The following is a 56,686-nucleotide window of genomic DNA, read 5'->3' on the forward strand; positions in this document are numbered from 1 at the left end:
AATGCCAAAACCGAAGATGACGACCGCAATCGTCGTGATCTGCCCGACCACGGCGATCCAGCGCAACTGGATCAGCAACAGCATGTTGTTGTGACCGGCATTACCTTCGACGACGGTCCCGCCTTGCAGCAGGGACGACGACGATGACGGCAGGTCTGACAGGCGGCGGAGGTTCATGGGCTTAGTCTAGGGCATTGCCTGACAACGTGCCCGCCCGGCGCGAACGCCGTTCTTCACGCAGATTCCAGAGCACTGCGCCACCCAGTAGCAAGGCCAGAGCGAACCAGGTGAGCGCGTACACCAGATGGCTGTTATGGAAGGCGATCACGGTCAATCCACCGACCGGTTGTTCACCCGACGGATCGTCGGTACGACGCCCCGAACTGGCTGCATCGGCATCCACAAAATACGGCGCAACCGGCCCGACTGTGCCGAGATTGCCGGCTGCGGCGATGGCCGCAACATCCCGCGAATACCAGCGATTGGCAACCGGATCATTGCGGCGCAAGAAAGCTCCTCCGGGTTCACTGATACGCAGCAGTCCGCTGACAGTCGTCGTGGCGCCGGCAAGATCGATTGCGCCGGATGCCGGTCGGGCAGCGCCCGGCAACCAGTCACCGGTACGCGCGGGCACGTAACCGCGATTGATCAGGATGACCTCGCCATCGACACGCCGCAATGGCGTGAGCAGCCAGAAGCCGCTGCCGCGTTCGGTCACCGCCTGCACCCGCACCGAGCGGTCATACAGGAATTGGCCGGTCACGCGAACATGGCGATACTCGTCGGCAGCTACGCTCACGCCGGGCCAATTCTGCGCGCCAGGCGCGTCGGCGACCGGTGCTTTTACCCGTGCCTCGACGCGGGCGATCAGGTCGAGCTTCCATTGCAGACGAACGACCTGCCAGCCACCAAGACCCAATAGGATCAGGAACACCAGAGCGGCGCTCACCAGTAGCGCTATGCCACCTGCCCTTGAGCGGGGCTTGGGCCCATCAGCGGCCGGGTTCACGCTAGCAACGTCGATGTGACGAATGACATCAAGGTGCTCTAGGCGCGACGGGCATCGCCGGCATATCCTTCATGCCCTCCATGCCCTTCATCCCTTCCATGCCCTTCATCCCTTCCATGCCCTCCATCGCCGGCATGGCTGGCGGGACCTTGATCGACCCCGTCGTTGCGTCACCGGTGGTATCAGTCATCATCCCCGGCATCATGTTGTGATTGAGGTGATACATGACCCAGATCGAACCGCTGAGCATGATGACTACCAGGATGGTTGTGAAGATCAGCGCCAGAATCGACCAGCCGCCTTCGGACTTGGTATTCATGTGCAGGAAGTACACCATGTGCACGACGATCTGCACCGCCGCAAACCCGAGGACGACCAGCGCGGTCGTACTCGACTTCTCGAAGACTTTGCCCAGCACGACCCAGAATGGAATCGCTGTCAGGATCACGGCCAGAATGAAGCCGGTCAGATAGCTTTTTACGGAGCCATGATCGGCGTGCGTGTGGTGACCGTCGTCATGCTCGTGGTGGCCGCCGGCAGGGGCCGCTACGTGGTTATGTGTCGTGCTCACGGCAGGACTCCCATCAGATAAACAAAGGTAAAGACGCCGATCCACACTACGTCAAGGAAATGCCAGAACATCGACAGGCACATCAGGCGACGGGTGTTCTCTGTCGTCAGACCATGCACGCTGACCTGCAACATCAGTGTCACGAGCCAGATGATGCCGAACAGCACATGCAGACCGTGGGTACCGACCAGCGTGAAGAACGCGGTCAGAAAACCACTGCGCTGCGGACCGGCGCCTTCCCGGATCAGATGAACGAACTCGTACATTTCGAGGCCGATGAAGCAGGCCCCGATCAGGCCGGTGATCGCCAGCCAGATCAGCGTGCTGCGTACCCGCTTGCGCTGCATTTCCAGCATCGCAAAACCGTACGTGATCGACGACACCAGCAAAAACGCAGTGTTGAGCGCCACCAAAGGCAGATCAAACAACTCGGCCCCGGTGGGGCCACCGGCATAGTTCCTGCCGAGGACCGCATACACCGCGAACAAGCAGGCGAACACCAGACAGTCGCTCATCAGGTACAGCCAGAAGCCGAGCGTCGTGCCGTTCTCCGGATGATGCTCCAGCACGTAATACCGCGAGCTGTCGGTGGAAGGGGAAGTAGCGATATCACGCATGGTTGGTCAACAATCTTGTACGGTTATCTTCGATCCGGGTGACTTCGGCAGCCGGGATATAAAAGTCACGCTTGTAGTTGAAGGTGTGGGCAATGATCCCGGCAATCATCATGCCGAAAGTCATGCCAGCCACCAGCCACATGTGCCAGATCAGGGCGAATCCGATCGCTGCACTGAGCAACGCAATCAGGAAACCTGCTGCCGTATTTTTAGGCATGTGAATCGGCAGGAAACCGGTCAGCGGACGGACATAGCCGTTTTGCTTCATATCGGTCCAGGCATCGGTGTCATAGACCTTTGGCGTGAAGGCGAAGTTGTACGACGGTGGTGGCGACGAGGTCGACCATTCCAGCGTACGACCACCCCATGGATCGCCGGTGTAATCGCCCAGTTCTTTGCGACGGATGTAGCTGACGATCAACTGAATGATGAAGGCAGCGATACCCAGCGCGATCAGCACGGCACCGACGGCGGCAATCTGGAACCAGATCTGCAATGACGGATCTTCGAAACGGCTCAGACGACGTGTGACACCCATCAGGCCCAGCACATACAGCGGCATGAACGCGAGGTAGAAACCGATCGTCCACAGCCAGAACGACCACTTGCCCCAGTACGAATCCAGCTTGTAACCGAAGGCTTTCGGGAACCAGTAGTTGATGCCGGCGAACATGCCGAACACGACGCCACCAATGATCACGTTATGGAAGTGCGCAATCAGGAACAGGCTGTTGTGCAGCACGAAGTCGGCTGCCGGTACTGCCAGCAATACGCCGGTCATGCCACCGATGACGAAGGTAATCATGAAGCCTATCGTCCACAGCATCGGTACTTCAAAACGGATGCGGCCACGGTACATCGTGAATAGCCAGTTGAAAATTTTCGCGCCGGTCGGGATCGAGATAATCATCGTCGTAATCCCGAAGAACGAATTGACGCTGGCCCCCGAACCCATCGTGAAGAAGTGATGCAGCCATACCAGGTACGACAGGATGGTAATGACCAGTGTCGCGTAGACCATCGAGGTGTAGCCGAAAATCCGCTTGCTCGAAAAGGTAGAGACGATTTCAGAGAACACGCCAAACGCCGGCAGGATCAGGATGTAGACCTCCGGGTGACCCCAGATCCAGATCAGGTTCACGTACATCATCGAATTCCCGCCAAGGTCATTGGTGAAGAAGTTCGTGCCGACCATGCGGTCCAGCGACAGCATGCCAAGTACGGCAGCCAATACCGGGAATGCAGCGACAACCAGGATGTTGGTGCACAGCGAGGTCCAGATGAAGATCGGCATTTTCATCAGCGTCATGCCGGGTGCGCGCATCTTGACGATGGTCGCAATCAGGTTGATACCGGACAGTAGCGTTCCTACCCCCGCAACCTGTAAGGACCAGATGTAATAGTCGACCCCCACATCCGGACTCGCGAGTATTCCCGATAGCGGCGGATAGGCCAACCATCCGGTACGGGCAAATTCACCAACGAACAGTGACGCCATCACTAGCATGCCGCCGAACGCGGTCATCCAGAAACTGAAGTTGTTCAGGAACGGAAAGGCCACATCGCGCGCACCGATCTGCAGCGGAATGACGTAGTTCATCAGCCCGGTCACCAGCGGCATCGCGACAAAGAAAATCATGATCACGCCATGCGCGGTGAAAATCTGGTCGTAGTGATGCGCCGGCAGGAAGCCACCCGACTCACCGAACGCGAACGCCTGCTGGGCCCGCATCATCAGTGCATCGGTAAAGCCGCGCAGCAGCATGATCAGGGCAAATACGATGTACATGATGCCGATGCGTTTGTGGTCAATGCTGGTGATCCAGTCGCGCCAGAGCGGGCCCCACAAGCGGTAATACGTCAGTGCACCAAACACCGCTGCACCGCCGATACCCACCATCAGGAAGGTCGCCAGAAGGATGGGCTCATGCAGGGGAATCGCTTCCCAGGTGAGCCTTCCGAAAATCAACTTCGTCAGATCCAAATTATTGAACATCGTTTTTTCCTGAAACAAAATGAAGCTGCCCGGCAGGCGAGCAACGAGGCAGTCGCACCATAGCGACATACCCGGACAAAACCGTCCGCTGATACTGGTGCTGTTGGTGGTACTGGTGCTGCAAACTATTCTTTGGCATTGCCATGCCCCATCGCCGCATGGGCATCTTTCATCATCGTCGCATCCATGCAAGGCTGACCGACTACGACGCAGCGATTGACGATGGCATGGAACAGACTGGCATCGACTTCACCGAAACGCTGCACTGCGACACGCTCGCTGGGCTTTTCAAGCTGGATATAACCTTCACGACGGAGCACTTTGCCCTCGTCGCGTACTTTTTGCACCCAACCATCAAAACCTTCCTTGCTCATGCCATGAAACTTGAAGCGCATGTCCGAAAAACCGGCACCGCTATAGTTGGCTGAGAAACCTTCAAACTCGCCCGGCTTGTTGATCACGGCATTGAGCGAGGTCTGCATGCCCGGCATTGCGTAGATCTGTCCGGCCAGTGCAGGGATGTAGAACGAATTCATCACCGTCGATGACGTGATCTTGAAACGGATCGGCACATCGACCGGTGCGGCCAGTTCATTGAGGCTGGCGATGCCCAGGTCCGGGTAAATGAATAACCATTTCCAGTCGAGTGCCACGACTTCGACGATCAGCGGCTTGGTCCCGGCAGGGATCGGCCGATCGGCATCGATGTGGGTCAGCGCCCGATACGGATCAAGCTTGTGGGTGCTGATCCAGGTAATCGTGCCGAGCACGATGATGATTAGCAGCGGCGCGCCCCAGATCACCAGCTCAAGCCGGGTGGAGTGATCCCAGTCCGGCTCATAGATGACCGCGGTGTTGCTCTTCCGGTAGCGCCAGGCGAACAAGATAATCAGCGCAATCACCGGCACGATAATGAGCAACATCAGCAGCGTTGAAACGATGATCAGATTGCCTTGCTGCTGGGCGATATAACCGGAAGGACTGAGCAAAACCGTATTGCATCCGGCAAGTGGGAGGGCGGCGGACAGCAGCAGCAGGCGGCGTAAATTCAAGGCAATCATGCTAGAAAATCCAGTTCGATGTATCAGAGTGTGCTAACTTAAATCTAACGTCCGGTTCGCACAATTGGACGTTTTGTCCACCCCCCCTGATCACAGAGACTCGAAGGCATCAAGACCATGCACATCCAACAGGGACAACACACCGGCACTGCCGGAGCAGCCCAGACACATTCCAGCATCAGAGACCCGCATCACGCCAAGCATGACCACAGCGTCATCAAGCCCGCCGAAATCGCCGTCGGCGTCATCATCGGCAGAGCTTCCGAATACTTCGATTTTTTTGTCTATGCGATGGCCTCGGTACTGGTCTTTCCATCGGTGTTTTTCCCGTTCGCAACACCGCTCGATGGAGCACTGTACGCCTTTGTGATTTTTTCGTTTGCCTTCCTCGCGCGCCCGCTCGGCACCGTGCTGTTCATGGAAATCCAGCGCCGCTTCGGACGCGAGGTCAAGCTCACACTGGCCCTGTTTATCCTCGGTGTCTCGACCGCAGGAATCGCTTTCCTGCCCGGTTACGCCAGCCTCGGCAGTGCCGCGATCGTGGTGCTGTCGTTGCTGCGGATCGGCCAGGGCATTGCCATCGGCGGGTCGTGGGATGGCCTGCCATCGCTGCTGGCGCTCAATGCGCCGCCGGAGCGACGCGGCTGGTACGCGATGCTCGGACAATTGGGTGCGCCGATCGGCTTCATGGTCGCCGGCGGCTTGTTCGCCTACTTGCTGTCTAACCTCACCAGCGCGGAATTCATGGACTGGGGCTGGCGCTTTCCGTTCTATGCGGCCTTCGCGATCAACGTCGTGGCGCTGTTCGCCCGGCTGCGCCTGGTCTCGACGAATGAGTATGCCAACCTGCTCGAAGAGCGCGAACTCCAACCGACCGGCGTGGTCGAGCTGACCCGCTCGCAGGGACGCAATATTGTCATCGGTGCGCTGGCCGCTCTGGCCAGCTATGCGCTATTTCATCTGGTGACGGTGTTTCCGTTGTCGTGGATATCGCTGCACTCGATCCGCCCCATCAACGAGTTCCTGGAAATCCAGATCCTGGGCGCGGCGCTGATGGCGCTCGGCGTGGTGGTCTCGGGACTGATCGCAGACCGTGTCGGCCGCCGCACCACGCTGGGTGCATGCGCGGTGCTGATCGCCATCCTGAGCGCCTTTGTGCCGATGCTGATGAATGGCGGCGTAATGGGCGAAAATATTTTCATACTGGTGGGTTTCAGCTTGCTGGGCTTGTCGTATGGCCAGGCTGCCGGTGCCGTGACAGCTAACTTTGCATCGCGCTATCGCTATACCGGTGCGGCTCTCACATCGGACTTGTCATGGCTGGTCGGTGCCGGCTTTGCACCGCTGGTCGCGCTGGCGCTGGCATCGCACTTCGGGCTTGCCTACGTCGGCGTGTATCTGGTCTCAGGTGCGGTTTGTTCGCTGGCAGCGTTGCGCCTTAATCGGGCACTGGAGATCCGGGACTGACCTGGTGCATTCGGTGCAATGCCCTTCGGTTATTGCACCAGACCTTTTAATGAAGGTCAGGCTAATCGCAGGATGCGTAGCGCCGTAGGGTGCAATAACCGCAGGGCATTGCACCGAATGGCCCGCTAGCGGTTGATGAAATCGTAGGTGTTCCGCCACGACCAAGCCGGGAGCGGCCCGGCTGCCGGGCCGCTCCCATAAGCGCTAACGTTGCTCGTCAACACGATTTGCCGGTGGATTGCGAAGCTTCACCTTCATGCGGGTTGCGGTCGTCGGCAACTTGTGTTTTCTGTGCTTCGCCACGACCAAGCCGGGAGCGGCCCGGCAGCCGGTCACTTCTTTTTGCTTCGCCAAAAAGTAAGTAACCAAGAAAAAGGCGACCGCGAGACTGCTGCCCTTCGGGTTCCCAAAAGCCGGAGCCAGTCAGGGGGAAGGCCGCAAACTCGCTACGCTCAGACAGTGCGGCCTTCTGATCCCCTGCCTGACTCCGACTTTTGGCAGCTATCTCAATGCGGAACAGGTCAACGTCAACGACCACTTCAACAGCAACGGCAACGGCAACGGCAACGGCAACGGCAACGGCAACGGCAACGGCAACGGCAACGGCAACGGCAACGGCAACGGCAACGGCAACGGCAACGGCAACGGCAACGGCAACGGCAACGGCAACGGCAACGGCAACGGCAACGGCAACGGCAACGGCAACGGCAACGGCAACGGCAACGGCAACGGCAACGGCAACGGCAACGGCAACGGCAACGGCAACGGCAACGGCAACGGCAACGGCAACCCCGTGTCGTTGCCGTTGAAGTTGAAGTTGTTTTTGAAGTTGCTTTGGAAGTTGCGGTTGCTTTTGACGTGGTTGTTGACCTTGATTTGTTCCGCATTGAGGCAGCTGCCAAAAACGGTAGTCAGGCAAGGGATAAGAGGACCGCACTGTTTGAGGTGAAGCAGGGGTTTCGGATCGCATGCGATCCGCCTGCGTAACGGGATTCGCTTGCAAGCGAATCTGCGCCCTGCAAGGGAAGCGAGTTTGCGGCTCTCCCCTTGCCTGACTACCGTTTTTGGGAACCCGCAGGGCAGCCGCATCGCGGTCGCCTTTTTCTTGGTTACTTACTTTTTGGCGAAGCAAAAAGAAGGGACCGCATGCCGGTCCGGCTGCCGGGCCGCCCCCGGCTTGATCGTGGCGGAGCACCTACGATTTCATCAACCGCAAGCGGGCCATTCGGTGCAATGCCCTGCGGTTATTGCACCCTACGACGCTTGTGCCCACGCGAGTACACCGGAAACGCCAGTCAATTCCAGCCCGGACTACTTCTTCGCCAGCCGCAGCACCAGCAAGATGAACAGCGCAAACACGGTGCCAATCACCGCTGTCGATTCGCGTCCCATTCCGGCGGCGATGCCGATGGCGGCGGTCAGCCAGATGCTCGCGGCGGTGGTCAGTCCGCGGATGGCGTTGCTATCGTCGTGCTTGATGATGGCACCAGCGCCGAGAAAGCCGATGCCGGCAATAACTCCTTGCAAGACCCGCGACATATCTGCTTGCGTGGTACCTGCCTGTAGCGGCACCAGTACGAACAACGCCGCGCCGAGTGCCACCAGCATGTGGGTACGAAACCCGGCCGGCGACCCCGCTGATTCGCGCTCGTAGCCGAGCACGCCGCCCAGCACGATCGCTACCATCAGACGTACGCAGATGCGTGTTACTTCGGTGGCATCAGAGACATCCGAAAATTCCTGCCGCACGGTCACCAGGATTTCAGACCACATTGTCGCCATTGTCATGCTTGCCTCCTGCTCGCGCCGCGCCGCAAATTAAGCAACAAGGCCCTTGGCCAGCACATCGGCCACCAGCACATTTAACTCAACCCCGCGCTCTTTTGCCAGTGCCTGCAATTGCAGCACCAGATCGCTATTGAGCTTGACCGCAAACGGCACCAGGCCCAGTGCCTGGTCGCGCTTGCGCTGTTCGCGCCGGTCTATCGTGGCCACTTCGACGTTCTCGAATCCGCTCAGTCCGGGGGCGGCAGTTTTGCCCATCAGCTTCTTGGCATCGGTCTTGGCCATTCCGGTTTTTTTCATGGTGCATGCTTTCGTTGGTTGAAGGCCGCCATAGTAGCGGTTGAGGCGTTTGCGCGTATGGCAATTTGATGCCGCAGTCCATTCGGTGCAATGCCCTGTGCTGATTGCACCCGACGACGCTTCCAGGCCATGGTCAGAGAGTCCTTGGGATGAGATTGCACACAACCCGATTACCTGGCTTGTGACGCGGAGATGCCTGTCTGAGTGGATTCGTGCTTTCCGGCCAGCCAAGCTGTGACCATTCAGATACAAAACGTCAACTTATTCCAGCTATGTTCGGTACCGAACGGATCCATTTTTCCGGAAGGGGATACTCCGGTCCGGGACACATGCGTGCATGCCGACAACCGATCAGGCGATGACGCTGCCTACTCCCGTCACGAGGAAAAAAATGAAAAAAAATTACCCTATCCGGTCCGGGGCCACCGCTGTGCGCCTGGCTAGCCTGTCACTGCTGGCCGCCGCCACGCTCGCCGGATGCGGCGGAAGCAGCCGCGATCCACTCCTCGGCGTTCCCGCCGTTACCGCAGCAGTGCAGACCAATGCCACCCGTCCGCGCATCACGCGCACCGTGCCGGCCACCGTCATTCCCGGTCCGGCTACCGGTGCGGCAAGTAACGCTGCCATCAGCGCGACCTTCAGCAAGGCAATGACGGCCAGTTCGATCAATACCAGCAGTTTTACGCTGTCGTGCGCAGCACCCTGCGTCGCACCGCAAGGCACGGTCAGCTATGCCGTCGACAGCCGTACCGCCGTGTTCTCGCCAGTAGCACCACTGACCATTGGCACCACCTATACGGCCACCGTCACCACCGCCGCCACCGACCTGAGCGGCAACGCTCTGGCCGGAAATCAAGGTGCATTGCCGGCTGCCAGCAATTACGCCTGGCGTTTTACTGTCGGCGCTGCTGCACCAGCCGGCAATCCGGTAGTCACGTCGACCCGCCCATCGGCCGATGCCACCGGCGTGTGTCCGGCCACCGCGATTACTGCCCGTTTCTCGGTGCCTTCCGGCCTCGAAATGGATCCCTCCAGCATCAATGCCAGCACCTTCACGGTGACCGGCCCGTCTGCAGTGAGCGCCGCGTCGGTGACGCTCGATGACGCAACCGGCACCATCGCGACCTTCACGCCGGCCAATACACTGACTGCCGGCACCACCTACACGGCAACCCTCAAGAGTGGCAGCAGCGGCGTGCGTGATCTGACATCACCGGGCAACACGATGACCAGCGATGTCAGCTGGCGCTTCACGACTGGCACCAGCGCAAGCTGCCAGGCAGGCGCGCTGACACCGGGCCAGTTCCCGCTGGGTGCAGCAGTCACCTTTGGCACGTTTGGCGGTTCTGCCGGCGTGACCAACATGGGCATCCTGACGCTGATCAATGGCGACATCGGCACCACCGCGATCTCGACCTCCGTGACCGGCCTGCATGATGCCGGCCCGGGTTGCACCTATACCGAAACCGGCAGCAACGCCGGCTTCGTCAATGGCCTGATCTACACCGCAGCCCCGCCACCGACAGCGGCTTGCCCGTCCGAAGGCAATGCCTCGACGTTCGCCATTGCCACCAAGGTCCGTGCCGATGCGCTGACCTTGTACAACGCGCTGGCGGCCTTGCCTGCCGGAAGTGATCCGGGTGCCGGCAGCCTGTCCGGCCTGGTACTGGCACCGGGCGTCTACACCGCGGCATCGGGTTCGTTCAAGCTGCAGGGCAGCGACCTGACCCTCGATGCGCAGGGCAATCCGAATGCGGTGTTCGTGTTCCAGATGGCCAGTTCGCTGACCGTCGGCGGGCCGGGCGCAGCCTTCCCGCGCAACATCATTCTGGTTGGCGGCGCACAGGCCAAGAACGTGTTCTGGCAGGTCGGTAGTGCCGCCACCATCAACGCTGCCGGTGGCGGCACGATGGTCGGCACTATCGTCTCGCAAGCCGGCGCAGCCTTCTCGACTGCCGGCAATGTTGACCTCCTGACGCTGAACGGCCGCGCCTTGTCGCTGGGTGCGTCGGTGACGCTGGTCAACACCGTCATCAACGTCCCGGCTCCCTGATACCGCACGGGCTTTCCAATTTATTGCAGGAGAAACACATGCACGTATTCAAAACCGCAGGCCATGCCGGCCTTATCGCACTGACCGTCCTCGCCAGCCCAATGGTGCTGGCTGACGACACCGGCTGGTATGGCGGACTCAATGCCGGACGCGCACGCGCCAGTATCGATGACCAGCGCATCACCAGCGGGCTGCTCGGCAGCGGCTTCGCCACCAGTACCATCGTCGATGACAACAGCGCGACCGGCTTTAAGGTCTTTGGCGGCTACCAGTTCAATCGTCATTTTGCGCTCGAAGGCGGTTACTTCGACCTCGGCCGCTTCGGCTACCGCGCCACGACGGTGCCGGCCGGTACCCTTGATGGCACCATTCGCCTGAAAGGATTGAACCTTGACACTGTCGGCATTCTGCCCCTCACCGACAAACTATCGGCCTTTGGCCGGATCGGTATCAACTACGCTGATGCACGCGACCGCTTCAGCGGCAGCGGCGCGGTCAACGTGCTCGATACCGCGCCGCAGAAGCGCGACACCAATATTAAGTTCGGCCTCGGCCTGCAATATGCGGTCACCGACGCGCTCAACCTGCGCGTCGAAGCCGAGCGCTACCGGGTCAACGATGCCATCGGCAACCGTGGCGATGTTGACCTGGTATCGGTCGGACTGGTCTACCGTTTCGGCGACAAGTCCAGTGCGCCGGTGCCGCGCACGGCCGAACCGGTCGCTTATCTGCCGCCACCGGTGGCAGTAGTGGTGCCGGCACCCGCACCGCCGCCGCCGGTGCCACGCAAGGTCAGCTTCTCGGCCGACTCACTGTTTGCGTTCGACCGTGCCGACATCACGCCGGCCGGCAAGCTGGTACTGGGCAAGTTCGCCAGTGACCTGATCGGCACCGACTACGACCAGATCAAGGTCACCGGCCACACCGATCGCATCGGTGCTCATGCCTACAACCTGAAGCTGTCGAGCCGCCGCGCCGATGCCGTCAAAAACGAACTGGTCACGGCCGCCGGCATTCCGGCTAAGCGGATCACGACCAGCGGCATCAATGGTGCGGAACCGGTCACCAAGCCGGGCGACTGCGTCGGCACGCGGACCACGCCGGCACTGATCGCCTGCCTGCAACCGGATCGGCGCGTCGAGGTAGAAGTCAGCGGCACGCGCTGATTTTCTGCTGCGCTGAAGGTGGCACCACCGGCCTTGGTCCGGTGGTTTTTTTTGAGCCGACGTCAGAGAATGTTGTAATAAAGTTCATGAAAGGTGTCAAAAAGTAAGCCCTAAGTTGAAAAACTGATCACCGTGATACCGTCGATTTCCGTTATCACCGGCGTCGCCATTGTGCGCATCAATTGCCAACGACCAGGACCTACTCACCATGGATTCACAGCACCATCCCAAGCAAAACTATCTACTAGCGGCTTTGCCAAACGCTGAATTCGCCCAGCTTTCGCCGCATCTGGAACTGGTCCCGCTGCTGACCGGCGATGTGCTCTCCGAATCCGGCGGCAAACCCCACTACGTGTATTTCCCGACCAGTGCCATTCTGTCGCTGCATTGCCAATTGCAGAATGGCAGCTCATCCGAAATCGCCGGCGTCGGTAACGAAGGCATGCTCGGCGTGTCCTTGTTCATGGGGGGTGTCACGACACCCAGCCGGGCAGTGGTGCAAACCAGCGGCCATGGTTACCGGATGGCAGCGCATCTTTTGCTCGATGAATTCAGGCGTTCCGGGCACGTGATGCGTCTGCTGCTGCGCTACACACAGGCACTGCTGAGCAACATGGCGCAGACCGCTGTCTGCAACCGCCATCACTCGGTCGAACAGCAACTATGTCGCTGGCTACTGCTCACGGCCGACAGGCTCGACAGCTGCGAACTCAGGACCACGCAGGAGCTGATCTCGACGATGCTCGGCGTGCGCCGCGAAGGCATCACCGAGGCCGCAAGAAAATTACAGGACCTCGGCTTGATCCGCTACCGCCGCGGCCATATCACGGTGCTGGACCGGGCCGGACTGGAATCGCAATCGTGTGAATGTTATGGCGTAATCCGGCGAGAATTTTCGCGCCTGCTGCCGTCGACGTCGTATCGGCACGCCCCGTCCCTGTCAGTGTTGCATTACCAGCGACCGCCGAACCGCACCCGCTCGATCAGCGCCATGTGAGGCACAGTGAGCGCCGCCAGGCCGATGAAGATCAGCCGGATCAATCGCTCTTCCAGCGCCACGTCGCGCCAGAACCAGAACGCCGCAGCGAACAGTACGGCCACGGCCAGCATCGGCAACACGGCAAAGCGCACGACGCTGCGCGCGGCCACCGGCCCGGCATGCGCCAGCGTGCGCAGCAGATGCCTGGCCCCGTGCATCGCACAAAAGAACACCGTGAATGCCACCAGTGGCGATGCTGCCACTGCCAGCACCGCCACCGCCAGCATTTCCAGCGCAGCCTGCGAACGCGTGCGCAACGAAGACAGTATCGCCATCCATGTCGCCAGCAACCACGGCCACGACAGCACGTGCAGCCAGCCAGCCAGCGTTGCCGCCGCCTCCTGACCGGCCAGCATGCCGAACAGCCGCGCCACTTCATCGGTATGCAGCAAGGCCGGTAATACGATGACCAGCCCGCCGTACACCAGCCGGAAAAAAAAGCTGCTACCGGCTTCCGGATCGCCCGAAAAATGCAGCAGTGACAGCAGCAGGAACCCACCTAGAAAGAGTCCCGGCGCGGTTTGCCAAAGCAGTGCCACGAGTAGCGCAGGCACCGTGTAAGCCAGCGTGAAAAGACACCAGTCGCGCAGCCCGGACAACGCATGCAGGCGCTGCGCGAACAACGGATCAAACGCGCCATGCGGCACGCCCAGCAGCAGGATCAGTCCGGCCAGCAGCAGCAGCGTGGCCGGTCCGGCGACCGCACCCACCGGCAGGCTCACGAGTGCGACCAGCAAGGCCATCGCACTAAAAATCACACCCTGCCAGCGCAGCGCAGTCATGCGCTGGCCATGCGACGCTGGCGCAGCACACGCTGCAGCGTGGCGGGAATTTGCTGCAGAAAAGGCCGTGCCGGCAATGCCGCAATCAAGGCCAGATAATCGGTCAGCGTGCCCTCGTCGCTCAGGAATCGCAGCACCCGCGCAGCGTCGGGCTGCCCGAACAACGCCACGAATAATGCCGGCGCACTGGCCGGCTGCGCGGTCAGCACCGACAAAAAGAGCTGGTCCATCGCCTGCAACAAAAAGGGATCGGCAACATGGCCCTGCAGCGGCTGGCCCGCAGTGACGCGCGCTGCGCACCCGGCAGCCCAGCGCTGGATACGCTGAAACGCATAGCCGGAACTGGGCCGGGCAGCGCCGTTGCCGAGACCGGCGCGCACATAGTCCGGATCAACCGGCGCAGCAGGCGCCATCGCTCCCATCGGCAGGATGCCTTGCTCGGCACGACGTACCTGGTAGGTCAGGCCATGCACGCGCGCGGCGACGGCCTGCTCGAGCGCATCGGCCAGACCGGCGGCTGCCAGCGGCATCGGATCAAATACCGTGACCTCGATCAGCGCGCGCCGCGCCGTCAGCGGCAAGACATAAACGAACTGGATACGGCCAGTGTCCTTCAACGAAAAGTCCATCAGATCGACGCAGGCCGGATCGAACACTGCCTCATCACAGTCAATCTCGACGCCGGAAAACGATTGCCAGAGCGTGGCACCGCCTGGTTCGGCCGGCGCGGCAGGACGGGTATCGACCACCGTCGCGGCCGAGTAACTGGCACCACTGGTGATGACCTGCCATCGGCCATTGCGCTTGACCGGCGCGGTTGTCACACGCTCGCCGGCGGCAATCGTGATGCGCGCATTGGCCGCAATGGCGCGTTGAGCCGCCGCATAGAAATCGGCAGCGGCGATCATCCGGTAGGGCATGGCAGCACAATCAACGAATGCAATTTTGCGACCGGCCCGCACCATCATCGTTGACCACTGATGGCAGCTCAGGTCTGCCAGTGGCGCAGCGGGCGTACCCCAGAAACACCAGGTCCGGTCGTTGGCATACACGGTGCGCGGCTCGATGATGACGGTGCGCGGACAGTCACGACCCAGCGCCGCCAGTTGCATCGCCAGGCTCAGGCCGGCGCATCCGCCGCCGAGGATGAGCAGTTCGGGTTCAGTCGACATAAGGCAATCCGTGCAGGCACAAGTGCAGCGTCTGGTCATGCCGTACTGAGGGATTCCAGTAATCGGGATGGCTGGCCAGTACCAGCACCGCCCTAAGTGTCAGGCCGGCCTTGGTGCGGGTTGGCACAACCGCCCTGCCCTGCCAGCACGCATGATCGGACCGGCGCAATTGCGTGCCGATCGCGCAGTAGACCCGCGCTGCCACCAGCATGCCGGCACGCGCGCGCAGCGGCAGATATGCCAGCCCCTGCTCGCCGCTGCGGTAATACCGGTCGGCCAGCGCGAGCAGGCTGACCAGTCCCTGACGCACCGCCGGTTGCAGCGCCGGCCCGGGATCAACCAGCAATCCCGGTGCCAGCGTGCCGACCAGCGTCGCCGGCAAATAGCGCCGGTCGCTGGCCGCGTCCTCGCACACATCGCGGCAAATATTGGTCAGTTGCATACCGATACCGAGATCGATCGCATGGTGCAGCGCTTGCGGATCCGTGACATCGAGCACCTTGCACATCATCAGCCCGACGGTGCCGGCGACGCGATAGCAGTAGCGCAGCAGTTCGGCTTCATCGGCAAAGCGCACCGGATCGAGATCGGAATCGACACCGTGCAACAGTTCGAGCACGACCTCCGGCGCGATGTCGCACTCGGCCATCAGGGCCAGCATGTCGGCGACCACCGGTTCGCCGTCGCCGGGCTCGCCGTGAGCAATGGCGACACTGATCGCGGCCAGCGCAGCCCGCGCAGCGACCGGCGAAGCCGACTCGTCGGCAATGTCGTCGATGCGCCGGCAAAAGCCGTACAGCCGGGTCGCGCGTGCCGCATGACCGGCACCGAGCAAGCGGCGGGCCCAATGAAAAGTGCGGCCTTTTTGTACCAGCACCGCATCCGCCTCGTCGAGAGCAATTCGCGCTGCGTCGTTGGCAGTGGCGGCGGAGCTACTCATCTCACCGCAGCGCCGGAATCAGTGCGTCGACCACCTTGGCAGAGCACAGCACACCCGGCAAACCCGCACCCGGATGGGTACCGGCACCTGTCAGATACAGATTGCCGATACCTTCGGCACGGTTATGAAAACGGAACCACGCCGATTGCCTGAACAGCGGCGCAATCGAAAATCCGGCACCGTGCGTGCTCAAATAATCGTGCTGAAAGTCGGCCGGCGTCATGTAGAACTCCGCCGTAATACAGTCGGCCAGACCGGGCAGCAGTGTCGCATCGAGATTGTCGATGATGCGCTGGCGCAGGCGTGGCCCCTCGACGGCCCAGTCGACATTGCCTTGCAGGTTAGGCACCGGGCAGAGCACGTAAAAACTGTCGCAACCGGGTGGCGCAAAGCTCGCATCGGTGGCGGTCGGGCGGTGCAGGTACAGCGAGAAATCGTCGGTCAGTATCTTGCGGTCAAAAATATCCTTGAGCAGCGATTCATAGCGCTCACCCATCGTGATGGTGTGATGCGCGACGTCCGGATAGGTCCGCGTGGTACCGAAATACAGCACGAACAAGCCCATCGAATAATGCGCTGCGGCGAGTTTCAGGCGGGTCGCACGGGCCTGCTCGGCCGGTTTGATCATGACGCCATACAGATGCGCGGCGTCGGCATTCGACACCACCACATCGGCGGCCAGTTCGGTGCCATCGTCGAGTCGCACGCCGGTGGCGACCTGCTGCTCGATGCGGATCGATGCAACCGTGGTCTGCAAGCGGATCGTGATGCCATGGCGCGTCATCAGTGCGCCCAGTGCCTGCGTGATGGCACCGGTACCGCCCATCGCAAAATGCACGCCGTGCGCCCGCTCCAGAAAATGGATCAGACCGTAAATGCTGGTGGTGTCGAACGGGTTGCCGCCCACCAGTAGTGGCTGGATCGAGAAGGCCTGGCGTAATTTGGGGTGGGACAGATAGCTCGACACCAATCCCCATACTGTCTGGTAGCTGCGCAAGCCGATGAGTCGCGGAATTTGCCGCACCATCGTCATAAAGCGGTCGAACGGCAATGCCGACAGCTCCGTGAAGGCAACGTCGTAAATCCGTTTCGAGTGCGCCAGCAGCGCCAGGTAGCCGGCTTCATCGCGCGGTTCGATGCGGCGGATTTCAGCCAGCGTCTGTTCCAGCGTGCCGCCGTAATCGAAGGTATCGCCATCGGCAAAGCGGAAGCGGTACCACGGCGTCAGCGGCACCAGCTTCAGATGGTCGGCCAGCTGTTCGCCAAACAGTGCGAATAATTCTTCGAACAGGAACGGCGCGGTGATGACGGTCGGACCGGCATCATGCGTGTAGCCTTGCCGACGAAATACTTGCGCCCGTCCGCCCAGTGCCGCACAGCGATCCAGCAAGGTGACTTCATACCCTTTGGCGCGCAGGCGCAAAGCCGAGGCAATGCCGCCGTAGCCGGCACCGATGACGATGGCGTGCCGGCCTTTGACGCGCTCAGTGGCCTGATTCGCGGCGTGATTGACGGCGGGACTCATCAGCTTCATAGCCGCCCCGACAGGGTTTGCGCAAGACTGGCGAGCAACGCGCCGGCATCGTTCGGCAAGCGCCGCGCAAACCCGATCGCGTCGTCAAACCGGGCCAGCGCCAATTGTCGCGCCACCATGTGCGCGTAATCGCCATGACCGGAAGCGGCCAGTACCAGGCAGGCATTGAGTCCTGCCGGCTGGTCGTCGGTGCCGCGGTCCTTGTCGATGTCGTCAATGTCGTCAACGATCTGATAGCCAACCGCAAAGGCATTGGCTGCCTGCCGCGCGAGCGCCAGCGATGTGTCGTGACCGGTCGCAATGAGCACTAATTCAAGCGGCAGGCCGAGCAAGGCACCGGACTTGGCGGCGGCGATTTTTTCATAGAGTGCGATGTCGCATGCTTGACCGGACAGGTCGGCGCACTGGCCGTGGACGGCACTGGCGGTGGCGGAGTGCACCTGGGCGAGCAACTGCGGCAAGCGGGTGCTATCGCTGAAGCGGCACAAGTTGCCGTAGGCAGCTGACAGCAGCAGGTCGCCGGCGCAGATCGCGACATTCTCGCCGAAGGCAGACCAGAGCGTCGCACAGCCGCGGCGTTGCACATCGCGGTCCTGCAGGTCGTCGTGGATCAGCGAAGCGTTGTGCAGCAGTTCGACGGTCACGGCGATGGTGACTGCATCTTCGCCGGACAAATTCAAGGCCCGGGCCGCGTGCAGGGCCAGCCGCGCGCGCACGCGCTGACCGCCGGAATCGAGATGGTGCGAGAGCGCACCGACCAGCGTCGATGGCAAACTGACCCTGGCCAGTTCGGCCATGCGGGTTTCCACCAGTGCGGACAAGCTATCGCACTGCCGAATCAAAGTAGGAAGAGCAGATAGGGATAAAGCGGTCATTGCAAACCTCCGGTGAAGACAGGAACGACCGCCGCAGCAACGCTGCGACGGTCTGGCATCGCACTGATCAGGCGTGCTGGCCTTCTGCTTCGGATTTGCGTACTGCGATCATATAGATCAAGACGCCGAACATGGCCTTGGCGACGATGTCGGAGACGGTGTAGCCGACTTGCACGGCGGTGGCAGCGCTGCTACCGGTGAAACCGATCATCGGGAACACGAACACGACCGGATAGAAACACCATGAAATGACCGTCACCCAGCGAGCGGTGCTAATCAGTCCGCGTGCTGCGGCAGGTTGTGAATCGATCGATTTTTTCAGGCCGACAAACAGGTCATAGACAATGATCAGGAACGGGATCATGGCCAGGCTCCACCACATCCAGCGGGTGCCGCCGTCTGCCGAGATTTCACCTGGATAACCAAGCACGACCATCAACGCAGCCAGCAAGCCGAGCTTGGTGCTTTTAGCGATGGTTTCGGCACGTGGCAAACGCATCACAAGGATCAGTTCGATCAGCAACAGTGGCACGGTGAGCAGCCAGTCAACGTAGCGATAGGCATCATTGAACTTGATACCGGAGGCTTTGATCTGGTCGCCGGTAATCACGAAAGCGGCTTCCCACGAATTGAAAATCCGCAGGTAGTGGTAAGCCGCGATCAAGGTGACCAGGCCGGTGATGGTAAGAGCGGTGCGGTAAGCCGAAGCGACTTGCGAACGGCCCAGAAAGAAAAATATTGTTGCCGCTCCCATGACGGCGATTGCAAATGAAAAGGCGTTGTAGACCAATTCGTACTGACCAAGTGTGACTGCTTCCATGAACGATTCTCCGATGATCATGTTATTGCTGACAGTTCCGCACCTCACCAGTGGCGAAGTGCGGAGTTTTCAGACACCGCTACCCGGGGCCGGATTCGTCGTCAGACTGTGCAAGCCGCTCTGCCTCACTCGCTGCAATGTACTGCATGATTCTTGCAGTGAAATTGTTGTCGAGGCAAAGATGACCTTGCAGCGCATCGTTGACGAACTGAGATGCTGCCAGCGCGGTCATCATGGCCGGATCGGCCTTGACGACTGCGAGGGCGGCATCGAACTCTGATTGGCTCATCTCGTCGTCGAGAAGCATTGAAGCAGTTACCTGGCTGTCGATACGTGATGTCAAAATCAAAGAAATCTCTGGGTAATGGTCCTGTCCAGCAAAGGACGAATAGCATCGGCAATAGTTGCACGTGCACGAAAAATATTTGAGCGAACTGTGTTGAGCGGCATATCCATCGACTCGGCGATCTGGGCATAGCTCAAACCCTCCTCCTCGCGCAGCATCAACGCATCCTTCATTGGCGTTGACAAACCATCGATCGAGCGCCGGATACCGGCAGCCAGTTGCTGCTCCGCCAGCAACTCCTCGGGACCGTCGACGGTCCCTTGCAAACGCTCGGTGGCCGCCAGACCAAGTGACTCTGCCATATCGTCGAGCGAAACGCGATTATCGGCTTTGCCGTGCCCGTCGCGATGATACGAGATCATCAGGTTGCGGGCAATCGCATACAGCCAGGTCGCAAACCCGCTCTCGAAACGAAACCCCGGCAGGCTGCGATAGGCCCGCAAAAAAGTCTCCTGGGTGAGCTCTTCCGCCACGCCATTGTTGTGGACCGACGCATTGATAACGGCGGCTACACGGCGTTGATATTTGATGACCAGCACTTCGAAGGCGCGCAATTCACCGTCACAAAAGCTACGGATCAGCATATCGTCGGCCTTGCTGGTATCGGATTGTTCCGGGCGTGGCCGCGGCTCCGGCGGCGGGACTACTGGGCTGCTATCTGACATGGGGAGCACCGCTTCTCTGTAGTACTACTTTTTTAGTTATCGCTGAGTGCGCCGAGTGTACCAACTTAGTAGCACCTTCACAGGCAACCAATCGTTTTTTTCCTAAGACCGAAACCATGCGGCCGCCCACGGAGTTTGCGGTAGCATATCAGCCTCCGCAAAATCGCTGCACTCCCGCCCCCAACAACCCACCGATTGCCCGCCATGCACACAGAAAGCTTCATCCCCGGCAAAGACGCCTCCCTCGAATCGACGATCCGCACGATGCAGGCCAAGCTTGCCGGACGCGGTTTCCATCTGGACGAATCCTCGCTGCTCAACCCGGTCGAGGCGATCTGGTCGGTGCATATGAAAGACCACGAATGCCCGATGCTGTTTTCGAACGGCAAAGGCGCCACCGAACTGGCTGCACGTGCCAGTGCACTGGGCGAATTTTTCGAGCGTCTGGGTACGCATTATTTCTGGACCCATTTTTATCTTGGTGCGACCCGTGCCAACCGTCCGTTCGTCCACTATCCGCAGGAACGCTGGTTTGCGCCGACCGAAGACGGTCGCTGGCCGGTCGAGATGATGAATCCGGCATTGCACAGCTTTTATAATCCCAACGGCGAAATCGACAGCCAGGTGCTGGTCGACCTGAACTCGGGCAATATCGCACGCGGCATCTGCACATTGCCGTACACCCGCCTGCGCGATGGCGAGCAGACCTGGATCCCGGTCAACATCATCGGCAATCTGTATGTCAGCAATGGCATGGCCGCCGGCAATACGATGATGGAAGCGCGCAGCCAGGCGCTGTCCGAAATTTTCGAGCGTCATATCAAGTACCGCATCATCAGCGAAGGGCTGTGCCTGCCGGAAGTACCGGACGAGGTGATTGCCCGCTATCCCGGCATTGCTGCCGGCATCAAGGGCCTGCGTGACGCCGGTTTCGGCATCCTGGTGCGCGATGCGTCGCTCGGTGGCCGCTATCCGGTCATGTGCGTGACGCTGCTGCATCCGGGCGACCAGGGCTTGTTCGCCAGCTTCGGCGCGCATCCGCGCTTTGAGATTGCGCTTGAGCGGGCGCTGACCGAACTACTGCAAGGCCGCGCGCTGGCCTCGCTCGAAGGCTTCCCGGAACCGGGCTTCGACATGGATGAAATCACCGCCGTGGCCAACCTCGAAATCCACTTCGTTGATTCCAGCGGCGTGGTCAGCTGGGACTTCCTCGGTGACACGCCCGACTTTCCGTTCGCCGACTGGAACTTCAGCAACACCACCGAAGAGGACTACAACTGGCTCTGCGCAGCCGTCGCTGCCGAAGACAAGGACATCTACGTATCGGACTTCAGCGAGCAAGGCGCCTACAGCTGCCGCATCCTGGTGCCGGGCATGTCGGAAATCTACCCGGTCGAAGATCTCGAATGGGAAAACAATAGCGTCGGCAATGACATCCGTCCGGCGCTGGTACGGCTTGACTCCCTCAACGAAGAAGAATGCGCCGACCTGCTGGCCTACCTGCAGACCTCGAACCTCAACGACGAGCGCCCGTTATGGGAAATCCTCGGGCTGGCAATCCCGGCCGGCACGACCTGGAAAGAACTGCGCATCGGCGAACTGAAAACCCTGCTGGCGCTGGCCATCGGCGACGACGAAGCGATCCGCGAAGGCTGCGACTGGATTCACCAGTACAAGCAGATGAACCCGGCACGCCGGCTGGTCTATCGCTGCATCGACAGTCTGGTGCAACTCGGACAGGACGAGGACTACCAGCGCGCCCTGGTGCTGCTGTACGGTGCCGACACCGTCCGCCAGGCCACCGCCCTGCTCGACCGCAGCGAATACTTTTTCGGACTGGCCACGCTGGGTCCCGACATGGAAGGCAGCGCGATGCACCAGACCTTGCTGGCGGCCTACGACAAGCTATTCGCAACAGCCGCGTAAGCCCGAAGCCCGGTGCGTGGGCACGGCTGTACCGTGCCCACGCGAATGCACCACCGAACCAGCAGAATTGACCGGTATCTCCGATGCGCGCGCGTGGGCACAAGCAGCCGTGCCCACCCTGTTGGAGCAAAATAGAAATGTCCGGTTTGGGGGTGCGGCGCACAGCCTCACCGTGCCCACGCGAATGCACCGCCAAAGTCCGAATTAACCAGCACCGTCGTTCCGCGCACGTGAGCACAAAAAGCCGTGCTCACCTAACTTGCAGCCTCATCAGACACTTGCCCCCCCCCGCAAAATAAATCCTTCAAACGAAATATAAATCCATATAATGTGTTTTTAAATTTCGTCACCTCTCCATGTCCGCTCCCCCCATTCCGCTAGACCAGCTGCAAGCCTCCGCTGTCCAGGCGGCGGCCTTGCTCAAGGCGCTCTCCAATCCGACCCGCTTGCTGTTGCTGTGCCAGATCGGCCAGGGCGAATACTGCGTCGGCGAGCTCGAAACCCTGACCGGGATACGCCAGCCGACGCTATCGCAGCAACTCACCATCCTGCGTGCCGAAGCGCTGGTCAGCACGCGGCGTGAGGGCAAGCAAATCTTTTACCGCATCGCCAGCACGCAGGCGCTGGCGGTGATGCAAGTACTGATCGAACAATTTTGCCAATCTGAAAACGGAACGACACCATGACCATAGACTGGATACATTTCACCCCGTGGACCTCGCTGGCCGGCGGGGTATTGATCGGGATCGCTGCAGCGATGCTGCTGTTTTTCAATGGCCGGATCGCCGGCATCAGCGGCATCCTCGGTGGCCTGTTGCGGCCCGTGCGTGGCGATATCGGATGGCGTGCGGTGTTCGTGCTCGGGCTGCTTGCCGCACCGTTGGTTTGGCGTCTGTTCGCACCGTTACCTGAAGTACACGTCGAGGCCGGCAATCTCACGCTAATCGTCGCCGGCCTGCTGGTCGGACTCGGCACCCGCTATGGCGCGGGCTGCACCAGCGGTCATGGTGTGTGCGGACTGGCGCGCCTGTCGCCACGCTCGATGGTGGCAACGGCGGCCTTCATGCTGGCCGGGTTTGCCTGTGTTTATATTGTTCGCCACGTGCTGGCTTGAGGAAATGATGATGAAACTGCTACTGGCATTGCTGGCCGGCCTAGTGTTCGGCCTTGGCCTGATCCTGTCGGGCATGACCGACCCTGCAAAAGTGATCGGCTTTCTTGACATCACCGGCAACTGGGACCCGTCGCTCGGACTGGTCATGGGCGGTGCGATCCTGGTCGGACTGTTGACGTTCCGCCTGACCGCAAGCCGGGCGAAGGCCTACTTCGGCGACGCATTGCAGATCCCGACCTCGCGCGACATCGATCGCCGGCTGGTGCTGGGCTCGCTCACGTTTGGCGTCGGTTGGGGACTAGCCGGTTACTGCCCGGGTCCGGCACTGGCTTCGCTGGCCGGCGGCGGGCAGCAGGCGTTGCTGTTTGTCGCGGCGATGCTGGCCGGGATGATGCTATTTACGGTGCTCGAGAAACGCTGATTTGATCCCATCCGGTCTGCTTGATGTCGTCATTTGCAGCCAAGATCGGTCTTTGACCGTGCTTTTGTGATACATACAAAGCCATGACCCAACCACTGACCTACTCTCCCACGCCCGCGCAAACCATTCATGCCATCAAGGCTAGTTGCGCGAGCTGCAGCCTGCACCAGTTGTGCCTGCCGATGGGCCTCGACGAAGGCGACATCAACCGGCTCGACCAGATCATCGGACGGCGTCGCCGCATCCAGCGCGACGAAGCCCTGTACCGGATGGAGGATCCGTTTCGCAACCTGTACGCGATCCGCTTCGGCCACTTCAAGACCTTTCAGATCAATCCCGGCGGCGACACCCATATCACCGGATTCCAGATGGCCGGCGAGCTGCTCGGCATGGATGCGATCAGTACCGAGCGACATCATTGCGATGCAGTGGCGCTCGAAGACAGCGAAGTGTGCGAGATTCCGTTTGCCCGGCTCGAAGAATTGTTCGGCGAAATCCCGCGCCTGCTGCATCACTTTCATCGCATCATGAGTCAGGAAATCATGCGCGAGCAGAACGTGATGCTACTGCTCGGTAACATGCGCGCCGAGCAGCGCTTCGCGGCTTTCCTCGTGAACCTGTCGTCGCGTTATGCGACGCGCGGTTATTCGGCGACCAGCTTCCAGTTGCGCATGTCGCGCGAAGATATCGGCAATTACCTCGGCCTGACCATCGAGAGCATCAGCCGCTTGCTGTCGCGCTTCAAGAAACAGGGCTGGCTGGAAGTCGACAAGCGCGAAGTCCGGCTCACCGATGCGACAACACTCAGGGCGCTGGCAGCCGGGACGACGCATTGCACACCGATGTAACTATCGGCCTCAGAACGGCAGGGTCCGGTCATCCGGCACCTGCATCAGATAGAGCGTCAGCAAGCTCGACAACGCACAGAACAGCCAGCTTGAAAAAAAGCCGATCGTGTACCAGGCAATGTCGGGCAAGCCGGTTGCAACACTGAAGCGCAGCAGCAATTCAGACGGATCAAACAGCGAAAAAAACAGCCCGGTCGCGGCAATCGCGGCGAGGAATGCGGGCCACAAAATCGTCATCACTAGTCGCAACATGGTCTGGCCTTTTTATTGGTGCGGCGGCACGTCGGCGCTCAACATCATGATTTTTTGCTCCGGCCATGTCAATTCACCATTGAGACGCCAGTCACGCTGTTGGCTCTCGATCAGGATCTGCCAGACGGCGCGGTCCAGCAGCGGCAGCGCTACCTGAAAATGTCCGCTGTCATCCAGCGCAGTGATCAGCCGGATATCCTTTTCCGGCAGGGTCGGATGGGCCAGATGCACGCGGATTTTTCCGGCCGGTGGCGGGCCGGCGGCGAACAGAGTACCGCTCAGCGTATCGGTGGCCGCATCGATCTGGCCAATGAATGACAAACCCATCGCCGTCGCCACGCGATCGCGCCGCAAGTCCAGGTTGATGGCCTTACCCTGCTGGTAGTAGTCGTCGACAACCAGCGCATCCTGATGGGTCACGGCAAGCCAGATCGTCACCGAACCGGCAACAATGACCAGGAAGGGGCCGAGCATCAGCAGCCACGGCCAGCGGTGCTTGTACCAGGGAGCGGGTTTGTGGATCAGGGTTGAGGCATGCATGGTGTTCTCCTGTTAATGATGGTCGTCGTGCTCATCGTGACCGGCACCGCGCGGCACAAAAAAAACTGCTTTTTCGGTGACCTTCTGGTTGATGTGGTCGGTCGCAACCAGCGTGAAGCTGATCTTGTTCGAGCCCGGCCTGCCCTCGCCTGCCGCCACCCGGACCCGCACCGGCACCGCGCGCGAACCGGTGCCTTCGAGGTCGAGTTCGTCGGGCGACGCCAGCGCAATGCCATCGATGCCGGCAACCGAAATCTTGAAGTGATGGCGGGCTTCGTCGGTGTTCATGATCTGCAGCCGGTAGACGTTTTCGATCATGCCGTCCTCGACTTCCCGACCCATGCTGCCGCGGTCGCGGATCACATCCATTTTCAGCGGCGTGCGCATGAACAGCGAGACAAAAAACGCGCTGATGATCAATGCCAGGATCGCGGTGTAGATCAGCACGCGCGGTCGTAGCACGCGGGCCTGCATCTGCGCGAACGACCATTTTTTGGTGATCGCATGGTCAGTCGAATAGCGGATCAGGCCGGCCGGCAAATCGATCTTTGCCATCACCGAATTGCAGGCATCAATGCAGGCCGCGCAACCGATACATTCGTATTGCAAGCCATCGCGGATATCGATGCCGGTCGGGCAGACCTGCACGCACATCGAACAATCGATGCAGTCGCCTTGTGCCTTGGCGGCGGGCGCGATGGTTTTCTTGCTGCGCGGACCACGCGGCTCGCCACGATCGGTGTCGTAGGTGATGATCAGCGTGTCCTTGTCGAACATCGAACTCTGGAAGCGCGCATACGGACACATGTACTTGCAGACCTGCTCGCGCATCCAGCCGGCATTGCCGTAAGTCGCCAGTGAATAGAACAGGATCCAGAACCATTCCCATGGACCGAGACCGAGACTGGCGACGGCACCGATGAGCGAACGCACCGGCGTGAAGTAACCGACAAAGGTCAGCCCGGTCCAGAGCGCGACCGCGCCCCAGACCAGATGCTTGGCCGACTTGCGCCAGAGCTTGTCGATGCCCCAGGCTTGTTTGTCGAGGCGCATGCGGGCGCTGCGTGTGCCTTCGATCCGGCGTTCTATCCACAGGAAGATTTCGGTGTAGACGGTTTGCGGACAGGCAAAGCCGCACCAGACCCGCCCGGCTACCGCGGTCACGAGAAACAGCCCGTAGGCACAGATGATCAGCAGCACGGCCAGGTAAATGAAATCCTGCGGCCACAGCACGATGCCGAAGATGTAGAACTTGCGCGCGCCCAGGTCAAACAGCAAAGCCTGCCGGTCATTCCATTGCAGCCACGGCAAACCGTAAAACACCAGCTGCGTGAGCCACACGCACAGCCAGCGCAAGGTCGCGTATCGACCTTTGATTTCTCGCGGGTAGATTTCTTCGCGGGCGGCGTACATCTTGATGACCGAGACTTCGGGGGTGCTCATAAGCGACTACTTTTTCCTGAAAACGGGTTGACCGGAAGCGCGCGGGTCGGGCGCGCCATCGCGCCCGACCCGGTCATTACTTCTGCGCCACCGGATCGTTCGACAAGCTCCAGACATACGCGGCCAGCACATGCACCTTGGCTTCGCCAAGAAAATCCTGGAACGCCGGCATCACGTTGTTGCGACCCTTGCGGATGGTTTCCATGATGGTGTCGGCGCTGCCGCCATAGAGCCAGATCTTGTCGGTCAGGTTGGGCGACCCGAGTGCCTGATTGCCTTTTGCATCAGCCCCGTGGCAGGCTGCGCAGACCGCGAATTTCGACTGGCCCAGCACGCGCTTGATCGGATCCGATGGCGCGTCCGACAGGCTCAGTACGTACTGCGCGACATTCGCGACATCCGCGTCCGATCCCAGCGCAGCACCCATGGGCGGCATGATGCCGTTACGGCCATGCAGCAGCGTGGTCTTGATGGTCTCGGGATCGCCGCCATACAACCAGTCCCTGTCGGTCAGGTTCGGAAAGCCCTTGCTGCCGTGGGCATCCGAGCCGTGACATTGCGCGCAATACGTCAGGAACAGGCGCTCGCCAATCGCATGCGCTTGCGGATCGGCAGCGACCACCTTCAGGTCTTTTTTCAGGTAACCGTCGAACAGCGGGCCGTATTCGGCGTCGGCTTTTTTCAGTTCTTCGGTGTACTGGCCGGTCGAGGTCCAGCCGAGCTTGCCGGGGTAGGAACCCAATCCCGGATACAGGTACAGGTAGACCAGTGCGAAGACGATCGTGATGGTGAACAGCCACATCCACCAGCGTGGCATCGGCGTGTTCAGCTCGGTCAGGTTTTCATCCCAGACATGGCCGGTGGTACCGATCCCGCCGTCCGCGCCGGGCTTGACGACAATCTGCTGGCGCGACTGCGCCCACAACAGCAAGCCGCAACCGAACACGCCCAGCAGGGTCAGCACGGTGATGAAGATGTTCCAGAAACCGCTGGTAAAGTCAGCCATGTTTGTTCTCCGTCGAAGTGGGTGGACCGCCGTCGGCGTCATCAGCAAACGGCAGGTGGGCGGCCTCGTCGAAATCGGCGCTGCGGTTGAGTACAAAGGTCCACCAGACAATGCCGACAAAGGTGGTCAGGCTAACCACGGTCATGACACTGCTGAGGTCGTTAAAAATAAAGGCGATGGCCATCTCAGTTCCTTGTCTTGATCAATGTACCCAGCCCTTGCAGGTAGGCGATCAGGGCGTCCTGTTCGGTCTTGCCTTCCAGCGTGCCGGGACCGTCGCTAACTTCCTGTTCGGTGTACGGCGTGCCGAGGCGCTGCAAGGCACGCATCTTGGCGGTGACGTCGCCCGGCACCAGCTTGGTCGTGGCCAGCCACGGGTAACCGGGCATGTTTGATTCCGGCACCAGATCGCGCGGGTTATTCAGATGGATCGCATGCCAGTCATCGCTGTAACGCGCGCCGACGCGGGCCAGATCCGGACCGGTACGTTTCGATCCCCACTGGAACGGACGGTCATAGACGAACTCGCCGGCCACCGAATAATGGCCATAGCGCTCGGTCTCGGCACGCAGCGGCCGGATCATTTGCGAGTGGCAGTTGTAGCAGCCCTCGCGCACGTAAATGTCGCGCCCTGACAGTCGCAGGGCCGAGTACGGTTTCAGGCCGGTGATCGGCTCGGTGGTCGAGCTCTGAAAAAACAGCGGCACGATTTCAACCAGGCCACCGATGCTGATAACCACCAGCACCAGCGCGATCAGCAACCACGGGTTCTTTTCAATCCACGCATGGGAAAACTTCATTGATGACTCCTGATCAGGCTTGGCTAGGTAAATGGGAAGCAGCGAGGGAAGGAATGCGCGCCTCGACGGCCGTGCCGTCGCGCATCGTCATGAAGGTATTGACCGCCATCATCACCATCCCCGAGAAGTACAGCAGGCCACCGCTGACACGGATCACGTAGTACGGATAAGTGGCCTTGACGCTCTCGACAAAACTGTAGGTCAGCGTGCCGTCGGCATTGACTGCGCGCCACATCAGGCCCTGCATCACGCCGGCAATCCACATCGACGAGATGTACAGAACGACGCCGATGGTGGCGACCCAGAAGTGGGTGTCGACCAGGCGCGGGCTCCACATCGCGTTCTTGCCGGACAGGCGCGGAATCAGGTAATAGATTGAGCCCATCGTGATGAAGCCGACCCAGCCCAGCGCGCCGGAATGGACATGGGCGATCGTCCAGTCGGTGTAGTGCGACAGCGAATTGATGGTCTTGATCGACATCATCGGACCTTCGAAGGTCGACATGCCGTAGAACGACAGCGACACGATCATGAACTTCAGAATCGGGTCCGACCGCAATTTGTGCCAGGCGCCGGACAAGGTCATGATGCCGTTGATCATCCCGCCCCACGACGGTGCCAGCAGGATCAGCGAGAACACCACGGCCAGCGATTGGGTCCAGTCAGGCAAGGCGGTGTAATGCAGGTGATGCGGACCGGCCCACATGTAGGTAAAGATCAGCGCCCAGAAATGGACGATCGACAACCGGTACGAATAGACCGGACGTTCTGCCTGTTTGGGAATGAAGTAATAGACCATGCCGAGGTAGCCGGCGGTCAGGATGAAGCCCACGGCGTTATGGCCGTACCACCACTGGATCATCGCGTCCTGCACGCCCGAATAAGCGGAATACGATTTGGTGAACGAGGCCGGCATGCTGGCGCCATTGACGATATGCAGGATCGCAACAGCCAGGATGAAGGCGCCGAAGAACCAGTTCGCGACGTAGATATGCTTGACCTTGCGCTTGACCAGTGTGCCGAAGAACACCACCGCATACGCGACCCAGACCACCGTGATCAGCAGCGCGATAGGCCATTCGAGCTCGGCGTATTCCTTGCCGCGCGTGAAGCCCAGCGGCAGCGAAATCGTCGCGCAGATCAGCACCAGCTGCCAGCCCCAGAACGTGAACGCCGCCAGTCCATCCGAAAAAAGCCGGACCTGACAGGTGCGCTGGACTACGTAATACGAAGTCGCAAACAGACCGCAAATACCGAACGCAAAAATCACTGCATTGGTATGTAAAGGGCGCAGCCGGCCATAGGTCAGCCACGCAATATCGAAGTTCAACGCCGGCCACGCCAGCTGCGCCGCGATGATCACGCCGACCAGCATGCCGATCACTCCCCACACCACCGTGGCGATCGTGAACTGCTTGACGACCTTGTAGTTATAGTTCAGTTCAGTTCCCACAAATGCTCTCCCGAAATAACAACGTTGACGGGAGGGAGAGTAAGAGTCGGGAGGGTAAAAATCCTTGATGTGAATCAAATTGGCAAGTTTGGACGCAGCTGTCTGCGGCAAACACGGGCAAAGTGCCGGGGACGCCACCATAAGTAGCAATCCCGCTGCGCATCGGTTCGTCCTATTCTTCTATTCAAGCCATGAGCAAACCTGTTTTTTTAGCGTCCGATTACGGCGCGGTGCATTCCGATATCGTTGTGCTGCTGGATGCCGCCCGAGGCAGCGCAGCGCGTAGCGTCAACGCCATCATGACAGCGACGTATTGGGAAATCGGGCGTCGACTCGTCGAGTTCGAGCAAGGTGGTCAGGATCGCGCAGCTTATGGGGAAGCGTTGATCGTGCGTCTGGCTAGTGATCTTACTGCGCGCTTCGGGCGTGGTTTTAGCAGGCAGAATCTTTGGCAGATGAGAGCATTCCATCAGGCATGGTCCATGCCATCAATACTCCAGACAGTGTCTGGAGAATCTGCCAGCCTCCCCGCACTTGCCGCCAATTTCCCGCTACCGTGGTCAGCCTACGTCCGTCTCCTGTCGGTAAAAAGTGACGCGGCCCGCCGGTTCTACGAAACCGAAGCCCTGCGCTGCGGCTGGTCCGTGCGCCAGCTCGATCGCCAGGTCAACAGCCAGTTTTATGAACGCATTGCCTTGTCACGCAACAAGACAGCGATGCTGCAGCAGGCCGAACAACCTTTACAGGACGACGTCGTTACTCCGGAGCAGGCATTCAAGGATCCGTTCGTGCTGGAATTCCTGAGCCTCAAGGACGACTATTCCGAGTCGGACCTCGAAGGCGCATTGACGCAGCACCTGGCCGACTTTCTGATGGAGTTGGGCGACGACTTCGCCTTCGTTGGCAGGCAACGTCGCTTGCGCCTGGACGATAACTGGTTCCGGATCGATTTGCTGTTCTTTCACCGCCGGCTCACCTGCCTGATCGTCATCGATCTGAAGGTCGGAAAATTCAGCCATGCCGATGCCGGCCAGATGCACATGTATCTGAATTACGCCAAAGAACACTGGATGAAGCCGGGCGAGAACCCGCCTGTCGGCTTGATCCTGTGTACCGACAAAGGAGCCGCAGAAGCACGCTACGCGCTCGATGGACTGTCAAACAAGGTGCTGGCGGCCGAGTACCAGATGGTTTTGCCCGACGAAAAACTGCTCGCCGACGAAATCGGGAAAACGCAGCAGGCATTGGACGCTCGCCGGAAAGAGGTCACCGGGAGAGGGGAAGCATGAGCCGTAACTGCCCTTCCGGTTCCCACCACGACCCTGCACGCCCGGCCCGCAGTCGTAGGGGGCAATAACCGAAGGGCATTGCCCCCTACGGCTTGACGATGCGCAGTAGTCACCGATCAGGTAACTGCACCGCGTGGGCACGATGAGGCCGTGCCCACTCTACGATACTGACCGAAGCCGAACGCCACTTCGACTTGGAGCAGGGCCGGTCAAGTCGCTGATACGCAGCTCACCTGCACCGACGTCACCGCCGCCGCGCCCATGACTGCCGTCCCGGTCCCCGCCACCACGCTGCAGGTCTGACCCGCAGGCTGCGTAAGCACGGCCACGCCATACACGGTGCCATCGGCTACTGTGGTCGGCAGCGTGAAAGACTGCGCACCAGCCGCAGGACTGACGGTATCGCTGCCATTGGTCAGTACCAGTCCGGCCCCGCTCAAGTTGGCGATGGTACCGCCCAGCGAATACTTGTTCGGCACGCACACGACATTGGCTGTCGTGATCGCAATCCCGCTGGCACTGCCGATGGAATTGGTCACGCCGCAGGTCAGCCGGGCTGGCTGGGTCTGCACGGTGATGGCAAAGGCAGCGTTTACGTCGATCTGGCTGGGGAACGTGTAGATCGTCGCATTGGCCGGAATGCTGACGGTACTCGCAGTCCCGTTGGCAAGCACCAGTCCGTCAGTGGTCAGGCCATTGACCGCACCACCAAGGTTGACGGTGGTGTAACCGCCGCAGGCCGCCAGCGCGCAAGTCAGGAGCAGCGCAACAGGCAGGCGCAGGTGGGAAGTGAATGTGGTCATCGGAGGCTTTCGGAAACAGGTATGAAAATCGGGAGAATCAGGCAGCGGGCTTCGATACGCAGTTGACCACCACGTTGCTGACGTTGGTGGTGCTCATCGTGCCAGCGCCATTTTGCACGGTGCAGTTCAGGCCGGCCGGTTGCGTCAGGACCGTCACACCATACGCGAAGCCATCACCGATCTTGGTCGGAAAAACAAAGGGAGCGGTATTGACCGGCACGCTGACGGTGTCGCTGCCATTGGCCAGAACCAGTCCGCTCGCGGTCAGTCCGTAGACATTGCCGCCTAGCGTCTGGTTCGGCACGCAGGCCACCAGCACATTGTTCACATCGTTGCTCGCCACGCCGCTGCCGTTGGTGACACGGCAGGTCAGGTCCGGCGACTTCGCTGTCACGACAGTGACAAAACTGTAGCCTCTCGGTACGCGGGCCGTGAAGGCAAAGGTGCTGGTATTGGTCGGCAGCGTGACGCTGGAATAGCCATTGTTGAGGGACAGCGTGCCGGTCGTCAGACCGGTCACGGTACCGCCGACACTGATGTTGGAAACATTGCTGCCGCCACCGCAGGCTGCCAGGCCGGTGAGCGTCGCCAGCACCATCGCTGCACGGGAAATCAGGGTCAGTGTCTTCATGGATACTCTATAAAATTATTCGGGGACCGGTCATCGACGCGGATGAGTTCCGCAAGGTTATACCCCAATTCGGCTGCAGTACGACACTTGCGGAAATGAATTTTATAGTGCACTGACTGCGCGTAGCGGCAGGCCTGCGGTAGGTCGGGCGCGATTGAATTGCGCGCAAACCAATTGCACCCGACAAAAAAAATCCACGCGCTTGATCGCACGTGGATGAACCCACTAGTCAGTTGGGAGAGGAGAGACTTGATGCACGTCCTCACCATAAATGCGTAGCCGGCGATGCACCCGTGTGCTTACAAACGCTTACGGTCACCGGCAGTCCTGTAGAAATTACCCATTGCCAAGCACCTGCCCGTCGACCAGCTCGATGATGCGGTCGCACCGGTGCGCCAGTGCGAGGTTGTGCGTCACCAGCAGGAAAGCAGTACCGCTGGCAGCGCTGATCTCGCACATCAGTGCAAACACGCTTTGAGTCGCCTTGGTGTCGAGGTTGCCGGTGGGCTCGTCGGTCAGGATCAGCGGCGGCGACATGGCCAGCGCGCAGGCAATCGCGACGCGCTGTTGCTGGCCGCCCGACCGGCCGCCATCGCCGACCCCAGCAACGAACCGAACAGACCGACGATGCCACCCTGGATCAGAAAGATCTGCATCACCTGCCCGCGCGAACCGCCCATCGCGCGCAGGATGCCGATCTCGTTCGAGCGCTGCACCACCGACACCACCAGCACGCTGGCGATGCCGGCGGCGACCGACAGGCCGGCGGATCGGCCACGTCGAGCTTGACGACCACCGAACCGCGCGCCGGATCGACCGACGGATTCAGATAGGCGACACGTGCCGCAAAGCGCCGCCCCGGATACGCATCGGCCGCGCCTAGCGCCGGCTGGCCGGGCCTTACCATGGCCAGGTTGCGCTCGTCAATCTGCACCACCAGCTGAGTCTTGCCGACCGGCGACAAGACCATCAGCACCTTGCCCGGCTGGACCACGTCGCCCGGTTCGACATTGCGCGCGATCAGCGTGCCATCGGCCGGCGCGCTGATCGCGGTGTAACGCAAGCGCGCTTGCGCCAGATGCAGGCTGGCCCCGGCCTGCTGCAAGGCGGTACGTGCGAGCAGCGTGTCGCTGCCGTCGCTGCGGCTGGTGGCGACCTGCAACTGCGCGCTGCGCAACTGGCTGGCGGCGATATCGAGATTGCGTTGCGCGTCATCAAGCGCGACCCGGCCGACGAAACCCCGGCCCTGCAAGTCACGGGTGCGGGCATGCTGTCTGGATCACATCGCTGCGTTCGACGGCGACCACCGGCACGACCGGACCGGCCAGCCAGCCAGCGCCAGCCACCCCACAAGATTACGACCAGCAGCAGCACTGCCCGCAGCCAGCTGCGCCGGGATAACTCAGGCAGCTTCGTCGCCCTCCTTGGGCTTGGCCGCAGGCCGGTCATCATCCTGCAGCACGCGCCAGCCGGGACTGACCAGATCATCAAACTGGCCATTGTCGGACGCACCGAAAAAGAACCAGATCGCCGCGAACACGACACCGATACTCAGCGGAACCAGCAGAAAGAGGGCTTCCATGATCAGGCGTTCTTTCTCAAAAAAGAGCGCGCGCGGCGCAGGCGCAAGGCATTGAGCACCACCACCGCAGAACTGACCGACATGCCGATGCCGGTCATCCACGGATTGAGCCAGCCCAGCGCCGCCGCCGGGATCGCGACGAGGTTGTAGAGCGTGGCCCAACCGAGGTTTTGCCGGATCACGGCCAGCGTTTGCGCGGCCGTGATATCGACTTCGCACAGCGCCGACAAGCGCCCCGACAACAGCACGCAATCGGCATGCAGTTGCGCCAGCGCCGTGCCGCCGCCCATCGCGAACGACACGTCGGCGCCGCTCAGCACCGCCGCGTCGTTAATGCCATCGCCGACCATCGCGACGATCGCGCCCTCGCGTTGCAAAGCCTGCACGTAAGCCAGCTTCTGGTCGGGCAAAGTGTCGCCGAGCGCGGTGTCGATACCGAGTTCGGTGGCGACCTGCTGCGTGACGGCTTGCTGGTCGCCGCTGAGCAGGATGACGGTCTTGCCGCTGGCTTGGAAATGGGCAATGACGTCATGGGCATCGCTGCGCAAGCCATCGGCCAGATCAAAGCGCGCCAGCCAGCCCCCCGCGTTGCCAAGATAGACCGCGGTCACATCGGGCATGGCGACATCATCGCAGTGACCGGCCAGCCCGGCGACGAACGCGGCCGAACCGAGCCGGTAAGTGCTGCCGTTGAGCGTGCCCTCCAGCCCGCGCCCGGTGATCTGGCGCACATCGGACATGGACAGCGTCGCGCCCGGTCCATCCTGCGCCGCTGCCACGAGCGCTGCCGCCAGCGGATGCGCGCTGAATTTTTCCAGCGCCGCCGCCAGCTGCAGGCATCCGTCCAGCGACGCCGCACCGAGCAGCTCGACATGCCGCAGCACCGGCTTGCCGGCGGTCAGCGTGCCGGTCTTGTCGAAGATGACGTGGGTCGAGCGATGCAATGTTTCGAGTACATGCGCTTGCACGATCAGGATGCCGTTGCGCACCAGCCGGTCGGTGGCGGCGGCCAGCGCGGTCGGGGTCGCCAGCGACAGCGCGCACGGACACGACACCACCAGCACCGCAATCGCAATCGGCCACGCGCGCGCCGCATCGGCCCATTGCCAGTAGCCGAACACCGCCAGCGCAAACAGCAGCAGGATGCCGACGAACCACGCCGCCACATGGTCAGCCCACTGCGCCAATTGCGGCTTGCCCTGTCCGGCCCGCTCGATCAATTTGACGAGGATGGACAAGGTGCTGTCACGCGCGGCCTGCGTGATGCGCACGACGATGGGCTGGGTCGCATTGACCGCGCCGCCGGGCAGCGTCGCGCCGGCGCTCTTGCGCAGCGGCTGGCTTTCGCCGGTCAGCAGCGACAGGTCGACTGCGCTGTCACCTTCGAGCAGCACGCCGTCGGCGGCGATCGCTTCGCCGGGCCGCACCAGGATCACGTCGCCTTCGCGCAGCTGGCCGGCGGCCATCAGTATCAGCGCGCGGTCCTCCGGATAACCGGGCATGGACCAGGCCGATGCCGGCAAAGCCGATTGCAGGTTGTTCAGCGCCGAAGCCGCCTTGCGCCGCGCGGCCAGCTCCAGATAGCGGCTGCACAGCAGCAAAAAAATGAACATCGTGATCGAGTCGAAATACACGTCGCCACTACCGCGCAAGGTGGCCACGACGCTACCGATGAAAGCCGCGGCGATGCCGAGCGCCACCGGTACGTCCATCCCGAGCTGGAAGGTTTTCAGGTTGACCCACGCACCGCAAAAAAACGGCCGCGCCGAATACAGCACTGCCGGCAAGGTCAGCAGCAAACTGGCCCAGCGCATCAGGCTGGCGATGTCGGCATCCATCGTGCCATCGCTGGCCATGTAGACCGGCAGCACATACATCATCACCTGCATCATCGACAGGCCGGCGATGAAGAGCTGGCGGAACAGTGTCTTGCGGGCCTTGTCGAGTTGCGCGCCGTGGCGCACCGGATCGTACGGATAGGCGGCGTAACCGATTTCACGCAGCGCGACGAGGATGTCGCTGGGCTTGCAGCGGTCGCGGTTCCAGCTGATCTGCAGGCGTTCGGTGGCCGCATTCATGGACACCGCCCGCACGCCGGGCAGGCGCGCCAGCCGGCGCTCAATCAGCCAGATACAGGCCGCGCAGCGGATGTCTTCGATCAGAAAAATTGCCTCGACGCTGTTGCCGTCGGCGCTGTTACCGTCGGCGCTGTTACCGTCAGTCTCAATGCCGGCGACGGCTTCGCTGTCATAGAGCGTCAGTTCGGGCGGGATCAAGCCGTCCTGTGCAGCGGTTGCGGCGTAGCCTTCGCGGGTACGGTAGTAATCGCTAAAGCCGTTGTCGACGATGCTGCGCGCGACCGCCGCGCAGCCGGGGCAGCACATCGGCTGCACGACGGCATCGATGCTGACCTGCCAGTTGCTGCCGGCCGGCACCGGCAAACTGCAATGAAAGCAGCTGCTCATGGCACCATCGGCGTGATGCAGAGCGCATCCAGCCAGCTACCCGGCATGCCATGCGATATGCGCCACAAGCCGAGCAGACCAAAGGCCAGCACCAGCACGCCGCTGGCAATGCGCACGCCGCGCCGCTGCATCACCGCGCGCAATTGCGTGCCGAGCAAACCCATCACCAGCAGCGTCGGCAAGGTGCCCAGCCCGAAGGCCAGCATCACGCTGGCACCCGACAGCGCCGAGCCGGTCAGCGTCGCGGTGAGCAGCACGCTGTAGACCATGCCGCACGGCAGCCAGCCCCACAGCCCGCCCATTGCGAACATTTTCAGCGGGCTGTCGAGCGGCAGCAGGCGGCGCGTCAGCGGTTCAATGTGCTTCCAGAGCGCCTGACCGAGCGACTCGATCCGCGCCAGTCCCTGCCACGCGCCGGTCAGGTACAAGCCCAGCGCGACCAGCATCCCGTTGGCCAGCCAGTAGCCAACCAGCTGGAACGCCGACACGACGGTGAGCATGCGCGCGCCGTTCGCCACGCCGCCCATCACGGCACCGGCGATCGCGTAGCTGCCGATGCGCCCGGCGTTATACGACAGCACCCGCAGCAAGCGGTCGGCCGGTACCGCTGCAATCACGGCCACCGGAAAATTGCGCACCGGCGCCACCGACAGCGCCGCCACGATCCCGCCGCACATGCCGACGCAATGGACACTGCCGAGCAGGCCGATGACGAAAATGGGCAGGAGGGAAACGAAGGTCATCGGGTATCCGGGTCAGATAGTTTTGGAATAGCGCAGCCGGTCAGGGACGGCATAGAGATAACGGTCGAACACCATGCAGATATTACGGATCAGCAGCCGGCCTTTCGGCGTGACGCTGATCCACTCGTCGTCGATGGTCAGCAAGCCGTCCTGTGCCAGTGTGTGCAACTGCGCCAGTTCGGTAGCGAAATAGGTCGCCACGGTGATCGGATACGCCTGCTCGATGGATGCAATCGACATCTCGAAATTACACATCAGCGTCTGGATGATCGCGCGCCGCAGGATGTCATCCATGCCCAGCTTGATGCCGCGCGTAATCGGCAGTTCGTTCTTGTCGAGATGCGCGTAGTAGGCGTCCAGTGTCTTGACGTTCTGGCTGTAAGTCGCCGCCACCGCGCTGATGGCCGAGACGCCGCACGACACCAGATCGAGCTCGGCATGGGTCGAGTAACCCTGAAAATTGCGATGCAGCCGGCCCTGCGCCTGCGCGATCGCGAGGTCATCGGTCGGGCGGGCAAAGTGATCCATGCCGATGTAGACATAGCCGGCTTCGGTCAGGCGGCGGATGCACAGCGCCAGCATGTCGAGCTTGGTTTCGCCGGCGGGCAGCTCGGCCTCGGGAATGCGCCGCTGCGGCTTGAACACATGCGGTAAATGCGCATAGTTGTAGATCGCGATGCGGTCCGGATTGGCGGCGATGACCTTGGCCAGCGTCTGCGCCATCGTCATCAGGTTCTGCTTCGGCAAGCCATAGATCAGGTCGATGCTGACCGAACGGAAATTGGCATCGCGCGCGGCCTGGATGATGGCCAGTGTTTCGCTTTCGGGCTGGATGCGGTTGACCGCTTTTTGTACCTCGGGATCGAAGTCCTGCACGCCCAGGCTGATACGGTTGAAGCCCTGCCCGCGCAGCGTGAAGACCCGTTCGCGCGAGACCGTGCGCGGATCGACTTCGATCGAATATTCGCCGACAACGTCCGGCGCCAGCTTGAACCAGCGCCGCACATGCGCCATCAGCTCGCCCATCTGCGCATCCGAAAAATAGGTCGGCGTGCCACCGCCCAGATGGACTTGCTCGACGTGGTTCATGTCGGCAAACAGCTGGCCCTGCATGTCGATTTCGCGCTTCAGGTAAGTCAGGTAGGTCGCGGCCTTCTCGACTTTTTTGGTGACAATCTTGTTGCAGGCGCAGTAGTAGCAAACCGTATCGCAGAACGGAATATGCAGATACAGCGACAGCGGCTTGCGTCCGCCACGGGTGCGCAGGCCGGCGACGGCTTGCAGGTAATCGCGATAACGGAAGGCGTCCGTGAAACGGTCGGCGGTCGGATACGAGGTGTAGCGCGGGCCCTGCTGCCTGAATTTGCGGGTGAGTACCGCATCGAATTGCACCGACGGGACAGACTGGACCGGAATAGGGAAAACCATCAATGTGCTCCTGCTGCCAGTCACGCCGAGGCTGGGTACGTGACTTGATGCGACGGAGTGTAGGGAGCATGCCTCCCGAAAACTTTGACTCACATCAAAAACGGCGGAGACATTAGATGTTTGTAAAAACGTATTTACAAAAATCCCGACGGCAGGTCAAGACCGGTTACAACCCGTCCGGCATCGTCATCCCTGCGCGCAGCGCGGCGTCCCTGAGCGATTTCAGCACGGTGGATTCATTGAATGGCTTGATGATGAATCCGCTGGCACCGAGCGACAGGCACTGCTTGATGGTGTCCACGTTGCGTTCGCCGCTGACCATCAGCACGATCATCTTGTCGAGCTCGGCGCGCAGCTGCTTGAGGACGTCGATGCCGCTGATGTCCGGCATCACGATATCCAGACAGACCACTTGCGGCTTGAGTTTCATGATCAGCTCGTAGCCGTTGTTGCCGTTGCTGGCTTCGCCAATGACCTGCAAGCCGCTACGAACCAGCATCGCGCGCAGGACGGTGCGGGTCATTTCATTGTCATCGATGATCAGTGCGTTCAACGCGATTCCTTGCAGCGAATGGAGAACTCAAAGCTACCATAAGTTATAAAATTACCGCAAAGAACTTTTTCTAATGCGCCGGCTTATGCCCCGCCCGCAGCGCCGCATCGGCAAGTGCCTTGAGCACGGTCGCGGCATTGAACGGCTTGATGATGAAGCCGCTGGCACCGGCGGCCACGCACTGCCTGATCGTGTCGGTATCCCGCTCTCCGGTGACCATCAGCACGACGACTTGCGGCATCGCTTCCTTGAGCTGTTTGAGCACCTCGATACCGCTCAGATCGGGCATCAGGATGTCGAGGAACACAATGTCGGGCAGCAGCTTGAGTGCCAGTTCGAGCCCGGTTTTGCCGTTGCCCGCTTCCCCGCACACATGATGAACGGTGCCGAACAGCATCGCCCGCAACACCGTGCGGGTCATCTCATTGTCGTCAACGATCAATACGTTCAATGGGGTTGTCCAAGTTACCACCATGCGCCAGCCAGCACCCGGATCAGGGCTGGCACTAACTCATGGAAGCTACCTTACCATCAGGACTTCGGTCACTATCCAATCGCAACATGAAGTCACCTCTGGCTACCGTAAAAAGAACGTCAGCGGCTGCGGCCTGCTCCACCTGTTCGACGATCGCGCCTTCCTTGCCGGCCACGACCGCCGCTGCGCAGGCTAACGGGTTGGCTTTCGTGGTCTAGCCGATCTGCCCGACGTTGCTGCGCACCACACCGACAAGCGAATGGGAACTCGCACGCATTTGCGGCCGCGAGCACACCAACCGGTCGCCATCACCCTTGCGGGTGGTGGTGGTGATCTGAGTCAGATCGCGTTGGGTGCAAGAACCGCAGGGCATTGCACCGCCTCACCTCACACCGGCCAATTCCCCGACTGCCAGGCGCGCCCCTGCTTGTCGATCAACAGCACATCCACTTCCGTCAACGTCGCCACCAGCGCCATCGCCCGCTGCGCGCCTAACACCATCAACGTGGTCGATAAACCATCGGCCTGCAACCCGGTCGGTGCCACCACCGTCACGCTGGCCAATTCAAGCGGTGAGTCACCACTGGCCGGATCAAAAATATGGTGATGCACAAAGTCGGGCGTAAAGACCGTCTGGTAATCGCCCGACGTGGCCACGCAGCGCTGCTGCATCGGTAGCACGCCAGCCAATTGCTGCGCATCGCGCGGCTCACGGATGCCGATGGTCCAGGCCTGTTGCGCGGTCTTGCGGCCACGCGCGCCGAACTCGCCGGTGTCAATCAACGCATGTCGGATGCCGTGCGCATCCAGCACGGCGCGGGCGCGGTCGACTGCAAAGCCCTGCGCGATGCCATTGAGCGTGATTGCCATGCCGGGTCGCGCCAGGCGGACACGCTGCGACGTGACCTGCACTTGCCGCCAATCGACCAGCGCCATCGCAGCGCGACGTTCTGCATCCGTCGGCAAACGGTTTTGCTGCGACGCCGCACTAAAGGCCTGCCACAGCGATTGCACGGTAATGTCAAAAGCGCCCTCGCTGCTACGCGACAAGTCGTCCGCGTAAGCCAGCACGCGCAGCAGCCACGGATGCGCTTGCTCCAGCACGCCGGTGCGGTTGAGGATCGCAATCTGGCTGTCGGTCCGGTGCAGCGTCATCAGCCGGTCGACCTGGCGCGCGGCAGCAAGCGCTGCGGTGATGGCCAGCTCGGCCTGCGGCCGGTCAGCATGCACGACCTCAATCGAAATCGTGGTGCCGAACGCCAGCGCGGCACCGCTGACACTGTGCAGCGGTACACCGCCATTGGCACCCGAGGAATTGGCCAGCGCCAGCCCGAGTCCGAGCCCGCCTGCCATGAATGTTCGCCTGTCCATCATTTTTCCTCTGCCGGTGCAACGTCGATCGGGATGATGCGGGCGCGCTTTTTTTCCATGATCAGCGGCGCGCATTTCTCGTCGCTCTCGTGGATCACGACGCAATCAAGACACTGAAAACATTCGTCGTACTGGATCACACCACTGGGCTTGATGGCCTTGTATTCGCAGCTGTGCCGGCAGGTCTGGCACGGCGTGCCGCAGGCCGCGCGACGCGGCAGCCAGTCCAGAATGCGGAAGCGTCCGAGCACCGCCAGCCCGGCCCCGAACGGACACAGATAGCGGCAGAAAAATTTATAGCTGAACATCGACAACAGCAGCAAGCCGACCGCATACGCGACATACGGCCACGAGCGCACGAAGTTGAGCGTGATGGCGGTCTTGAACGGTTCGAATTCGACCAGCTTGTCGGTCAGCGTCGCCGAAAAAAATGCGCTACCGATGATCGCTGCCAGCAGCACGTACTTGAGCAGTTTCAGGCGGCCATCGAGGCCCGGCCGGATCATCAATTGCGGAAATTTCAGCCACTGGCCGAGCTTGCCGGTGAACTCCTGCAGCGCGCCGAACGGACACAGCCACCCGCAAAACGTACCGCGTCCCCACACCACCAGCGACACCAGCACGAAGGCCCACAGGCTCACACTCATCGGGTCGTACAACAGGAACTCCAGACTGCGTCCGGCCATCAGCGATTGCACGACGCTGGTCAGGTTGACGATCGATAGCTGGCCTTGCGCGTACCAGCCGATGAACCCCGCCGTGAAGACCAGAAAGGCACGCCGGAACCAGATAAACCTGCGCTCGTGCGCGACCAGTTTTTTCTGCAGCAGTAGCGCCACTGACAGCACCGCCAGCGCCACGGCTAATATCGCCAGCTCCCACCAGCGCTGCCACCAGATCGCGCGCCAGGTCTTGTTGTCGGGTTCGGCTGCGACATAAAATTCGGCCGGCAGATTGACCGAGAAGCGCAGGTCACGGCTGATTTTTTCGGGATAGAGAATGCCTTTGCTGCGCGTCACATGCAGAAAAAATTCCAGCGGCAGCGACGGATCGAGTCCCGACTGGCTGATCACGCGAAAGATCTTGAAGCCATTTTCCGGCACGCCAGCGACCTCGATATCGAGATCGAGGTCGCGGATTTCGATCGGCAGCGTGCCCTGCTTGAGCGCCAGCCGATCCGGTACCGCACCGCGCGTGAAGTCGTCGCCGACCACGCCGTAGCGTCCGGTCGACACCAGCATGATGGCGTGATCACCCGGTTCCAGCCGGGCCTTCAATTTAGCCCAGCCAGCCTCGCCGAGCAGGTTGCGACCGATCGCCGGCACCGACACGTAACTGGCTTCCATGTCGATGAACGGCGCGTCGGGTTGCGCCAGCGCGATCGGATCCAGCCCCTCGCCGGCGCTGCCGGCGAAGGCCGCTTCGATCTCGCGGTTGCGCATGACGACCGGCTGGATCAGGCCGCGCTGGCGCAGCGTCGCGGGGCTGATCACGGTACCGGCATCGGGCCGGATGCGGGCGATCAGGTCAGGGTCGCGGCCCTCGGCGAAACCGAGTTTTTTGCGCGCAACGTTCAACGCAGCTGACAGCGCGCTCTGGTTCAGGATGCGTACCGACGCGGTCGCCTTCGAGACGCCGTCGATGTAGACATTGGCCGCTTCCTTGTTCGAGCGGCTCATGTTGCCGGTACTGATCTTGATGTTCTGCTTGAGCGAGATGCCCTGGTACTGGCTGACGAACTTGAACAGCGGCGCTTCGCCGAGGCCGTCGAGGAAGACCGGTTCGTGATGCGACAGCACTTTCACGTCGACAAAACTGCCGGCCGGATCGAGCGCGATCAGCAGGTTCATCGGCACGCCGGAAAAGCCGGGGATAGGCGCAAAGTCGATGGACTCGAAGACATACGCAACGAGTTCGGTCGAGGTCATGTTCTTCTTGAAAATCGGCCAGACGGGCAAAGCGGAGTCCTTGTCACCCACAAGGTAAGGAGCCGGAAAGCGGCGCGCGAGTTCGGCCTGCGTCATCGTGCCGGCGCTGGCGGGCAGCGCGATCAACACCCACGGGAGCAGCACTGAGCAGAACAGCAGACGGCGTAATGACAGGATTATTTTTTCCATCGGAGACCGGTAATCAGAAATGAAAAAACGCCGCGTGCTCAGGCACGCAGCGCAAAACTATCAGCAGACGCTTCAAAAGAACAGCGTGCCGCCGCACCAGGCGCCATTGCTGCGTGTGCCCGTGAAGTAGTTGCAACCGGTGCAATGCCCTGCGGTTATTGCACCCTACGGCTTGACGATCTGCACACCATGCTTGGCAAAAATACGCAGCATCTCGCCCGATGCGAACAGGGAATCCATCGCCTCTTTCAACGCACTAGCCAACTCCGGATTGTCCTTCTTGACCGCCAGCCCTGCGGTCCAGCCCTTGCGCGGCAAGCGCTGAAAAGTCACTTCGCGCATCTCGAAACGCGGATCATCGCGCAGCACCGATTCGATTTCGGAGCGGCTGGCCAGTACGCCATCGAGCTCGCCCGCCTTGAGTTTTTCAAGCGCATCGACGCCGGTCGGGAAGATGCGCACATCATCCCGGTAGCGACCGTTTTCTTCACCCAGCAGGACCATCGCCGAGATCGAGATTTTTTCGACGCCGATCTTTTTTCCTGCCATCGATGCGATGCCATTGAACTGCGGCACCGAGGCCACGCTGCGCACCAGCCGGACCGAGTCCGTGTGGTACGGCGCAAAGATCGTCACTTGCGGATTCTGGTTCATCAGTAGCGGGTCGACCGGCACATGCAGCATCACGTCGGCCGGACCATAGCCGAGGTAGTGACCTTTCCAGACCATATTGCGCAAGTCGTCACCGAGATTTTCGCCGGCCGGAAACGGCAGGAAGGACACCTTCAATCCCATCTTCCTGCCGAGCGCTTCGGCCACGTCGACGTCGATGCCACTGAGTGCCTTGCTGCCGCCGGCTTTTTTCGAGTACGGCAGATTGTCGTCATAAACACCGACACTGAGCGACCCCAGCGTGCGGATCTTGTCGAGATCAGCGTGCGCCGGCCAGCTCAGCAGCATGCCGGACCACGCGATAGCAGCCAGTAGCGCAGTACGTCTTTTCAGATAAACCATCATCAAGTGACCTTTCAGATTGAACGGAAAAACGGCCTGACTACTTCGCCGCGGTTACTGCCGGCATCACGCGCAGAGTTTCGAGGTAAGCCTTGATCGACCACATGCCTTCCTGGTTCATGATGCCTTCGAACGGCGGCATGTAGACGGCGCCGTTGCGGGTCTTGCCGTGCCGGATCGAGGTCAGGTAGTAGGCGTCGTTTTCCTTGTAACAGGCTTGCTTTTTCTTTTCATCTTTTTGCGAGACGCAGTCGCGATCAAGCTGACGCAGGTCCGGTGCAATGCCGCCGGAGACTGCTTCGAGGCCATGGCAGCGGGCGCAATTCTGGCCATACGCCGATGAGCCGATACGGATCGCTTCCTTGTCGCCGCGATACGGATTTTCTTCGCGCCAGACTTCACCCAGCGCCTTCAGCGTGGTGGTATCGACGGCTTGCGGTGTCACGTCGCCGTGTGCCAGCGCTGGCAAGCACAGCAAGGCAGATGCAGCGATCAGAAGTTGGGCTGCGATGCGGCCTGTGCGCGTTTTCATGGGGATGTCACCTCGGTGGAATAGATGCCTTCTCTACGCAAAGTACGTGCCATGCGATCACTCGCCGCCCTGTACCGATCAGTGAGAAACCCGCTGTTTCAAATCGGAACAGTGCTACATTAAAGGACAAGCCGGGCTGCAGTCACGCCCACAAAACAGCTGGAGACAACAGATGCAGCCCCTCATCACTACGCGCTCGCAAAGTCATTCCCGTTTCACGTCCACGGGCACCGCAGTTGGCACGATTTCTGCTGAATGCGATATCACCATGATCGAAGAATCCCATCAGCGTTCCGCCAACTACGGCGTCCCGAGAACCGCCTCGCCGGATTACGATCCGCTTGGCCGCGCCGACATGGCCCTCGTGCTAGAACAGAACCGGCTATTGCACAGCCACGCCGCACCCGTGATGGAAACGCTCTACGAGCAAATCATCAACACCCACAACATGGTGATCCTGACCGATGTCACCGGCCTGATCATCCACACGCTGGGCGACGCCGACTTCCTCGAAAAAGCCGATCGTGTCGCCCTGACGCCCGGCGTGGCGTGGTCGGAGCAAAGCAAGGGCACCAATGCGATCGGCACCGCCATCGCCGAAAAAGTGCCGACCAGTATTCACGCCGATCAGCACTACCTCGATGCGAACCGCTTCCTGACCTGTTCAGCCGCCCCGATCTTCGACGTGATGGGTAATGTGGTCGGCGTGCTTGATGTCACCGGCGACCAGCATAATTTTCACAAGCACACGATGGCGCTGGTGCGGATGTCGGCGCAGATGATAGAGAACCAGCTGTTCGCCGCAGCCTTTGAAGAGTCGATCAAACTGAGCTTTCATAGCCGGCCGGAATTCCTTGGCACGCTGATGGAAGGGATTGCCAGCTTCACGCCGGGCGGTCGCTTTTTGTCGGCCAGCCGCAGCGGCCTGTTCCAGCTCGGCTTGCCGATGTCGGCCCTGCAGACGCATACCTTCAGCTCGCTGTTCGGTATGCCGATCTCGGCCCTGATGGATCATTACCGGACCGCGTCACCAGGCCCGCTCCAACTGTGCCTGCACAGCGGCGTGCGGGTGTATGCGAAGTGCGCCGACCTGCGTCTGCCCACCACCAGTTTCCAGCACACGACCAGCAATGCACGCAGTACCGAGGCCGAGCCTGCCGCCGCGCCGCTGAGCAGCCACGAACAAAGCAAGGCGCGTCTGTCCAGCCTGCGCTACCTCAACACCGGCGACGAGCAGGTCGCCGTCGTCATCGACAAACTGAAAAAAGTCATCGGCCGCGATATCTCTATCCTGATCACCGGCGAGACCGGCACCGGCAAAGAATTGCTGGCGCAGGCGATTCACAATGATTCGCCGCGCAAGGCCGGCCCGTTCGTGGCAGTCAATTGCGCCTCGATTCCCGAGACGCTGATCGAGTCCGAACTGTTCGGCTACGAAGACGGCGCCTTCACCGGCGCCCGCAAAAAAGGCAGCATCGGCAAGATCCTGCAAGCCAACGGCGGCTCGCTGTTTCTCGATGAAATCGGCGACATGCCGCTGAACTTGCAGGCGCGGCTGTTGCGCGTACTGCAGGAGCGCATGGTGACGCCGCTGGGCAGCACCAAGTCGATCCCGGTGAACGTGGCGCTGACCTGCGCGACCAATCGCAACTTGCGCGATATGATTGCGCGCAATCTATTTCGTGATGACTTGTACTACCGCTTGAACGGGCTGGTGGTACGCCTGCCGCCGCTGCGCGAACGCACCGACCTTGACGTGGTCATCGACAAGCTGCTGGCCGCTGAAGGCAATGGCGTGCGCTATACGGTTGCGCCAGCCATCATGGCCATGTTCCGCTCGCATGGCTGGCCGGGTAATTTCCGCCAGCTAACCAACCTGATGCGCACCGCCATGGTGATGGCCGGTGACGACCATGAAATCCGCATCGAGCATTTGCCGGACGACTTCCTGGACGATATCGCGACCACCGTCCCGGCGGCCGGCAAGTCCGTCAATCCGACGACCCATGACGATCTGGCCACGCTCGAAGATGTCGAACTGTCGGTGATCCAGCAATCGCTGGCCGCGCATGATGGCAATGTATCTGCCACGGCGCGCGCGCTGGGTGTGTCGCGCAATACGATATATCGCAAGATTCATCCGTAGACGGCAGCACGAATGGCCGCAGAAGACACGGACTGCGACGCCAAGCCAGTCGGTCGATATGACTGCCCGTCCAATACAAAAGGCCAGCGCATCAGAGCGCTGGCCTTTTCTTTCGCGACTACTGCATACCGGGTCACCCGACACCGGTAGGTCGATTACATGCTTACTTCGATGCAACCGCCGTCGATCCCGCCAGCTTGAAGACCCAGACCGATCCGCCTTGCTCAAGGTAGCTGACCTTGGCCGCCACGTCGCCACCCCACAGCGGCACGGCACCACCCCAACCCGAGACTACCGCCACGTATTGCACGCCGCCATCCATCCAGGTGATCGGTGGTGCCACGACGCCGGAGCCGGTCTGGAATTTCCAGAGTTCCTTGCCGGTGCGGGCATCAAGTGCTTTCAGGAAGCCTTCCGGCGTACCGTAAAACACCAGGTCGCCAGCGGTGGTCATCACGCCACCCCACAATGGCGCGACGTTCTTGTTCTCCCAGACGATCTTGCCGGTCTTCGGATCCATCGCGCGCAAGGCACCGATGTAGTCGTCATTGATGGTCCGGATGGCAAAGCCGGCACCCAGGAAGGCCGCGCCTTTTTTGTAGCCGACCGGCTCATTCCAGATTTCCATGGCCCATTCGTTGGCAGGCACATAGAACAGGTTGGTCTTCGGACTGTAGGCCATCGGCATCTGGTTTTTACCGCCGAGGAAAGATGGCGCGGCGTACACGGTCGTGCCTTTCTTGCCGTCCGCCCCTTTGGTCGGATCGCCGGGACGACCTGCTTCGATGTAGTTCGGACGACCGGTTTTCAGGTCGATGCTGGAGGCCCAGGTAATTTTCTTGACGAACGGGAAGGCGTTTTCCAGCTTGCCGCTTTTGGCATCAAGCACGTAGAAAAAGCCGTTGCGGTCAGCCTTGCCGCCCATGCGCTTACCGCCCATGTCGAAGGTGATCAGTTCATTGACGCCGTCGTAGTCCCAGCCATCATGCGGCGTGGTCTGGTAATGCCACTTGATGTCGCCGGTCATGACGTCGAGGGCGACCGTCGAGGAGGAATACAGGTTGTCGCCAGGACGCAGATGGCTGTTCCAGGGCGACGGATTGCCGGTGCCGAAATACGCGAGGCCGGTGGTGGCGTCATAAGTGCCGCCCAGCCAGGTCGCTGCGCCGCCGGTTTTCCAGAGTTCGCCGGGCCAGGTTTTGTTGAGCGTGCCGGAAATCCCGAGTTCGGTTTTCTTGCCATCCTTGTCGTACTTGTAGCCCATGTGACCTTCGACGGTCGGACGCATCCAGATCAGCCTGCCGGTCATCGGGTCGCGTGCTTCGACCCGGCCGACCACGCCGAATTCGCCACCGGAGACGCCAGTCAGCAACATGCCTTTGGCGATCAGCGGCGCGGCGGTGTTCGAATAGCCGGCGGCGTAATCATCGATCTTTTCTTTCCAGACGAGGTTGCCGGTGGCTTGATCCAGCGCGACCAGCTGGGCATCGAGGGTACTGAAAATGACGAGGTTACCGAACAGCGCAGCGCCGCGGTTGACCACGTCGCAACAAGGCATGATGCCTTCCGGCAGACGGTGCTCGTACTTCCAGATCTTCGCGCCGGTCTTCACGTCCAGCGCGTAAATACGCGAGTACGAACCGGTGACGAACATACGGCCGTCGTGGACCACCGGTTGCGATTCCTGGCCGCGCTGCTTCTCGCCGCCAAATGAAAACGACCATGCCGGTACCAGGCCGCTAATGGTTTTAGTGTTGAGCTGGGTCAGCGTCGAATAGCGCTGACCCTGCGTGCCCATGCCGTAAGACAGCACGTCGTTGCCTGATTTTTCATCATTGGCAATCATCGCGTCCGTCACGTCGACGGCATGCGCCGGCAACGCGCCGGCTAGCGCGCTCACAATCAGTGTCCCCAACAATTTTTTGTACATAGTCCCCTCCGGTTGAATGAAATGCGCTTCAGGCTGTGATCGGTCTGGGCCGGGCAATGCAGTCCTGATGCTCTATAGGCAATCGGCGTGCCATCGGTATCCGGCCGTTTCGAGCGGTAAAACCGTCCGTCTGGTACACCGTTGTTGCGTCAAAAAAGTTCACTGTCACAAAACACCACAGCACAACGGCAGTTATTACGGGCGCGCCAGCACTATCGTTTCGAGCGCCAGGTTTTCGGCATCGGTGAACAGGCGCGAGCGGGTCAGGAAGCGCTTGCCGGTGCCGTTATCGAGCGAGAACATGCCGCCCATGCCGGCCACCACGTCGATGATTAGCTGGGTGTGTTTCCAGTAGACGAACTGGTCGTGGCCCATGAAAAATGGCGTGCCATCGAGGCTGCCGAGATAGACATCGTCGTCACTGACCTGGAACTCGCCTTGCGCGTAGCACAGCGGCGAGCTGCCGTCGCAGCAACCGCCGGACTGGAAGAACATCAACTTGCCGTATTTTTGCTGCAGCGTGGCCAGGAAGGCGTGGGCGCTGTCGGTGGCAATCACGCGCGGGACTGAATCGGTAGTCATCATTTCTTCCTTGAAAAAAGGTCGGGGGGATGAGCGCGTGGGACCCATGACGCATCCATCCTACCGACTGGTAGGGTGCAATAACCGTAGGGCATTGCACCGAATGCACTGTCTGCGGTAGCTGATTCTGTCTGTGCTCCGCCACGACCAAGCCGGGGGCGGCCCGGCAGCCGGTCCCTTCTTTTTGCTTCGCCAAAAAGAAGTCACCAAGAAAAAGGCGACCGCGAGACTGCTGCCCTTCGGGTTCCCAAAAACGGTAGCCAGTCAGGGGGAGGGCCGCAAACTCGCTTCGCTCAAACAGTGCGGCAATCTGATCCCCTGCCTGACTCCGGCTTTTGGCAGCTGCCTCAATGCGGGGCACTTCAAAAGCCACGTCAACGTCAACGTCAACGTCAACGTCAACGTCAACGTCAACTTCAACTTCAACTTCAAAACCAGCTTCGTCGCGTGAGCACGGCTGTGCCCACACGTGCCTGCAACAACGGGGTTGTTAGAAAAACCCCATCGCGTTCGGGCTATAACTCACCAGCAGATTCTTGGTCTGCTGATAATGCTCGAGCATCATCTTGTGATTTTCGCGGCCGATACCGGATTGCTTGTAGCCACCGAACGCGGCATGGGCCGGATACAGGTGATAGCAGTTGGTCCAGACGCGACCGGCCTGAATGCCACGCCCGACCCGGAATGCACGCGACCCGTCGCGGGTCCACAAGCCCGAACCAAGACCATACAAGGTGTCGTTGGCGATCTCGAGCGCTTCGTCTTCGTCCTTGAAAGTCGTCACCGACACCACCGGCCCGAAGATCTCTTCCTGGAAAATACGCATCTTGTTATTGCCCTGAAAGATAGTCGGCTGGACGTAGTACCCGCCGGCCAGATCGCCTTCGAGCATCTTGCGTTCGCCGCCGATGAGGCACTTGGCGCCTTCCTGTTTGCCGATGTCCAGATAGGACAGGATTTTTTCGAGCTGCTCATGCGAGGCCTGCGCACCGATCTGCGTCGACATCTCGAACGGGTTGCCTTGCTTGATGGCGGCGACGCGTTTGACGGCGCGCTCGATGAAGCGCTCGTAGATCGATTCCTGGATCAGCACGCGCGACGGGCAGGTGCAGACTTCCCCCTGGTTCAGCGCAAACATCGCAAAGCCTTCGAGGCACTTGTCAAAGAAGGCATCGTCCTGGTCCATCACGTCGGCAAAGAAAATGTTCGGCGATTTGCCGCCTAGTTCCAGCGTCACCGGGATGATGTTCTGTGCGGCGTATTGCATGATCAGGCGACCGGTACCGGTTTCGCCGGTGAAGGCGATCTTGGCGATGCGCTTGTTCGAGGCCAGCGGTTTGCCGGCTTCGAGGCCGAAACCGTTGACGATGTTGAGCACGCCCGGTGGCAGCAAATCCTTGATCAGGTCAACCCAGACCATGATCGACGCCGGCGTCTGTTCGGCCGGTTTCAGGACGATGCAGTTACCGGCAGCCAGTGCCGGCGCCATTTTCCAGACCGCCATCAGGATAGGAAAATTCCACGGAATGATCTGGCCGACCACGCCCAGCGGCTCATGAAAATGATAGGCGTAGGTTTCGGCATCGATCTGCGAGACGCTGCCTTCCTGGGCGCGGATGCAACCGGCGAAGTAGCGGAAATGATCGATCGCCAGCGGGATATCAGCCAGCGTGGTTTCGCGGATCGGCTTGCCGTTATCGATGGTTTCGGCCAGCGCCAGCAAGCCCAGATTGGCTTCCATGCGATCGGCGATTTTGTTGAGGATATTGGAGCGATCGGCCAGCGATGTTTTGCCCCATGCCGTCTTGGCAGCATGCGCGGCGTCGAGGGCGAGTTCGATGTCTTCGGCCGTGGAACGGGCGATTTCGCAAAATGCCTTGCCGACGATCGGACTGACATTCTCGAAATATTCGCCTTTGACCGGCGGGACAAATTTGCCGCCGATGAAGTTGTCGTAGCGGGCTGCGAAAGGATTTTTTACGCCGAGCTTGCTGAAGTCTGCCATGTCCATTTTCCTGCTCCTCGTTGTGATGATGATGTCTCTGGTTGTTTGTCCGGGTGCCTGGTGCACGCATCACAATGAGCAATCGGCATGCCAACAGGTCCGTACCCGTGGCACGCCATGACAACGGTGCCTTGTGTTTTTTTTTCGAACAGGTCAGCACGCGAGGTGTTCCAAATTGGCTCAGTCAGTCTGGAACACCTGCCTTGCGCCCGGTCGCTGCAATGGCATGCCGATTGCTCACCGTCCGGGCCGCTACTGAAAATTCGGTGATACCCTCGCACTCCAGACGCAGGGACTTCGATCCCGATGATGCGCAATCAGAGACGAAGGAAACCCGCCACGATGCCCGACCATGTCACCCGCTCCGCCCGTTACAATCGCACCGCCGTCACGCTGCACTGGCTCATTGCCGCACTGCTGCTCGGCCAGTTCCTGTTCGGCTGGTACCTCGGCGACGTGCCGCGCAACACACCCGAACGGGGCATCTTCATCAACCTGCACAAGAGCACCGGCATCCTGATTGGCCTGCTGATCCTGCTACGTATTGTCTGGCGCCTGACCCATACACCGCCGGCGCTGCCGGACGCGACACCACGCTGGCAGCGCCACGCCGCGCGCATCAGCCATGGCGTGCTGTATGCCTGCATGCTGCTGATGCCGCTGTCGGGCTATATCGCCTCGAACTTTAGCAAGCATGGCGTGAAGCTGTTCAACATGGTCCGGCTCGCGCCATGGGGCAGCGATGACAAAGTGATCTACGCCTTCTTCAACCAGACCCACAAACTCACTGCGCTCGTGCTGGCGGCCTTCGTCGTTCTGCATATCCTCGCGGTCATCAAGCATCAGCTGATCGACCGCGATAACCTGATTTCGCGGATGTGGCCACGCGCCTCCCGTTAATTTTTTCTGATTGGAATGCCATGTTGATTCGTCGCTTGCTCGCCATCGCTTCTCTTGCTGCTGCGGTCGCCGCCACCCTCCCCGCTGCCGTCATCGCCGCGCCGTTTGCGTATGTGCCCAATGAAGGATCGGGCACGGTCTCGGTGATCGATACCGCGACCGATCTGGTCGTCGCCGACATCCCGGCCGGCAAGAAGCCGCGCGGCATCGCCGCCGGTACCGACGGCCACTGGCTGTATGTCAGCGACCAGCCCAACAACAGCCTGCAACTGATCGATCTGCGCGCGCGCAAACCGGCCGGCACCGTCGACCTCGGTGAATCGCCGGAAGGCGTGTCGATCTCGGCGGATGGCCGCTGGGTGGTCGCGGCCGTCGAAGAGAAAAATGCGATTGCGGTCACTGATACGCGCACCAACAAGCTGGCCTTTTCGATCCAGGTCAAGGGCAAGAATCCCGAGCATGCGGTGTTCAGCCCGGACGGCAAACTGATCTTCGTCAGTGCCGAAGAAGGTGACGCCGTCGACGTGATCGACTTCGCCACGCGCAAGGAAGTCACGCAGATTGCGGTCGGCGCACGCCCGCGCGGCATCGGCTTTTTGCCCGATAGCAGCCGCGCCTATGTCGCCACCGAAAACAGCAATGAAGTCTTCGTCATCGATGCGCGCACCTTCAAGATCATCACCAAGGTCAAGGCCGGCCTGCGTGCCAATGGCATCACCGTGCATCCGGATGGCAGCCGCGTCTACATCTCCAATGGCGGGGACGCCAGCGTATCGGTACTCGATACCGCCACCAATACCGTCATCGCCACCGTGCCGGTCGGCCAGCGCCCGTGGAACATGGCGATCACGCCTGATGGCAAAAAACTGTATGTCGCCAATGGCCGCTCGGGCACCGTCTCGGTGATCGATACGGTGGCCAATACCAAATTGCGTGATGTCGCTACCGGCAAATTGCCATGGGGCGTGGTGATCCGCTGAGCCTGACCACCGGCCCGGCTATGCCGTATTTTTTTCTTTTTAATTGAACCTGAATCTGCCATGACGAATCGCTCCAAGCTGTGTAATTCCTTTCTGTTTGACCGCCGCACAATCGCCGCCCTTGCCGGTACGCTGGCCATGCCTTTTGTGCTGGCACAATCGGTCACGCCGGTCGAAGCTGTCGTGGTCAGTGCCAGCCGTTCGGCACAGACCCGTTTCGATGCGCCGGCTGCCATCGACGTGATCCAGGTCGATCCGTTTACCACCATGTCGCCGCTGGTGAACCTGTCCGAACTGCTGGGATCGGTGCCCGGCCTGCAAGTGCGCGAGCGGCAGAATTTTGCCCAGGACTTGCAGATTTCGGTACGCGGTTTTGGTACCCGTTCGACCTTCGGCGTGCGCGGTGTGCGCATCCTGGTCGATGGCATTCCGGCGACAATGCCGGACGGCCAGGGCCAGGCGGCCACAGCCAATCTGGCCGCTGCGTCGCGCATCGAAGTCTTGCGCGGACCGATGGCGCAGCTGTACGGCAATGCTGCCGGCGGCGTGGTCCAGATCTTCACCAAAAATCCGCCACGCGGCGCTGAACCGATGACCGGCTCGGTCACTGCCGGCGTCGGCGCGGATGGCCAGCGCCAGCTCGGCGCGGCGATCGCCGGTGGCAATGACGTCATCGGCGGCACCTTCGATGTGTCGACCTATTCGACCGATGGCTATCGCGATCACAGTGCGGCGGAGCGCACGCAATTTTCCGGCAAGGTGGTCGTGCGACCGTCGGCGGCCACCACCATCACCGGGCTGGTCGGTTACTTCAACCAGCCGGAATCGCAGGATCCGCTTGGCCTCACGCGCGCGGCCTTCGAACAGAATCCGCGCCAGGTCATCCCCGGCGCGCTGTTGTTCGACACCCGCAAGACCATCGAACAACAACAGGTCGGCGTCGTCGTCGAACACAAACTGGGCGGGAACGACACGCTCAATGCGCGCGTCTATTCGGGCACGCGGCAGGTGTTCCAGACGCTGTCGTTCAAGGGCGATGGCGCGACCCAGTCCGGCGGCGTGATCGACCTCGACCGCAACTATGCCGGCCTCGGCCTGAACTGGAATCACACAATGAAGGTCAATGACCTGCCACTGAGCTGGACGCTGGGTGTCGAAGCCGACAACCTGCGCGAACTGCGACGCGGCTTCGTCAACAACAACGGCACACCGGGTGCCTTGAAACGCGATGAAAAGGATACCGCCCGCAACCTGGATTTCTTTGGCCAGCTGGACTGGACTTTTTCGCCGCAATGGCGTGCCACGGCAGGCGTGCGCGCGAGCCGGGTGCGACTTGGTGTCGATGACCATTTTGGCGCGGATGACAGCGGCAAGGTCGAGTTCAACAAGACCAGCCCGGTCGCCGGTCTGGTCTGGAGTGTCGCCGACAACATCAACCTGTACGCCAATCTGGGCAAGGGTTTCGAAACCCCGACGCTGGCCGAATCGGCCTACAGCACCGGCGGTGCCGGCCCGAACCTGAGCTTGCGCCCGTCGACCAGCACGCAAGTTGAACTCGGCGCCAAGATCAAGAGCGGCCGGCATGCGATTGATCTGGCGGTATTCGATGCCCGCAGCAACGATGAAATCGTGCCGACCCAGACCAGCAATGGCCGTTCGATTTTCCAGAACGTCGATGGCGTACAGCGTCGCGGTATCGAGTCCTCGTGGCAGGCCCGCTGGGACAACAAGCTGACGACGCGCGTGGCCTACACTTGGCTCGATGCCAGTTTCCGCAAGGCGTACAGCACCAGTCCGGACACCCGCATCGCTGCCGGCAATCGCCTGCCGGGTGCACCGGAACATAGCCTATACACCGAAGCGGCCTACCAGTGGAACGACGCCGTCAGTGCTGCGGTCGAGATGCGTGCCGAATCGAAGGTCTATGTCAACGATGTCAACAGCGCTGCCGCACCCGGCTATGCGGTGCTCAATGCGCGCACCGGTTACGCCTTCAAGGCCGGCGCCGCCAAGCTGTTCCTGTTCGGGCGCATCGACAACCTGCTCGACAAGCAATACGCCGGCTCGGTGATTGTCAATGACAGCAATGGTCGGTTCTATGAAGCAGCGGCGGGACGACGCTTGTTCGTTGGCTTGCGGGTGGCGTTGTAAGAATTGGGTAATGCGGTGCCGGATAGGCCTTAAGTACAAACAAGTTGCGGATCCGTCTGCACAAATGAAAAGAGCGCCAGGCGCTCTTTTTTTATGCCATCTGCGACTGCAGATAGTTCGGCAAACCAATTTTATCAATCAGGTCGATCTGCGTTTCGAGCCAGTCGAGATGCTCTTCGGTATCGTCCAGGATGGTCTGGAAAATGGTGCGCGAAACGAAGTCGCCAGCGGCTTCGCTGATGACGATGCCTTCCTTGACGGTTTTCTGCGAAATCACTTCGAGATCAAAATCGCACTTCAGCATTTCGGGCGTGTCCTCGCCAATCATCAGCTTGTGCAAAGCCTGCAAATTCGGCAAACCATCGAGCATCAGGATCCGGTCGATCAGCAGGTCGGCATGCTTCATTTCCCCGATCGATTCTTCGTATTCTTTCTTGGCGATTTTTTCGAAACCCCAGTGGCGGTACATGCGGGAATGCAGGAAGTACTGGTTAATCGCGGTCAGCTCATTGGTCAGTTGCGCATTGAGCATGCGGATAACGTTGGCGTCACCTTTCATGGTGGTCCTTGGGTGGATTGATCGTGCTCGCAGGATAGCGTAGATAGTTGGTTCAAGGGTCTATCCACATGCGCAATAAATTGTGATAACAGCCCGTCAGCTGCACGACCTCCTGCGGATCGGGCTGGCCGGCGGGAACTGCGCTGCGCAGCGACAGGATGGCCATGTCGAGATCGAACAGCAACTGGCGGCGAGCATCTTCGCGCACCATGCTTTCGATCCAGAAAAAACAGGCCAGCCGCGTGCCACGCGTCACCGGCATGACCTGGTGCCGGCTTGATGCCGGATACAGGATCAGGTCGCCGGCGGCGAGCTTAACCTCCTGCGTGCCGAAACTGCCTTCGATGACCAGTTCGCCGCCGTCATAGGTGGCCGGATCCGACAGGAACAGCGTGGCCGACAGGTCGGTGCGGACCCAGCTGCCGGTGA

General features: G+C 60.7%; 57 protein-coding genes and 2 pseudogenes (2 of these 59 only partly in view). 15 read left to right on the top strand and 44 right to left on the bottom strand.

From position 1 onward, the window contains the following. From RHM62_RS15560 to cyoA, 6 genes are all read right to left on the bottom strand, one after another. On the bottom strand, positions 1-177 hold the 5' end (the start) of the coding sequence (locus tag RHM62_RS15560) for an ATP-binding protein (protein ID WP_322122967.1). 1,149 nt of this gene lie to the left of the window's left edge; only the first 177 of its 1,326 coding nucleotides appear in the window; it begins with the start codon at positions 175-177; its stop codon lies beyond the left edge, outside the window. Between the two features lie 4 nt (positions 178-181). Further along, positions 182-949, bottom strand: coding sequence for an SURF1 family protein (locus RHM62_RS15565; RefSeq protein WP_322122968.1), 768 nt, complete (start codon positions 947-949; stop codon positions 182-184). An 88-nt stretch (positions 950-1,037) separates the two neighbouring features. Next, complete coding sequence (gene cyoD / locus RHM62_RS15570; protein ID WP_322122969.1) at positions 1,038-1,580, bottom strand: cytochrome o ubiquinol oxidase subunit IV; 543 nt, start codon at positions 1,578-1,580, stop codon at positions 1,038-1,040. Further along, the gene (gene cyoC, locus RHM62_RS15575) at positions 1,577-2,197 is read right to left on the bottom strand and encodes a cytochrome o ubiquinol oxidase subunit III (RefSeq protein ID WP_322122970.1); all 621 of its coding nucleotides are present in this window, start codon (positions 2,195-2,197) and stop codon (positions 1,577-1,579) included. The genes cyoD and cyoC overlap by 4 nt, the downstream gene beginning before the upstream one ends. Further along, positions 2,190-4,193 carry a cytochrome o ubiquinol oxidase subunit I gene (cyoB, locus tag RHM62_RS15580; protein WP_322122971.1) on the bottom strand — a complete coding sequence of 668 codons (2,004 nt, stop codon included), beginning with the start codon at positions 4,191-4,193 and terminating at the stop codon, positions 2,190-2,192. Before cyoB ends, cyoC begins: the two co-directional genes overlap by 8 nt. Before the next feature lie 125 nt (positions 4,194-4,318). Beyond that, positions 4,319-5,254: a ubiquinol oxidase subunit II gene (gene cyoA, locus RHM62_RS15585; RefSeq protein WP_322122972.1), complete on the bottom strand. Its 936-nt coding sequence runs from the start codon at positions 5,252-5,254 to the stop codon at positions 4,319-4,321. A 117-nt stretch (positions 5,255-5,371) separates the two neighbouring features. Here cyoA and RHM62_RS15590 point away from each other — a divergent pair, with 117 nt between their 5' ends. Next, positions 5,372-6,721 carry an MFS transporter gene (locus RHM62_RS15590; protein WP_322122973.1) on the top strand — a complete coding sequence of 450 codons (1,350 nt, stop codon included), beginning with the start codon at positions 5,372-5,374 and terminating at the stop codon, positions 6,719-6,721. Between the two features lie 217 nt (positions 6,722-6,938). Here the strand turns inward: RHM62_RS15590 and RHM62_RS15595 are convergent, their stop codons facing one another. The 3 genes from RHM62_RS15595 to RHM62_RS15605 form a co-directional block, all read right to left on the bottom strand. After that, positions 6,939-7,691, bottom strand: a complete 753-nt coding sequence (locus tag RHM62_RS15595; RefSeq protein ID WP_322122974.1) for a hypothetical protein — start codon at positions 7,689-7,691, stop codon at positions 6,939-6,941. A gap of 341 nt (positions 7,692-8,032) precedes the next feature. Then, entirely contained in the window at positions 8,033-8,503 is a 471-nt protein-coding gene (locus RHM62_RS15600) for an MgtC/SapB family protein (protein WP_322125426.1), read from the bottom strand. 36 nt (positions 8,504-8,539) lie between these two features. Beyond that, on the bottom strand, positions 8,540-8,806 hold the full coding sequence (locus RHM62_RS15605) for a hypothetical protein (protein ID WP_322122975.1): 267 nt from the start codon (positions 8,804-8,806) through the stop codon (positions 8,540-8,542). 391 nt (positions 8,807-9,197) lie between these two features. Here RHM62_RS15605 and RHM62_RS15610 point away from each other — a divergent pair, with 391 nt between their 5' ends. The 3 genes from RHM62_RS15610 to RHM62_RS15620 all read left to right on the top strand — a co-directional run bounded on the left by RHM62_RS15610 (position 9,198) and on the right by RHM62_RS15620 (position 13,022). Beyond that, positions 9,198-10,859, top strand: a complete 1,662-nt coding sequence (locus tag RHM62_RS15610) for an ice-binding family protein (RefSeq protein WP_322122976.1) — start codon at positions 9,198-9,200, stop codon at positions 10,857-10,859. 38 nt (positions 10,860-10,897) lie between these two features. Further along, positions 10,898-12,025: an OmpA family protein gene (locus RHM62_RS15615; protein ID WP_322122977.1), complete on the top strand. Its 1,128-nt coding sequence runs from the start codon at positions 10,898-10,900 to the stop codon at positions 12,023-12,025. 208 nt (positions 12,026-12,233) lie between these two features. After that, the gene (locus RHM62_RS15620) at positions 12,234-13,022 is read left to right on the top strand and encodes a Crp/Fnr family transcriptional regulator (RefSeq protein WP_322122978.1); all 789 of its coding nucleotides are present in this window, start codon (positions 12,234-12,236) and stop codon (positions 13,020-13,022) included. On the opposite strand, the gene RHM62_RS15625 is transcribed toward RHM62_RS15620, so the two are convergent. The 8 genes from RHM62_RS15625 to RHM62_RS15660 form a co-directional block, all read right to left on the bottom strand. Continuing rightward, the gene (locus RHM62_RS15625; protein WP_322122979.1) at positions 12,977-13,846 is read right to left on the bottom strand and encodes a Brp/Blh family beta-carotene 15,15'-dioxygenase; all 870 of its coding nucleotides are present in this window, start codon (positions 13,844-13,846) and stop codon (positions 12,977-12,979) included. The two genes, RHM62_RS15620 and RHM62_RS15625, sit on opposite strands and share 46 nt — an antisense overlap. Continuing rightward, positions 13,843-15,018 (bottom strand): lycopene cyclase family protein, encoded by a 1,176-nt coding sequence (locus RHM62_RS15630; RefSeq protein WP_322122980.1) that lies wholly within the window; start codon positions 15,016-15,018, stop codon positions 13,843-13,845. The genes RHM62_RS15625 and RHM62_RS15630 overlap by 4 nt, the downstream gene beginning before the upstream one ends. Further along, on the bottom strand, positions 15,008-15,958 hold the full coding sequence (locus RHM62_RS15635; protein WP_322122981.1) for a phytoene/squalene synthase family protein: 951 nt from the start codon (positions 15,956-15,958) through the stop codon (positions 15,008-15,010). The genes RHM62_RS15630 and RHM62_RS15635 overlap by 11 nt, the downstream gene beginning before the upstream one ends. Before the next feature lies 1 nt (position 15,959). Continuing rightward, entirely contained in the window at positions 15,960-17,483 is a 1,524-nt protein-coding gene (gene crtI / locus RHM62_RS15640) for a phytoene desaturase family protein (protein ID WP_322122982.1), read from the bottom strand. Positions 17,484-17,488: 5 nt separating this feature from the next. After that, complete coding sequence (locus RHM62_RS15645; protein ID WP_322122983.1) at positions 17,489-18,367, bottom strand: polyprenyl synthetase family protein; 879 nt, start codon at positions 18,365-18,367, stop codon at positions 17,489-17,491. Between the two features lie 67 nt (positions 18,368-18,434). Beyond that, a complete protein-coding gene (locus RHM62_RS15650; protein WP_322122984.1) occupies positions 18,435-19,208 on the bottom strand; it encodes a bacteriorhodopsin-like in 774 nt (257 codons plus the stop codon). A 58-nt stretch (positions 19,209-19,266) separates the two neighbouring features. Beyond that, the gene (locus tag RHM62_RS15655; RefSeq protein ID WP_322122985.1) at positions 19,267-19,494 is read right to left on the bottom strand and encodes a hypothetical protein; all 228 of its coding nucleotides are present in this window, start codon (positions 19,492-19,494) and stop codon (positions 19,267-19,269) included. Positions 19,495-19,532: 38 nt separating this feature from the next. After that, positions 19,533-20,117: a sigma-70 family RNA polymerase sigma factor gene (locus RHM62_RS15660; RefSeq protein ID WP_322122986.1), complete on the bottom strand. Its 585-nt coding sequence runs from the start codon at positions 20,115-20,117 to the stop codon at positions 19,533-19,535. Positions 20,118-20,402: 285 nt separating this feature from the next. On the opposite strand from RHM62_RS15660, the gene ycaO reads away from it, so the two are divergent. From ycaO to fnr, 5 genes are all read left to right on the top strand, one after another. Continuing rightward, positions 20,403-22,124, top strand: a complete 1,722-nt coding sequence (gene ycaO / locus RHM62_RS15665) for a 30S ribosomal protein S12 methylthiotransferase accessory factor YcaO (protein ID WP_322122987.1) — start codon at positions 20,403-20,405, stop codon at positions 22,122-22,124. 356 nt (positions 22,125-22,480) lie between these two features. Beyond that, positions 22,481-22,810, top strand: a complete 330-nt coding sequence (locus RHM62_RS15670; protein WP_322122988.1) for a metalloregulator ArsR/SmtB family transcription factor — start codon at positions 22,481-22,483, stop codon at positions 22,808-22,810. Further along, a complete protein-coding gene (locus tag RHM62_RS15675) occupies positions 22,807-23,238 on the top strand; it encodes a YeeE/YedE family protein (RefSeq protein ID WP_322122989.1) in 432 nt (143 codons plus the stop codon). The genes RHM62_RS15670 and RHM62_RS15675 overlap by 4 nt, the downstream gene beginning before the upstream one ends. A 10-nt stretch (positions 23,239-23,248) precedes the next feature. Further along, entirely contained in the window at positions 23,249-23,659 is a 411-nt protein-coding gene (locus RHM62_RS15680) for a DUF6691 family protein (RefSeq protein WP_322125427.1), read from the top strand. Positions 23,660-23,742: 83 nt separating this feature from the next. After that, a complete protein-coding gene (gene fnr, locus RHM62_RS15685; RefSeq protein WP_322122990.1) occupies positions 23,743-24,507 on the top strand; it encodes a fumarate/nitrate reduction transcriptional regulator Fnr in 765 nt (254 codons plus the stop codon). A 9-nt stretch (positions 24,508-24,516) separates the two neighbouring features. On the opposite strand, the gene RHM62_RS15690 is transcribed toward fnr, so the two are convergent. From RHM62_RS15690 to ccoN, 7 genes are all read right to left on the bottom strand, one after another. Beyond that, positions 24,517-24,759, bottom strand: coding sequence for a hypothetical protein (locus RHM62_RS15690; protein WP_322122991.1), 243 nt, complete (start codon positions 24,757-24,759; stop codon positions 24,517-24,519). A gap of 12 nt (positions 24,760-24,771) precedes the next feature. Further along, complete coding sequence (locus RHM62_RS15695; RefSeq protein WP_322122992.1) at positions 24,772-25,299, bottom strand: FixH family protein; 528 nt, start codon at positions 25,297-25,299, stop codon at positions 24,772-24,774. 12 nt (positions 25,300-25,311) lie between these two features. Continuing rightward, the gene (ccoG, locus tag RHM62_RS15700; protein WP_322122993.1) at positions 25,312-26,742 is read right to left on the bottom strand and encodes a cytochrome c oxidase accessory protein CcoG; all 1,431 of its coding nucleotides are present in this window, start codon (positions 26,740-26,742) and stop codon (positions 25,312-25,314) included. 76 nt (positions 26,743-26,818) lie between these two features. Beyond that, on the bottom strand, positions 26,819-27,748 hold the full coding sequence (gene ccoP, locus RHM62_RS15705) for a cytochrome-c oxidase, cbb3-type subunit III (protein ID WP_322122994.1): 930 nt from the start codon (positions 27,746-27,748) through the stop codon (positions 26,819-26,821). Continuing rightward, the gene (locus RHM62_RS15710) at positions 27,741-27,932 is read right to left on the bottom strand and encodes a cbb3-type cytochrome oxidase subunit 3 (RefSeq protein WP_322122995.1); all 192 of its coding nucleotides are present in this window, start codon (positions 27,930-27,932) and stop codon (positions 27,741-27,743) included. Before RHM62_RS15710 ends, ccoP begins: the two co-directional genes overlap by 8 nt. A gap of 1 nt (position 27,933) precedes the next feature. Continuing rightward, entirely contained in the window at positions 27,934-28,548 is a 615-nt protein-coding gene (gene ccoO / locus RHM62_RS15715) for a cytochrome-c oxidase, cbb3-type subunit II (protein WP_322122996.1), read from the bottom strand. 13 nt (positions 28,549-28,561) lie between these two features. Continuing rightward, a complete protein-coding gene (gene ccoN, locus RHM62_RS15720) occupies positions 28,562-30,001 on the bottom strand; it encodes a cytochrome-c oxidase, cbb3-type subunit I (protein ID WP_322122997.1) in 1,440 nt (479 codons plus the stop codon). A gap of 191 nt (positions 30,002-30,192) precedes the next feature. Between ccoN and RHM62_RS15725 the strand changes: the two genes are divergently transcribed. Then, a complete protein-coding gene (locus tag RHM62_RS15725; RefSeq protein ID WP_322122998.1) occupies positions 30,193-31,290 on the top strand; it encodes a PDDEXK nuclease domain-containing protein in 1,098 nt (365 codons plus the stop codon). Positions 31,291-31,499: 209 nt separating this feature from the next. Here RHM62_RS15725 and RHM62_RS15730 read toward each other — a convergent pair whose 3' ends face one another. The 15 genes and pseudogenes from RHM62_RS15730 to pedF all read right to left on the bottom strand — a co-directional run bounded on the left by RHM62_RS15730 (position 31,500) and on the right by pedF (position 45,004). After that, positions 31,500-32,093: a hypothetical protein gene (locus tag RHM62_RS15730; RefSeq protein WP_322122999.1), complete on the bottom strand. Its 594-nt coding sequence runs from the start codon at positions 32,091-32,093 to the stop codon at positions 31,500-31,502. A 37-nt stretch (positions 32,094-32,130) separates the two neighbouring features. Continuing rightward, complete coding sequence (locus RHM62_RS15735) at positions 32,131-32,724, bottom strand: hypothetical protein (RefSeq protein ID WP_322123000.1); 594 nt, start codon at positions 32,722-32,724, stop codon at positions 32,131-32,133. 336 nt (positions 32,725-33,060) lie between these two features. Beyond that, positions 33,061-33,261 carry a hypothetical protein gene (locus tag RHM62_RS15740; RefSeq protein ID WP_322123001.1) on the bottom strand — a complete coding sequence of 67 codons (201 nt, stop codon included), beginning with the start codon at positions 33,259-33,261 and terminating at the stop codon, positions 33,061-33,063. 47 nt (positions 33,262-33,308) lie between these two features. Further along, positions 33,309-33,488: pseudogene (locus RHM62_RS15745) on the bottom strand (FtsX-like permease family protein); the annotation flags it as partial. 59 nt (positions 33,489-33,547) lie between these two features. Continuing rightward, positions 33,548-33,976: pseudogene (locus tag RHM62_RS15750) on the bottom strand (HlyD family secretion protein); the annotation flags it as partial. A gap of 150 nt (positions 33,977-34,126) precedes the next feature. Continuing rightward, a complete protein-coding gene (gene ccoS / locus RHM62_RS15755; RefSeq protein ID WP_322123002.1) occupies positions 34,127-34,306 on the bottom strand; it encodes a cbb3-type cytochrome oxidase assembly protein CcoS in 180 nt (59 codons plus the stop codon). Between the two features lie 2 nt (positions 34,307-34,308). Next, a complete protein-coding gene (locus RHM62_RS15760; RefSeq protein WP_322123003.1) occupies positions 34,309-36,771 on the bottom strand; it encodes a heavy metal translocating P-type ATPase in 2,463 nt (820 codons plus the stop codon). After that, a complete protein-coding gene (locus RHM62_RS15765; protein WP_322123004.1) occupies positions 36,768-37,514 on the bottom strand; it encodes a sulfite exporter TauE/SafE family protein in 747 nt (248 codons plus the stop codon). The genes RHM62_RS15760 and RHM62_RS15765 overlap by 4 nt, the downstream gene beginning before the upstream one ends. A gap of 12 nt (positions 37,515-37,526) precedes the next feature. Continuing rightward, the gene (hemN, locus tag RHM62_RS15770) at positions 37,527-38,942 is read right to left on the bottom strand and encodes an oxygen-independent coproporphyrinogen III oxidase (RefSeq protein ID WP_322123005.1); all 1,416 of its coding nucleotides are present in this window, start codon (positions 38,940-38,942) and stop codon (positions 37,527-37,529) included. Positions 38,943-39,108: 166 nt separating this feature from the next. Further along, the gene (locus RHM62_RS15775; protein WP_322123006.1) at positions 39,109-39,495 is read right to left on the bottom strand and encodes a response regulator; all 387 of its coding nucleotides are present in this window, start codon (positions 39,493-39,495) and stop codon (positions 39,109-39,111) included. Positions 39,496-39,565: 70 nt separating this feature from the next. Further along, positions 39,566-39,946, bottom strand: coding sequence for a response regulator (locus RHM62_RS15780; protein WP_322123007.1), 381 nt, complete (start codon positions 39,944-39,946; stop codon positions 39,566-39,568). 411 nt (positions 39,947-40,357) lie between these two features. Further along, positions 40,358-41,323, bottom strand: a complete 966-nt coding sequence (locus RHM62_RS15785) for an FAD:protein FMN transferase (RefSeq protein ID WP_322123008.1) — start codon at positions 41,321-41,323, stop codon at positions 40,358-40,360. Positions 41,324-41,340: 17 nt separating this feature from the next. Further along, positions 41,341-43,458 carry a 4Fe-4S binding protein gene (locus tag RHM62_RS15790; protein WP_322123009.1) on the bottom strand — a complete coding sequence of 706 codons (2,118 nt, stop codon included), beginning with the start codon at positions 43,456-43,458 and terminating at the stop codon, positions 41,341-41,343. 165 nt (positions 43,459-43,623) lie between these two features. Continuing rightward, positions 43,624-44,475, bottom strand: coding sequence for a transporter substrate-binding domain-containing protein (locus tag RHM62_RS15795; protein WP_322123010.1), 852 nt, complete (start codon positions 44,473-44,475; stop codon positions 43,624-43,626). Positions 44,476-44,512: 37 nt separating this feature from the next. After that, positions 44,513-45,004 carry a cytochrome c-550 PedF gene (gene pedF, locus RHM62_RS15800; RefSeq protein WP_322123011.1) on the bottom strand — a complete coding sequence of 164 codons (492 nt, stop codon included), beginning with the start codon at positions 45,002-45,004 and terminating at the stop codon, positions 44,513-44,515. Positions 45,005-45,272: 268 nt separating this feature from the next. Here pedF and RHM62_RS15805 point away from each other — a divergent pair, with 268 nt between their 5' ends. Next, on the top strand, positions 45,273-47,150 hold the full coding sequence (locus tag RHM62_RS15805; RefSeq protein ID WP_322125428.1) for a sigma-54-dependent Fis family transcriptional regulator: 1,878 nt from the start codon (positions 45,273-45,275) through the stop codon (positions 47,148-47,150). Between the two features lie 163 nt (positions 47,151-47,313). Here RHM62_RS15805 and RHM62_RS15810 read toward each other — a convergent pair whose 3' ends face one another. Continuing rightward, positions 47,314-49,080 carry a PQQ-dependent methanol/ethanol family dehydrogenase gene (locus tag RHM62_RS15810; RefSeq protein WP_322123012.1) on the bottom strand — a complete coding sequence of 589 codons (1,767 nt, stop codon included), beginning with the start codon at positions 49,078-49,080 and terminating at the stop codon, positions 47,314-47,316. A gap of 195 nt (positions 49,081-49,275) precedes the next feature. Further along, a complete protein-coding gene (locus RHM62_RS15815; protein ID WP_322125429.1) occupies positions 49,276-49,662 on the bottom strand; it encodes a DUF779 domain-containing protein in 387 nt (128 codons plus the stop codon). Positions 49,663-49,795: 133 nt separating this feature from the next. Between RHM62_RS15815 and RHM62_RS15820 the strand changes: the two genes are divergently transcribed. Then, positions 49,796-50,113 carry a hypothetical protein gene (locus RHM62_RS15820; protein ID WP_322123013.1) on the top strand — a complete coding sequence of 106 codons (318 nt, stop codon included), beginning with the start codon at positions 49,796-49,798 and terminating at the stop codon, positions 50,111-50,113. 39 nt (positions 50,114-50,152) lie between these two features. Here the strand turns inward: RHM62_RS15820 and adh are convergent, their stop codons facing one another. Further along, on the bottom strand, positions 50,153-51,673 hold the full coding sequence (gene adh / locus RHM62_RS15825; RefSeq protein ID WP_322123014.1) for an aldehyde dehydrogenase: 1,521 nt from the start codon (positions 51,671-51,673) through the stop codon (positions 50,153-50,155). Positions 51,674-52,009: 336 nt separating this feature from the next. Here adh and RHM62_RS15830 point away from each other — a divergent pair, with 336 nt between their 5' ends. From RHM62_RS15830 to RHM62_RS15840, 3 genes are read left to right on the top strand one after another with little or no spacing between them, the layout of a single operon-like run. Continuing rightward, complete coding sequence (locus RHM62_RS15830; RefSeq protein ID WP_322123015.1) at positions 52,010-52,567, top strand: cytochrome b; 558 nt, start codon at positions 52,010-52,012, stop codon at positions 52,565-52,567. A gap of 20 nt (positions 52,568-52,587) precedes the next feature. Next, on the top strand, positions 52,588-53,547 hold the full coding sequence (locus RHM62_RS15835) for a beta-propeller fold lactonase family protein (protein ID WP_322123016.1): 960 nt from the start codon (positions 52,588-52,590) through the stop codon (positions 53,545-53,547). 60 nt (positions 53,548-53,607) lie between these two features. Then, complete coding sequence (locus tag RHM62_RS15840; protein WP_322123017.1) at positions 53,608-55,698, top strand: TonB-dependent receptor; 2,091 nt, start codon at positions 53,608-53,610, stop codon at positions 55,696-55,698. 91 nt (positions 55,699-55,789) lie between these two features. Here the strand turns inward: RHM62_RS15840 and bfr are convergent, their stop codons facing one another. Then, entirely contained in the window at positions 55,790-56,257 is a 468-nt protein-coding gene (gene bfr / locus RHM62_RS15845) for a bacterioferritin (protein ID WP_322123018.1), read from the bottom strand. Between the two features lie 52 nt (positions 56,258-56,309). After that, on the bottom strand, positions 56,310-56,686 hold the 3' portion of the coding sequence (locus RHM62_RS15850; RefSeq protein ID WP_322123019.1) for a Fe2+-dependent dioxygenase. 319 nt of this gene lie beyond the right edge of the window; the window shows 377 of its 696 coding nt (coding positions 320-696); its start codon lies beyond the right edge, outside the window; the stop codon is at positions 56,310-56,312.

It is taken from the genome of Actimicrobium sp. CCC2.4 (assembly GCF_034347385.1).
Taxonomy (GTDB): Bacteria; Pseudomonadota; Gammaproteobacteria; order Burkholderiales; family Burkholderiaceae_D; genus Actimicrobium.

Coding starts and splice junctions, on each gene's coding strand:
- cyoC (WP_322122970.1), bottom strand. CDS start 2,197: ATGCGTGATATCGCTACTTCCCCTTCCACCGACAGCTCGCGGTATTAC.
- cyoB (WP_322122971.1), bottom strand. CDS start 4,193: ATGTTCAATAATTTGGATCTGACGAAGTTGATTTTCGGAAGGCTCACC.
- cyoA (WP_322122972.1), bottom strand. CDS start 5,254: ATGATTGCCTTGAATTTACGCCGCCTGCTGCTGCTGTCCGCCGCCCTC.
- RHM62_RS15590 (WP_322122973.1), top strand. CDS start 5,372: ATGCACATCCAACAGGGACAACACACCGGCACTGCCGGAGCAGCCCAG.
- RHM62_RS15595 (WP_322122974.1), bottom strand. CDS start 7,691: ATGCGATCCGAAACCCCTGCTTCACCTCAAACAGTGCGGTCCTCTTAT.
- RHM62_RS15600 (WP_322125426.1), bottom strand. CDS start 8,503: ATGGCGACAATGTGGTCTGAAATCCTGGTGACCGTGCGGCAGGAATTT.
- RHM62_RS15605 (WP_322122975.1), bottom strand. CDS start 8,806: ATGAAAAAAACCGGAATGGCCAAGACCGATGCCAAGAAGCTGATGGGC.
- RHM62_RS15610 (WP_322122976.1), top strand. CDS start 9,198: ATGAAAAAAAATTACCCTATCCGGTCCGGGGCCACCGCTGTGCGCCTG.
- RHM62_RS15615 (WP_322122977.1), top strand. CDS start 10,898: ATGCACGTATTCAAAACCGCAGGCCATGCCGGCCTTATCGCACTGACC.
- RHM62_RS15620 (WP_322122978.1), top strand. CDS start 12,234: ATGGATTCACAGCACCATCCCAAGCAAAACTATCTACTAGCGGCTTTG.
- RHM62_RS15625 (WP_322122979.1), bottom strand. CDS start 13,846: ATGACTGCGCTGCGCTGGCAGGGTGTGATTTTTAGTGCGATGGCCTTG.
- RHM62_RS15630 (WP_322122980.1), bottom strand. CDS start 15,018: ATGTCGACTGAACCCGAACTGCTCATCCTCGGCGGCGGATGCGCCGGC.
- RHM62_RS15635 (WP_322122981.1), bottom strand. CDS start 15,958: ATGAGTAGCTCCGCCGCCACTGCCAACGACGCAGCGCGAATTGCTCTC.
- crtI (WP_322122982.1), bottom strand. CDS start 17,483: ATGAGTCCCGCCGTCAATCACGCCGCGAATCAGGCCACTGAGCGCGTC.
- RHM62_RS15645 (WP_322122983.1), bottom strand. CDS start 18,367: ATGACCGCTTTATCCCTATCTGCTCTTCCTACTTTGATTCGGCAGTGC.
- RHM62_RS15650 (WP_322122984.1), bottom strand. CDS start 19,208: ATGATCATCGGAGAATCGTTCATGGAAGCAGTCACACTTGGTCAGTAC.
- RHM62_RS15655 (WP_322122985.1), bottom strand. CDS start 19,494: ATGCTTCTCGACGACGAGATGAGCCAATCAGAGTTCGATGCCGCCCTC.
- RHM62_RS15660 (WP_322122986.1), bottom strand. CDS start 20,117: ATGCTGATCCGTAGCTTTTGTGACGGTGAATTGCGCGCCTTCGAAGTG.
- ycaO (WP_322122987.1), top strand. CDS start 20,403: ATGCACACAGAAAGCTTCATCCCCGGCAAAGACGCCTCCCTCGAATCG.
- RHM62_RS15670 (WP_322122988.1), top strand. CDS start 22,481: ATGTCCGCTCCCCCCATTCCGCTAGACCAGCTGCAAGCCTCCGCTGTC.
- RHM62_RS15675 (WP_322122989.1), top strand. CDS start 22,807: ATGACCATAGACTGGATACATTTCACCCCGTGGACCTCGCTGGCCGGC.
- RHM62_RS15680 (WP_322125427.1), top strand. CDS start 23,249: ATGAAACTGCTACTGGCATTGCTGGCCGGCCTAGTGTTCGGCCTTGGC.
- fnr (WP_322122990.1), top strand. CDS start 23,743: ATGACCCAACCACTGACCTACTCTCCCACGCCCGCGCAAACCATTCAT.
- RHM62_RS15690 (WP_322122991.1), bottom strand. CDS start 24,759: ATGTTGCGACTAGTGATGACGATTTTGTGGCCCGCATTCCTCGCCGCG.
- RHM62_RS15695 (WP_322122992.1), bottom strand. CDS start 25,299: ATGCATGCCTCAACCCTGATCCACAAACCCGCTCCCTGGTACAAGCAC.
- ccoG (WP_322122993.1), bottom strand. CDS start 26,742: ATGAGCACCCCCGAAGTCTCGGTCATCAAGATGTACGCCGCCCGCGAA.
- ccoP (WP_322122994.1), bottom strand. CDS start 27,748: ATGGCTGACTTTACCAGCGGTTTCTGGAACATCTTCATCACCGTGCTG.
- RHM62_RS15710 (WP_322122995.1), bottom strand. CDS start 27,932: ATGGCCATCGCCTTTATTTTTAACGACCTCAGCAGTGTCATGACCGTG.
- ccoO (WP_322122996.1), bottom strand. CDS start 28,548: ATGAAGTTTTCCCATGCGTGGATTGAAAAGAACCCGTGGTTGCTGATC.
- RHM62_RS15725 (WP_322122998.1), top strand. CDS start 30,193: ATGAGCAAACCTGTTTTTTTAGCGTCCGATTACGGCGCGGTGCATTCC.
- RHM62_RS15730 (WP_322122999.1), bottom strand. CDS start 32,093: ATGACCACATTCACTTCCCACCTGCGCCTGCCTGTTGCGCTGCTCCTG.
- RHM62_RS15735 (WP_322123000.1), bottom strand. CDS start 32,724: ATGAAGACACTGACCCTGATTTCCCGTGCAGCGATGGTGCTGGCGACG.
- RHM62_RS15740 (WP_322123001.1), bottom strand. CDS start 33,261: ATGTCGCCGCCGCTGATCCTGACCGACGAGCCCACCGGCAACCTCGAC.
- ccoS (WP_322123002.1), bottom strand. CDS start 34,306: ATGGAAGCCCTCTTTCTGCTGGTTCCGCTGAGTATCGGTGTCGTGTTC.
- RHM62_RS15760 (WP_322123003.1), bottom strand. CDS start 36,771: ATGAGCAGCTGCTTTCATTGCAGTTTGCCGGTGCCGGCCGGCAGCAAC.
- RHM62_RS15765 (WP_322123004.1), bottom strand. CDS start 37,514: ATGACCTTCGTTTCCCTCCTGCCCATTTTCGTCATCGGCCTGCTCGGC.
- hemN (WP_322123005.1), bottom strand. CDS start 38,942: ATGGTTTTCCCTATTCCGGTCCAGTCTGTCCCGTCGGTGCAATTCGAT.
- RHM62_RS15785 (WP_322123008.1), bottom strand. CDS start 41,323: ATGGCAGGCGGGCTCGGACTCGGGCTGGCGCTGGCCAATTCCTCGGGT.
- RHM62_RS15790 (WP_322123009.1), bottom strand. CDS start 43,458: ATGGAAAAAATAATCCTGTCATTACGCCGTCTGCTGTTCTGCTCAGTG.
- RHM62_RS15795 (WP_322123010.1), bottom strand. CDS start 44,475: ATGATGGTTTATCTGAAAAGACGTACTGCGCTACTGGCTGCTATCGCG.
- pedF (WP_322123011.1), bottom strand. CDS start 45,004: ATGAAAACGCGCACAGGCCGCATCGCAGCCCAACTTCTGATCGCTGCA.
- RHM62_RS15805 (WP_322125428.1), top strand. CDS start 45,273: ATGATCGAAGAATCCCATCAGCGTTCCGCCAACTACGGCGTCCCGAGA.
- RHM62_RS15810 (WP_322123012.1), bottom strand. CDS start 49,080: ATGTACAAAAAATTGTTGGGGACACTGATTGTGAGCGCGCTAGCCGGC.
- RHM62_RS15815 (WP_322125429.1), bottom strand. CDS start 49,662: ATGACTACCGATTCAGTCCCGCGCGTGATTGCCACCGACAGCGCCCAC.
- adh (WP_322123014.1), bottom strand. CDS start 51,673: ATGGACATGGCAGACTTCAGCAAGCTCGGCGTAAAAAATCCTTTCGCA.
- RHM62_RS15830 (WP_322123015.1), top strand. CDS start 52,010: ATGCCCGACCATGTCACCCGCTCCGCCCGTTACAATCGCACCGCCGTC.
- RHM62_RS15835 (WP_322123016.1), top strand. CDS start 52,588: ATGTTGATTCGTCGCTTGCTCGCCATCGCTTCTCTTGCTGCTGCGGTC.
- RHM62_RS15840 (WP_322123017.1), top strand. CDS start 53,608: ATGACGAATCGCTCCAAGCTGTGTAATTCCTTTCTGTTTGACCGCCGC.
- bfr (WP_322123018.1), bottom strand. CDS start 56,257: ATGAAAGGTGACGCCAACGTTATCCGCATGCTCAATGCGCAACTGACC.